51 protein-coding genes, 1 tRNA gene and 1 pseudogene (2 of these 53 only partly in view) are annotated in these 57671 nt (G+C 59.9%); 30 read left to right on the forward strand and 23 right to left on the reverse strand.

Translation table 11 applies throughout. The features are described 5' to 3' along the window. The 13 genes from EO087_RS07845 to EO087_RS07905 all read right to left on the reverse strand — a co-directional run. Positions 1-364: the 5' portion of a hemagglutinin repeat-containing protein gene (locus EO087_RS07845; RefSeq protein WP_128898381.1), read on the reverse strand. The gene continues 2603 nt to the left of window position 1, outside the view; only the first 364 of its 2967 coding nucleotides appear in the window; its start codon is at positions 362-364; the stop codon falls past the left edge of the window. Continuing rightward, on the reverse strand, positions 333-590 hold the full coding sequence (locus tag EO087_RS07850) for a hypothetical protein (protein ID WP_128898382.1): 258 nt from the start codon (positions 588-590) through the stop codon (positions 333-335). Before EO087_RS07850 ends, EO087_RS07845 begins: the two co-directional genes overlap by 32 nt. A gap of 437 nt (positions 591-1027) precedes the next feature. Continuing rightward, positions 1028-6061, reverse strand: coding sequence for a hemagglutinin repeat-containing protein (locus EO087_RS07855; protein WP_343133214.1), 5034 nt, complete (start codon positions 6059-6061; stop codon positions 1028-1030). Positions 6062-6281: 220 nt separating this feature from the next. Then, positions 6282-9596 (reverse strand): filamentous hemagglutinin N-terminal domain-containing protein, encoded by a 3315-nt coding sequence (locus EO087_RS16720; RefSeq protein ID WP_128898384.1) that lies wholly within the window; start codon positions 9594-9596, stop codon positions 6282-6284. 311 nt (positions 9597-9907) lie between these two features. Then, the gene (gene lolD / locus EO087_RS07865) at positions 9908-10621 is read right to left on the reverse strand and encodes a lipoprotein-releasing ABC transporter ATP-binding protein LolD (RefSeq protein ID WP_128898385.1); all 714 of its coding nucleotides are present in this window, start codon (positions 10619-10621) and stop codon (positions 9908-9910) included. Beyond that, entirely contained in the window at positions 10614-11861 is a 1248-nt protein-coding gene (locus EO087_RS07870) for a lipoprotein-releasing ABC transporter permease subunit (RefSeq protein WP_128898386.1), read from the reverse strand. Before EO087_RS07870 ends, lolD begins: the two co-directional genes overlap by 8 nt. Before the next feature lie 198 nt (positions 11862-12059). Next, positions 12060-12497, reverse strand: coding sequence for a protein YgfX (locus EO087_RS07875; RefSeq protein WP_128898387.1), 438 nt, complete (start codon positions 12495-12497; stop codon positions 12060-12062). Continuing rightward, on the reverse strand, positions 12469-12717 hold the full coding sequence (locus tag EO087_RS07880) for a succinate dehydrogenase assembly factor 2 (RefSeq protein ID WP_128898388.1): 249 nt from the start codon (positions 12715-12717) through the stop codon (positions 12469-12471). Before EO087_RS07880 ends, EO087_RS07875 begins: the two co-directional genes overlap by 29 nt. 173 nt (positions 12718-12890) lie before the next feature. Continuing rightward, positions 12891-13673, reverse strand: a complete 783-nt coding sequence (locus tag EO087_RS07885; protein WP_128898389.1) for a succinate dehydrogenase iron-sulfur subunit — start codon at positions 13671-13673, stop codon at positions 12891-12893. Positions 13674-13961: 288 nt separating this feature from the next. Continuing rightward, positions 13962-15749, reverse strand: coding sequence for a succinate dehydrogenase flavoprotein subunit (gene sdhA, locus EO087_RS07890; RefSeq protein ID WP_128898390.1), 1788 nt, complete (start codon positions 15747-15749; stop codon positions 13962-13964). A gap of 5 nt (positions 15750-15754) precedes the next feature. Next, a complete protein-coding gene (sdhD, locus tag EO087_RS07895) occupies positions 15755-16150 on the reverse strand; it encodes a succinate dehydrogenase, hydrophobic membrane anchor protein (RefSeq protein ID WP_128898391.1) in 396 nt (131 codons plus the stop codon). After that, entirely contained in the window at positions 16147-16542 is a 396-nt protein-coding gene (gene sdhC, locus EO087_RS07900; protein WP_128898392.1) for a succinate dehydrogenase, cytochrome b556 subunit, read from the reverse strand. Before sdhC ends, sdhD begins: the two co-directional genes overlap by 4 nt. 82 nt (positions 16543-16624) lie before the next feature. Further along, positions 16625-16798, reverse strand: a complete 174-nt coding sequence (locus tag EO087_RS07905) for a DUF1674 domain-containing protein (protein WP_128898393.1) — start codon at positions 16796-16798, stop codon at positions 16625-16627. Between the two features lie 217 nt (positions 16799-17015). On the opposite strand from EO087_RS07905, the gene EO087_RS07910 reads away from it, so the two are divergent. Together EO087_RS07910 and EO087_RS07915 are read left to right on the forward strand one after the other, a co-directional pair. Then, positions 17016-17726 carry a folate-binding protein gene (locus EO087_RS07910; RefSeq protein WP_240669162.1) on the forward strand — a complete coding sequence of 237 codons (711 nt, stop codon included), beginning with the start codon at positions 17016-17018 and terminating at the stop codon, positions 17724-17726. Between the two features lie 448 nt (positions 17727-18174). Next, positions 18175-18609: a cell wall hydrolase gene (locus EO087_RS07915; RefSeq protein WP_240669163.1), complete on the forward strand. Its 435-nt coding sequence runs from the start codon at positions 18175-18177 to the stop codon at positions 18607-18609. 104 nt (positions 18610-18713) lie between these two features. Here EO087_RS07915 and EO087_RS07920 read toward each other — a convergent pair whose 3' ends face one another. Together EO087_RS07920 and EO087_RS07925 are read right to left on the reverse strand one after the other, a co-directional pair. Further along, positions 18714-19181 carry a glycine zipper 2TM domain-containing protein gene (locus EO087_RS07920; RefSeq protein WP_205744455.1) on the reverse strand — a complete coding sequence of 156 codons (468 nt, stop codon included), beginning with the start codon at positions 19179-19181 and terminating at the stop codon, positions 18714-18716. Positions 19182-19209: 28 nt separating this feature from the next. Beyond that, positions 19210-19851 carry a glycine zipper 2TM domain-containing protein gene (locus EO087_RS07925; protein ID WP_128898396.1) on the reverse strand — a complete coding sequence of 214 codons (642 nt, stop codon included), beginning with the start codon at positions 19849-19851 and terminating at the stop codon, positions 19210-19212. Positions 19852-20064: 213 nt separating this feature from the next. Here EO087_RS07925 and EO087_RS07930 point away from each other — a divergent pair, with 213 nt between their 5' ends. From EO087_RS07930 to EO087_RS08035, 22 genes are all read left to right on the forward strand, one after another. Next, entirely contained in the window at positions 20065-20850 is a 786-nt protein-coding gene (locus tag EO087_RS07930; protein WP_128898397.1) for a TatD family hydrolase, read from the forward strand. Positions 20851-21112: 262 nt separating this feature from the next. Further along, positions 21113-21637 carry a MarR family transcriptional regulator gene (locus tag EO087_RS07935; RefSeq protein ID WP_128898398.1) on the forward strand — a complete coding sequence of 175 codons (525 nt, stop codon included), beginning with the start codon at positions 21113-21115 and terminating at the stop codon, positions 21635-21637. Continuing rightward, positions 21634-23214: an efflux transporter outer membrane subunit gene (locus tag EO087_RS07940; RefSeq protein ID WP_128898399.1), complete on the forward strand. Its 1581-nt coding sequence runs from the start codon at positions 21634-21636 to the stop codon at positions 23212-23214. Before EO087_RS07935 ends, EO087_RS07940 begins: the two co-directional genes overlap by 4 nt. Then, a complete protein-coding gene (locus EO087_RS07945) occupies positions 23201-24388 on the forward strand; it encodes an efflux RND transporter periplasmic adaptor subunit (protein ID WP_128898400.1) in 1188 nt (395 codons plus the stop codon). The genes EO087_RS07940 and EO087_RS07945 overlap by 14 nt, the downstream gene beginning before the upstream one ends. Before the next feature lie 21 nt (positions 24389-24409). Continuing rightward, positions 24410-25963, forward strand: coding sequence for a DHA2 family efflux MFS transporter permease subunit (locus EO087_RS07950; RefSeq protein ID WP_128898401.1), 1554 nt, complete (start codon positions 24410-24412; stop codon positions 25961-25963). A 91-nt stretch (positions 25964-26054) separates the two neighbouring features. Further along, positions 26055-26567 (forward strand): polyhydroxyalkanoate synthesis repressor PhaR, encoded by a 513-nt coding sequence (phaR, locus tag EO087_RS07955; protein ID WP_128898402.1) that lies wholly within the window; start codon positions 26055-26057, stop codon positions 26565-26567. Positions 26568-26653: 86 nt separating this feature from the next. Beyond that, entirely contained in the window at positions 26654-27415 is a 762-nt protein-coding gene (phbB, locus tag EO087_RS07960; protein ID WP_128899854.1) for an acetoacetyl-CoA reductase, read from the forward strand. Positions 27416-27495: 80 nt separating this feature from the next. Further along, entirely contained in the window at positions 27496-28866 is a 1371-nt protein-coding gene (locus EO087_RS07965) for an NAD(P)/FAD-dependent oxidoreductase (RefSeq protein ID WP_128898403.1), read from the forward strand. Next, positions 28859-29293, forward strand: a complete 435-nt coding sequence (locus EO087_RS07970) for a DUF3293 domain-containing protein (RefSeq protein ID WP_128898404.1) — start codon at positions 28859-28861, stop codon at positions 29291-29293. Before EO087_RS07965 ends, EO087_RS07970 begins: the two co-directional genes overlap by 8 nt. Positions 29294-29304: 11 nt before the next feature. Continuing rightward, a complete protein-coding gene (ccmA, locus tag EO087_RS07975) occupies positions 29305-29940 on the forward strand; it encodes a cytochrome c biogenesis heme-transporting ATPase CcmA (RefSeq protein ID WP_128898405.1) in 636 nt (211 codons plus the stop codon). A 296-nt stretch (positions 29941-30236) separates the two neighbouring features. After that, positions 30237-30893 carry a heme exporter protein CcmB gene (gene ccmB / locus EO087_RS07980; RefSeq protein ID WP_128898406.1) on the forward strand — a complete coding sequence of 219 codons (657 nt, stop codon included), beginning with the start codon at positions 30237-30239 and terminating at the stop codon, positions 30891-30893. A 190-nt stretch (positions 30894-31083) separates the two neighbouring features. Beyond that, on the forward strand, positions 31084-31842 hold the full coding sequence (locus EO087_RS07985; RefSeq protein ID WP_128898407.1) for a heme ABC transporter permease: 759 nt from the start codon (positions 31084-31086) through the stop codon (positions 31840-31842). Next, positions 31839-32051, forward strand: a complete 213-nt coding sequence (gene ccmD, locus EO087_RS07990) for a heme exporter protein CcmD (RefSeq protein ID WP_128898408.1) — start codon at positions 31839-31841, stop codon at positions 32049-32051. Before EO087_RS07985 ends, ccmD begins: the two co-directional genes overlap by 4 nt. A 13-nt stretch (positions 32052-32064) precedes the next feature. Beyond that, entirely contained in the window at positions 32065-32562 is a 498-nt protein-coding gene (gene ccmE, locus EO087_RS07995) for a cytochrome c maturation protein CcmE (protein ID WP_128898409.1), read from the forward strand. 119 nt (positions 32563-32681) lie between these two features. After that, positions 32682-34655, forward strand: a complete 1974-nt coding sequence (locus EO087_RS08000; protein WP_128898410.1) for a heme lyase CcmF/NrfE family subunit — start codon at positions 32682-32684, stop codon at positions 34653-34655. Further along, on the forward strand, positions 34652-35194 hold the full coding sequence (locus EO087_RS08005; protein WP_128898411.1) for a DsbE family thiol:disulfide interchange protein: 543 nt from the start codon (positions 34652-34654) through the stop codon (positions 35192-35194). The genes EO087_RS08000 and EO087_RS08005 overlap by 4 nt, the downstream gene beginning before the upstream one ends. Next, positions 35194-35637: a cytochrome c-type biogenesis protein gene (locus EO087_RS08010; RefSeq protein WP_164931883.1), complete on the forward strand. Its 444-nt coding sequence runs from the start codon at positions 35194-35196 to the stop codon at positions 35635-35637. The genes EO087_RS08005 and EO087_RS08010 overlap by 1 nt, the downstream gene beginning before the upstream one ends. Continuing rightward, positions 35634-36386 (forward strand): hypothetical protein, encoded by a 753-nt coding sequence (locus tag EO087_RS08015; protein WP_128898412.1) that lies wholly within the window; start codon positions 35634-35636, stop codon positions 36384-36386. The genes EO087_RS08010 and EO087_RS08015 overlap by 4 nt, the downstream gene beginning before the upstream one ends. Continuing rightward, complete coding sequence (locus EO087_RS08020) at positions 36383-37492, forward strand: homoserine O-acetyltransferase (protein ID WP_128898413.1); 1110 nt, start codon at positions 36383-36385, stop codon at positions 37490-37492. The genes EO087_RS08015 and EO087_RS08020 overlap by 4 nt, the downstream gene beginning before the upstream one ends. A 193-nt stretch (positions 37493-37685) precedes the next feature. Then, positions 37686-38267 (forward strand): cysteine dioxygenase family protein, encoded by a 582-nt coding sequence (locus tag EO087_RS08025; protein ID WP_128898414.1) that lies wholly within the window; start codon positions 37686-37688, stop codon positions 38265-38267. Between the two features lie 28 nt (positions 38268-38295). After that, positions 38296-38381 (forward strand) — tRNA-Leu (locus EO087_RS08030). 185 nt (positions 38382-38566) lie between these two features. After that, positions 38567-39151, forward strand: coding sequence for an Arm DNA-binding domain-containing protein (locus EO087_RS08035; protein ID WP_128898415.1), 585 nt, complete (start codon positions 38567-38569; stop codon positions 39149-39151). Between the two features lie 711 nt (positions 39152-39862). On the opposite strand, the gene EO087_RS08045 is transcribed toward EO087_RS08035, so the two are convergent. From EO087_RS08045 to EO087_RS08055, 3 genes and pseudogenes are all read right to left on the reverse strand, one after another. Next, positions 39863-40684, reverse strand: a complete 822-nt coding sequence (locus EO087_RS08045) for a hypothetical protein (RefSeq protein WP_128898417.1) — start codon at positions 40682-40684, stop codon at positions 39863-39865. 495 nt (positions 40685-41179) lie between these two features. Continuing rightward, positions 41180-41404: pseudogene (locus EO087_RS08050) on the reverse strand (transposase domain-containing protein); the annotation flags it as partial. Positions 41405-41432: 28 nt separating this feature from the next. After that, positions 41433-42293 carry an outer membrane protein assembly factor BamD gene (locus EO087_RS08055; protein ID WP_128898418.1) on the reverse strand — a complete coding sequence of 287 codons (861 nt, stop codon included), beginning with the start codon at positions 42291-42293 and terminating at the stop codon, positions 41433-41435. A 209-nt stretch (positions 42294-42502) separates the two neighbouring features. Here EO087_RS08055 and rluD point away from each other — a divergent pair, with 209 nt between their 5' ends. From rluD to clpB, 4 genes are all read left to right on the forward strand, one after another. Next, positions 42503-43459 (forward strand): 23S rRNA pseudouridine(1911/1915/1917) synthase RluD, encoded by a 957-nt coding sequence (gene rluD, locus EO087_RS08060; protein WP_128898419.1) that lies wholly within the window; start codon positions 42503-42505, stop codon positions 43457-43459. Continuing rightward, entirely contained in the window at positions 43456-44838 is a 1383-nt protein-coding gene (locus tag EO087_RS08065) for a glycosyltransferase family 39 protein (RefSeq protein WP_128898420.1), read from the forward strand. The genes rluD and EO087_RS08065 overlap by 4 nt, the downstream gene beginning before the upstream one ends. Positions 44839-44904: 66 nt before the next feature. After that, complete coding sequence (pgeF, locus tag EO087_RS08070; RefSeq protein WP_128898421.1) at positions 44905-45651, forward strand: peptidoglycan editing factor PgeF; 747 nt, start codon at positions 44905-44907, stop codon at positions 45649-45651. A 176-nt stretch (positions 45652-45827) separates the two neighbouring features. Further along, positions 45828-48410 carry an ATP-dependent chaperone ClpB gene (gene clpB, locus EO087_RS08075; RefSeq protein WP_128898422.1) on the forward strand — a complete coding sequence of 861 codons (2583 nt, stop codon included), beginning with the start codon at positions 45828-45830 and terminating at the stop codon, positions 48408-48410. An 18-nt stretch (positions 48411-48428) separates the two neighbouring features. Here clpB and EO087_RS08080 read toward each other — a convergent pair whose 3' ends face one another. The 5 genes from EO087_RS08080 to EO087_RS08100 form a co-directional block, all read right to left on the reverse strand. Further along, a complete protein-coding gene (locus EO087_RS08080; RefSeq protein ID WP_128898423.1) occupies positions 48429-48851 on the reverse strand; it encodes a PIN domain-containing protein in 423 nt (140 codons plus the stop codon). Further along, entirely contained in the window at positions 48848-49204 is a 357-nt protein-coding gene (locus tag EO087_RS08085) for a ribbon-helix-helix protein, CopG family (protein WP_128898424.1), read from the reverse strand. The genes EO087_RS08080 and EO087_RS08085 overlap by 4 nt, the downstream gene beginning before the upstream one ends. Positions 49205-49381: 177 nt before the next feature. Next, positions 49382-51475, reverse strand: a complete 2094-nt coding sequence (locus tag EO087_RS08090; protein ID WP_240669164.1) for a hypothetical protein — start codon at positions 51473-51475, stop codon at positions 49382-49384. Between the two features lie 646 nt (positions 51476-52121). Further along, positions 52122-53093, reverse strand: a complete 972-nt coding sequence (pip, locus tag EO087_RS08095) for a prolyl aminopeptidase (RefSeq protein ID WP_128898425.1) — start codon at positions 53091-53093, stop codon at positions 52122-52124. Between the two features lie 126 nt (positions 53094-53219). Next, positions 53220-54605 carry an FAD-binding oxidoreductase gene (locus EO087_RS08100; protein ID WP_128898426.1) on the reverse strand — a complete coding sequence of 462 codons (1386 nt, stop codon included), beginning with the start codon at positions 54603-54605 and terminating at the stop codon, positions 53220-53222. 109 nt (positions 54606-54714) lie between these two features. On the opposite strand from EO087_RS08100, the gene serA reads away from it, so the two are divergent. Then, positions 54715-55947: a phosphoglycerate dehydrogenase gene (serA, locus tag EO087_RS08105; RefSeq protein ID WP_128898427.1), complete on the forward strand. Its 1233-nt coding sequence runs from the start codon at positions 54715-54717 to the stop codon at positions 55945-55947. Between the two features lie 312 nt (positions 55948-56259). Beyond that, a protein-coding gene (locus EO087_RS08110; protein ID WP_128898428.1) for an alpha-2-macroglobulin crosses the window boundary here: on the forward strand, positions 56260-57671 show its beginning. The gene runs 3577 nt beyond the window's last position; 1412 of the gene's 4989 nt are visible here — the first part of the coding sequence; its start codon is at positions 56260-56262; the stop codon falls past the right edge of the window.

Consider the following 57671-nt stretch of genomic DNA (forward strand, 5'->3'; position numbering starts at 1 on the left):
CACCGCTGGTCTTCGTGGTGCGCTCGTGCTGTTCGCTGTGGGTGTCGGTGGCGACGCCGATATTCAGGTTGTTGCCGGCGGCCATCACGATGTCGTCGGTGGCGACGATTTGTACGGCTTGGGTGTTCACGTCATGACCGGCGGCGACGGTGACGGTGTTGCCGCTGAGCAAGCCAGAGGTTTTCGTCGTGCTGTCTTGTTGCCAGGTGTGGTTTTCTTGGGCCGCGTGGAGGTTCACGTCGTGGCCGGCAGCTAGATGCGGTTGCCGCTGGAGCCAGCGACGTTCCTTACTCGCCGCCTGACCGATGGAACTGAGCACCTCCTCGAGTGCATCATTTGTTGCCGCACTTGTACGGGCTTTCACTAGTCAACTCCTTGCCTGTCGTCATATCCATCATTGACACCGTTGCACCCGGATAGGCGCTACAAATTGCATTTCTAGCCGAGTAGATATGATTACCTTGCACGTCCATCACCATAGAGATTGGAACGCCATCCTTATTGATAGCGGAGACTCTGTATGTTCCGGATAAAGTGACACATCCTGCAAGGAAAAATGTAGTCAGAACGATGGAAATAGTATTTTTCATGCAGACTCTCCTTTTTTACGGTCAATGACAAACATCAGCGCGCGGAAATATTTTGCAAAACTGGCTATTCAATCGCGTATTCTCATCACGATGAGGCGCTGAAACCCCTGGCTTGCAAGCACGCATGCCTGAGTAGCCACCTTGGCAGACGTCAAATATTTTTCCGTCGTAGAGATAACCACTATTCGCCATACATCTGTACATAAGCGCGATTTCGTCGGGTGTCGTCGCCGCACTTATCATTCGATCTCTTACGCCATTTGGACTGGGATAGCCGCACTCAAGCATTGCCTTTCTGACAACTAGCTCATCATCACCAGGCCGCGACCATCTCTCGTATTCATAAGGATTGGGCTGAAATGGTTTGTAGCCAAAGCACGCCGTTAAGAGTGACGCAACTATCAGGGCAAGAATAAATCTTATCTTCATAGGCTTCACTACTCCTTACGGCCTGATGCAGGCATGGACATAGGCATCAGGGTGGGAAAGTCCTGCCAGAAGTTTCCGCACGCCGCATCCTTACTTGCTCCATAACAGTTATGCGAGGTGTCCTTCTGCCCTGTCCCAGCCCGGATCATCTCCCAAAGTGACGACGATCCATCAGGAATCGTGCCGCCCGTTGCAGGATTGCCGCCAATGAACCGCCCAACCGGATCGGCGATATGATTCTGCAACGTCAACACCATTCCCTGCCTTTGTGCCGGATCAGCAATAGCATCGCGATCCTGCAAGAAGCCCAAAATTTGGTCGGCTTTCGCTGCGTTATATGCCGGCCCAAAGAGGCTTACGGTCATCCCCGACAAAACGCCCTCCGCACCAGGCGTCTTGGCGATCGATTCCAAGGCGTTGCCGATGGTCATTGCCCCGCGGCTGTGCCCATCGAAATGCAAGGCGTCTTGCCCGTAGTAAAGCATCATCCACTTGGTTTCTTGCGTGGCATGGGTCAGGCCCCAGAAATCATTCTCAAGATTCTTCTGGTATCCCGCGACCAAGAGCTCAGACAGGGCATTTCCAGCCTCGGGAAACGCAATGTAGTACTGGGGGCCGTCTCCGGCACTGCTGTGCTGATCCGCATATTTGGCCGCCGCCTCGTTGCCATTGAAGATGCCGTTGTCGGCGATATACACCGCACCGTCCTTGCCGGGCTGTAGTTGCATCTTTTGCTCGTCGGTCAACTTTCGACCAGGTATAGCCTTGCCATTCTCGTCATACGCCACTTCATACACATCGGCCGACTTCACAAACATCGTGCGATACGCCTCATCGGTGAAGTGCGTACCCATCTGATAGCCCAGGCTGTTCGCCACCTGCTCCAACTCGGCGTTGGCTTGCAGCTTGCCAAGGTCTGGGCGCGCCAATGCTTGATTGTCAAGGCTGGCATCTCGACTCAGGCCCGCCATGGCTTGCTCAGCGCTCTTGCCCGTCAATGCTTGTTGCGCCTGCCCGTCCGCGATGGCGATCGTACCGTTGGCGATGGCGCTATGCGTGGTGCTGCTGTGCGCTTCGTCATCACTGCCACCACCCATCAGGTTGCCCACGACGGTCTTGCCGATCGCATATTTGCTTCCGCTGAGTACGCTGTTGTCGCTACCCAAGCTGCTGCTTGAGACTTTGCCACTGCTTTGGTTCTGGATGTCTTCATAGAGGAGCGTGCCAGTGGTCAAGCTGTTCTTGCTGGGATCGGCGCGGCTGGCGATCACCCCTCCGACCAGGTGCGTGTTGCCACCTACGGTGATGTCGAAGCCGCCACTGCCCGCGCCGATACCGCTCACATCGGTCACGCCGGCATAGTGGCTGCTGGATTTGTTCTGACTGTAGCTAAAGCTGCCACCACCGCCGGCGCCAATGACCATGGCGCCACCGATTTGCTGTTGTTTGCTGGCAAAGTCGTCGGTGTCCTGTTCGCTTTGAATCAACAGGTGGTTGCCAACGTTGGCCAGCACGGTATTGCCTGTGAGTTGGGCGCCCTTGATGGTGGTGTCGTTGCCGCTGATCAACGTCAAGGTGTCGTTGGCGTTGATGCTGCTGATGGCGTGCGAGGTGCCGTTGCCATGCGCACTGCCCTGGCCTACCGAGCCTTCAGCGTAGACGCCGAAGCCGTTGCTGCCGATTTGCAGGCCGATGCCGCCGCTGGCGTTTTTGTTGGTGCTCTCCAGGCTGTGGTTCTCGGCCTGGCTCAGAAGGTTGAGGTGGTTGGCAGCGGCCAGCGCCACGTTCTGGCCATTGACTTGGCTGCCGATGATCGTCAGATCGCCGCCTGTGGCGGCAATCACCACGTCGCCGTTGCTTTGGATGCGGCTGCCATAAGCGGTTTCGTCGTGGGTAGTGGTGCTGCTGGATGCGCTGCTGGCGCCAAGGCCAATGCGTAAGCTGATGCCCTGACCGACATTTGTGCCTGCCGATGCGGCAGCGCTGGCTGCGTCTTGGTAGGCGTTGTACGCCTCGTAGGCGGTATAGGCGGATTGGCTCGCATACAGCGCTTTGAGGCGGTCGTCTTCGGCGTGGTTGGCGGCTTGAGAGCGGCCGTAGACACTCTGCGCGACGCTAGCCAAGCCCCCACCCAAACCCAGCGTGATCCCCGCTTGCTGTTGCTTGTACGTCTGCGTGATGTCTTGCGTACCCACCGCCGCATCGAGGGTGACGTCGTTGCCAACGATGGCGGTGCCGGTGTCGCTCAGCACCTCGCTGCCGGTGATGTGCACGAGATTGCCCGCCGTAAGCGTGACGCCACCGTTCAAGCTGCCGATCAGGCTGCCTTGCGGGGTGGTGTCGGTTTCGGTGTACGTGTTGCTTTCCTTGCTGGACCCGATCATCAGATTCAGGCCGCTGGTGAAAACACCGCTGGTCTTCGTGGTGCGCTCGTGCTGTTCGCTGTGGGTGTCGGTGGCGACGCCGATATTCAGGTTGTTGCCGGCGGCCATCACGATGTCGTCGGTGGCGACGATTTGTGCGGCTTGGGTGTTCACGTCATGACCGGCGGCGACGGTGACGGTGTTGCCGCTGAGCAAGGTGCCGACCGCCAGGCTGTCCTGGCTGGCATCGTGGGTGGTGGTGGTGCTGCTGCTGAGCAGGCCGGATTTTTTGGTGGTGCTGTCTTGTTGCCAGCTGTGGTTTTCTTGGGCCGCGTGGAGGTTCACGTCGTTGCCGGCGGCGAGTGCGATGGCACCGTTGCTGCTGGTGACGTTGGCGGCGACGGTGGTGAGGTCGTGGCCGGCGCTGAGGGCGATGCCGTGGGCGGCGTCGAGTGTGGTGCCGCGCAACGATTGGTCTTGCGTGATCTGGTTGTATTGGGTGTGGCCGCTCTGCCAACTGTTGCCTTGGCTTTGGGTATCGGTGACGGCGTTGAGGGTGAGGTCGTGGCCGGCGCTGAGGGCGAGTTGATCGCCGGCTTGGAGCTGTGCGCCCTGGCTGGTGAGATCGTTGCCGGCGGCGAGCACGGCACTGCCGCCGGCGTGGAGCGTGGTGACATCGGTGTGCGTGCTCGCGCTGGCGGCGTGGGCGCTTTGCTGGCTGCTGCCTTGGCCGGCGGCGGCGTTGAGGGTGAAGTTATGGCCGGCGATCAGTTGTGCGTCGTTGCCGGCGTTGAGGGTGCTGGCGGTGGCGGTGAGGTCGTTGCCCGCCGCCAGGCCGAGGTTTTGGCCGGCGTTGACGTTAGCATGGTCGAGATTGAGGTTGTTGCCCGCTTGGGCGGTGAGGATGCCGGTGGCGCTGAGCTGGCCACCGGTGGCGATACCGGCGCGTTGCGCATCGCTGAGCGAGAGACCGCTGAGGTTGACGGTGCCCAGGCTGACGGTGCTGCTATCGGCGCGGCTGGTGAGGTTATTGCCGGCCACCAACGCGACGTTGCCGCCCTGGAGGGCGCCGGCGTTGAGCAGGTCTTGCGCGGCTTGCACGCTCAGGTTGCCGCCGGCCGCGACGGTGCCGGCGTTGAGCAGATTGCCGGCTTTCAGGCGGGCATCGTTGCTGGCTTGCAGGGTGCCCGTGTTGGTGAGCTGGTTGCTGGCGTTGATGCTGACGGTGCTGCCTTGCATGACCGCGCCGCTGGCCACGTGGCTGGCGGTGTTCTGGCTCAGATACACCACTGGCACCAGGACTTGTTCGCCGTTCACCGTTTGGTTGACCAGCCAGACCATGTCCTGGGTCAGGCTGGCGATCTGGGCGGGGGTGAGGGCGACGCCGACGCTGAGGTTGAATGACTGGGCTTCCTGCGTGCCCGCATCCATCAAGGCTTTGTATTGCTCCAACGCATCGCCGTTGCCGTCGAGGAAGCGGCGGCCCGTAAGGCTGGTGAGTTGGTCCATCACCAGCTGGGTTTCGTAGAAGGCATCGCCCAGGCGCTTCAAGGTGAGGTCACCTTGCAGGCCCAACTGGTTCAGGAGGTAGTCGCTGCCGAGGAAGCCGCTCATCGTGGCGAAGCGTGGATCGGTTTCCACCAGATACGGGCTGCCGTTGCCGGGGTGAAGGGTGTACAGGCCGTTGCGGGGCAGTTGCACCGGATAGGGCTGCTGCGGGGTGCCGACGAACGGGGCGCCGGGGGCGGGGCCGAGGTTGCCCAGGTTGCCGGGGTGGGTGTTGCCGACGACGTTGCCGGCGCCGCCGCCACCCTGGCCGCTGAGATATGGGCCGCTGCTGTTTTGTCCCAGACCCACGCCGCTGACCGGTTTGCCGTCGGCGCCGACGGGCGTGTTGCTGACGTCTTGCGCGCGGATGTCCACCGCGTTGCCAGCGCTCATCGTGGCGCGCAAGCTGGGGCCGGCATCGAGGGTCAGAAAAGGCACGCTGCCCGCCGCCAGGGTGGCGCTCGTGACGTGCTCGGCAAAGACCATCGGTGGTTGGTTGGATTCGCGGTTGGAGTACCAGCGCTTGCCGCGGTAATCGCCATCGACGGAGCGCACCAGGTCGTTCTGGAGCAACACGGTGGGGACGAAGGCGAGGTTTTGCACGGTGTCGCTGCCGACGTTGCCGCCCCCGTTGTTGCCATCCTGGCCGTTGATGATCAGATGGTTGCCGGCGGCGATCGTGGCGTTGCTGTTGAGGACGGAGCCGTTGAGGCGGATGTTGCCACCGGCCAAGAGGCGGCTTTCGGCGCTGGCGGCGGTGAGGCGGGTGATGGACAGGATGGTTTGCGTGAGCGTGTCGTAGGCGGCATCGCCGTAATAACCCAGCGGACCACAGCGCACGGCGTGGCCATTCATGCCGATGGTTTGCGCGTAGGCGTTGCAGAAGGTGGTGGCTTCGGGGTCGGTGGTCCAATCGAAGAGGGTGGTGCGGGTGGTGCGGTTGGCTTGCTGTTCGGCGGGGCTGAGCGTGTAGGTTTCCGTCTCCAGCACGCGCCGCTCGTTGGTGATCTGCTGGGCGTTGACGATGAGGTTGCCGCCGGCTTCGATGTCGCCGGAAAGGTTCGTCACCGATTGACTGCGCGTGCCGGCGGCATCGGCGGCGAGGGTGAGGTCGCCCAGGCTGTAGAGCATGGCGTCGCGGTTGAGCAGATCGCCGGTGATATAGAGATTGAGTGCATTGACGGCGGCGATCAGGCCGGTTTGGTAGGGGTTGTTGTCGGTTTGCGTGCCAAGGTCGGCGCCGTTGGTCAGGCTGGCAGCGTGGATCGTGATGGTGTTGCCGATGATGGTGCCGGTGTTGCTGACGTGGCTGGCGTTCAACACCAGGTTGTCGCCTTCGAGGCGGCCTTGGTTAGTTTGCGTGGCGGCATGGAGGGTGGTGGTGCGGCTGTTGATGTCGGCGCCGGCCTGGTTGTCCAGACTGGCCGCGTTGACGGTGAGCGCGTTGACCGCTTGCAAGGTGGCGCCGCGGGTGTTGGTCAGTGTGCCGCCCAGGTTGAAGACCACGTCGTGGTTGGCGAACAGCGTGATTGCTGATCGATGCGGCGTGGAGGGTCAACGATGCCGTGCCGTCCCCACCGCCGGCTTCGAGGCGGCCGTGGTCGTTGCCGAGGGTGCCGGCGATAGTCGCGTTGACGGACCCCAGGGCTTGCAGCGCACCGCGATTGAGGGCGTCCGCTTGCGCGGTGAGCGTGAGGTCGGTGCCGGCGTAGAGCTGGCCGGCGTTGTTCAGGCTGCCGGTGTGGAGGTTCACCCCCTGGTTGCTGCCAAGGAAGCCATCGGTATCGTTGCTGAGCGTGGTGGCGACGGTGATGGCCAGATCGCCATCCAACGCCTTGATCTGGCCGTTGCCATTGGTCAGCGCATCGGCGGCGAGGTGCGCGAGCTTGGCTTGCAGCAGGCCGGCCTGGTTGCTGAGCGTGCCGCCGAGGTTGGCTTGCAGCACGTTGGCCACCACGGTGCCGCCCGCATTGCTGAAGTCGGTGCCGGTGAGGGTGGCGTTGCCGGCGACGCTCAGCGTGCCACCGTCGTTGACGGTGGTGGCGCTGTCGAGAACCAGGTTGCCGTTGCCGACGATGTGACCCTGTGTATTGGTCAACGTATCGGTGGTGATCGCCAGCGTGCCGGCGCCGGCGTGCTGAATGGCGGCGTTTGTGTTGTTGATCACGCCCGCGCTGATGGTGAGGTTGTTCGCATTGCTGGCAAAGGTGCCGTTGGCGTTGTCCAACAAGCCGGTCACGGCAAGTGTGGTGTCGCTGTCGCCGGTTTGCAGCAGTTGGCCGCCTTGGTTGGTCAGGCTGCCGGCTTGCAAGTTCCACTGACCGGCTTGGAGGCGACCTTGTGCGTTGTTCAAGGCGTGTGCGGCCTGGATGCTTAGACGACCCGGGGTGGCGAGGTCGCCGCCGGCATGGTTGATATCACCCAGCCATGCGGTGAGTGCGATATCGCCGCCGGCGCGCGTGGTGGCGCCATGCAGATCGAGGGCACTGCCGCTCACGCTGAGCGCCCCGGAGGCGGCGAGTGTGCCGGTGGCGGCGAGTGCGCCTTGGGTGCGCAGGGTCAGTGACGCGTTGCCGCTGAGGTTGCCATCGGACTGAAGGCCCGCCGCCACCGTGCCGCGGCTCGCCAAGGTGCCGGCGGTGAGGGTGAGATCGTTGAGTGCGGCCAGGGTGCCGGTGTGGGTGAGCGTGCCGCCGACTTGCCATTGCGACGCCGCACCGGCATAGGTCGTACCGGCCAGGGTGGCATCGCCCGCTACCTGCACGGTTTGTGCGCCGTCACTGCGCAGCGTGCCGCGTTGGTCAAGTTGACCGGCGTACAGGTCCAGCGCTTGGCCGCTGTAGAGGGTGCCGGTGGATTGCAGCAAGCCGCTGCTGTGGAGCGACAGATCGTTAGCCGCGTACAGCAGGCCATCGTTATTGCTGAAGCTGCCAGCGCGCAGCGCAGCGTTGGCCGCGCTGATCCAGGTGCCGTGCGTGTTGTCCAGCAAACCTTGGATCTGGGCGGTCATGGCGCCGCGGGTTTGCACGGAACCGTAAGCATTGCGCCAGACGGCGGCTTGCGCATCGAGCGAACCGGCTTGGATCGTGCCGCGGGTGTTGTCCAGCGTGCCGGCGCTGCGCACCGTCAGCGCACCATGGGTGGCAAGCGTGGCGTTGTGATGATCGATATCGCCCGCGGTGCTGATCAAGACGATCGTGCTGCCGACCTGCGTCTGCGCATGGGACAGGTCGAGCGCGCTGCCTTGCAGGGTCATGCCGCCAGCGGCGAGGTTGCGGCCATTAGCAGCAAGCAGGTTCGTGGTGGCGACGTCGAGCGCACCGCTGCCTTGCAGGCTGCCGTCGCCAGCCACACCGGCACCGAGTGTGCCGGAGGAAACCCCTTGCTGCGCACGCAAGGTCGCGTTATTGGCCGCCGCGATAAGGTTGCTGTTGCTGAGCGTGCCGGCGGCAGTAAGGTGGATATCGCCGGCGCTGTAGAGCGTGCCGGTGTTGGTGACATCGCCGGCACTTTGCAGCGCTATGCTGCCCGCCGATTGCAGCGAACCGTGGTTGGTCAGCGCGCCGGCGACCACGCCCACGTTGCCGCCGCTGTAGAGCGTGCCAGCGTTAGTCGTGTCGCCGGCTGTTTGCACGGACAACCCACCGCCGGACTGCAGCGTGCCGCTGTTGGCCAGTGAGCGGCTGTGGATCGTGAGGTTGCCCGCCGACGAGGTCGTGCCGGTCAGTTGCAATTGACCGGCGCTGTCGATGATGAAATCGCCGCTCTGCGTGGCCAATTGACCCGCGTTACGCACGCCGATGCCCGCGTCGGTGGCGACCAGCATGATCTGGTTGGCATACATGCCGCCCAGCGCGGCCACATCCACGCCCACCACCGGGGCGACGCCATCGCCCCCGATCGCCTGGGTGGACAGATCCGCATAGCCCACCTGATTCGCGCCCGTGGCCACGTTGAGGTGATTGGCCCACACCTTGCCATTCACGGCCAGGTTGCGTGCGATCAGATCGAGGCGGTCGATGTTGGAGGCATTCAAGCCATCGCCATCGATGCTGATGGCGCCGCGCGTCGTGTGAAAGGCACTCAAGGAACCATCGCCACCGAACACCGGCACACCGGTGGTCAGCGTGGCGCGTGGCGTGTTGATGAAGCCCGCTCCCGACACACGGATGCCGTTGGGATTGGCAATGATCACATCGGCGGCGTTACCGGCCACTTCCGTATAGCCGCGCAGATAGGTCGGGTGGGTCGAGGTGACTTCGTTGACGATCACCTTGGCCGATCGGCCCGGCGGATAGTTTGGATTGCCGGTGATGTATCCACCGAACTGCGTCGGCGACACGTTGGCGGCGTTGTTGAGAATCAGCCCCGGCTGATCGACATTGAATTGCTGGTATTGGTTGTGCGACACGCCAGCGGCCGACGGCGCCACGATGTTGACCACCGGCGTGCCATGGGCCGCCGCATCGACACCGGGGCGGTGTACGCCGGCATTCGGATCGGGCGTGACTTGCGCGGCAACCAGAACCGGGGTGCCGAGCAGTGCGGCGAGCACCGCCGTGGTCAAGGCATGACGCGGCAATGTGCGAGAAGAACCCGAAGAAACACGACGCGAGATCATCATCCTGTCCTTGATGAAAAAACCAAAGCGAGCACGGGTACACACGGGGGGTTACCGTAGCAAGACCATCCGTGCGCTAACCCACGGATGACACGAAATCAGTCGTTGCCTACATCGAATTAGTGCTCGCACGGGGGGTTACCACTGCGGGGGTTACCACTGCGCGTTCGACTGCCACTGCAAGGTAACGCTCTGCTTTGGGGTCTAGCTCAGCTTAGGGGCAATGGCACTAACTTAAGCGCCCTTTAAAGTTCCTGGGAAAGTCCTGTCTCGCCGTTATTCCCGTTTTCGCGCACGACTATCCAGGAAAGGTCGAATGTCTGAAGGGGGCAACCTACGCGGATCGCATCGCAAGATCAGCTCGCGACCTTCTCGCGCAACTCACCGTTATGCAATTCCAGCGTACGATCCATACGCGCAGCCAAACGATTGTCATGCGTCACTAGGATAAAGCTGGTACCAATCTCCCGATTGAGTTCCAACATCATCTCGTAGACGTGCGCGGCGTTGTCTTCGTCCAAGTTACCGGTGGGTTCATCACCCAACACGCAGACAGGGCGCGTCACCAGCGCTCGCGCCACTGCGCAACGTTGGCGCTCGCCGCCGGAAAGTTCGGACGGCTTATGCTCCAGGCGCTGGCCAAGGCCTACGCGTTCCAACAGCGACTTGGCCTGCTTCTGCGCTTCAGCCATTTGGGTACCACGAATCAGCAACGGCATGCATACGTTTTCCAGCGCGGTGAATTCCGGCAGCAGATGATGGAACTGGTAGATAAAACCCATCGAGCGATTGCGCACCCGGCCACGCTCGGCGTCGGAAAGCCTGGAAAGCTGCCTGCCGTCCACTTCCACTTCGCCACGGGTGAGCGTATCCAGCCCACCTAGGATGTGCAGCAGCGTGCTCTTGCCGGAACCGGAGGCGCCGACAATGGAAAGCGTTTCGCCACGCTTGAGGGTGAAACTCACATCGCTAAGCACCTTGGTGTATAGATCGCCTTCCTCATAGGTTTTGGCGATATGGCTGGCGCGCAGCACGATGTCCGAAGATTCGTGGGTCATGGTCTTATTCATAGCGCAGTGCCTGCGCGGGTTGGGTACGCGATGCGCGCCATGCGGGATACAGCGTGGCAAGTAGGGAGAAGGCGAAGGTGATCAGGGCTACCCAGGTCACATCATGCCAATCGAGTTTGCTGGGCACTTCACTGATGTAATAAACGTCGGGCGACAGGAAGGTATAACCGGTGAGGTGCTCGATCCATTTCACGATGCCAGGCAGGCGCCAGGACAGCAACGAGCCAAGCGTCACGCCAAAGCCGATACCCACAAAGCCCACCAGCACACCCTGCACCATGAACATGCCCATGATGCTACGCGGCGTGGAACCCAGCGTGCGCAGGATCGCGATGTCTGCCTGTTTGTCGGTTACCAGCATCATCAACATGGAAATCAGATTGATGACAGCCACTAGGATGATCAACGAGAGGATGATGAACATCACCTTCTTCTCCATCGAGATGGCGGAGAAGAAGTTGGCGTGGCTATCCATCCAGGTGGTCAATTCGTAAACCTGACGCCCCAGAGTGTTGGCCAGTTCGCCCACCACCGAGCGGGCGTTGTAGAAGTCATCCAGTTTCAGACGAATGCCGGTGGGGCCGTCGATGCTTTTGAGCTTTTCGGCATTGCCCATGTTGATAAGGCCGAGTCCGGAATCGAACTCTTCCATACCTACCTCGAAAATGCCGCTGACCTTGAATCCTCGCACACGCGGCACAGCACCCAGTGGCGTGGCACGCAACTCCGGCACGACCATCGTGACTTGATCGCCAACGTTGACACCGAGCTGGATGGCAAGATCCTTACCCAGGATGATGTTCCAATCTCCTGATTTCAGCGAATCGAACGCCCCGGCGACCATGTGCGTATTAATGTCCGAAACCTTCGGTTCCAGCGCCGTATCGATGCCTCTCACGATGGCGCCGCTGGATCGCTGCCCTTGCAGGAAGGACTGAATTTCCACATAGGGCGCAGCACCCTTCACATGCGGATTGGCCTCCACCACCTTCAGCGCGTATTGCCAGTTCTGCACGCTTTCACCCGGCAGACCGGAGACCGTGGCATCGGAGATCGCGCCAAGGATGCGCGAACGCAACTGGTCGTCAAAGCCGTTCATCACCGACATCACCGTGATCAGTGCCATCACGCTGATCGTGATGCAGATGATGGAAACGATGGAAATGAAAGAGATGAACTGGTTACGCCGTTTGGCTCGCGTGTAGCGCAGGCCGATGAAAAGCTCGAGCGGTCGGAACATGTAAGGGTCGCTTGTGGGGTCGGGTGACAGGCCGTCCGATGACCGATGACTGTAAGATCATTCGAGAAATCGTTGGACCATGCCGCGGGCGCAGAGTGCCCGAAGCGGAGAGACGCAGCAACCGTCGAGGCTCGTCCTGCGCAATAGCCCCTCCCTTTGCTTGCGACCACAAAGGTGCCCCGTGGGATGCACAGGGCGCTAATCCTGCACCACTCCATCTTCCGCAGCGACTCGCAGCACGGCCAACCGCATACGCAACCGCCTGCGAATATCCGCATCGCTGTTATCGGGCATCAGCCAAAGCGTGAGCTTGCCGTAGCGCCGGCTGGCCAGACGAAGCAGAACCAGGCTCCCCATGGCACGGGATGAAAGCAGCGTCGCCGGATCATCGGCGCCGTCCAGGCCACGTAGCGTCCAGCCACCCTTGGCCCAACCCACGGCGTAAATCGGCAGGCGCAGACGGTGCATGGCCTGCCCACAGGCAACGACAACGACCACGATCAGCGCGCACCGCAAGAGCCACGGCGCTCCCAACAGGATAATCGCCAACAGAGCCAGCGACGCCATCAGAAGAAACAATCGCGGCACCCAGCGTGAGGGCCGGTACTCAAAGCCGATGGCGGGCGCGGATGTCATCGATGATCGCTTGCCAGTCCGCCCGCGGTGGGCGAGTATGGTTCATGACCCAATCCCACAGGTCCGGATCCTGCACGTCGAGCAGTTCGTCGAACGCCTGGCGCGTGGCCTCGGCGGCGGTCGAAAAGGAGGTTTCCAGCCAGCCACCGAACAAGACGTCAAGTTCGCGCGTGCCACGGCGGGTGCGCCATTGCAGGCGTTTGATGCGGGAAGCATCCATAGGAATAAAACGCGCGTAGCGCCTCGTTTGCCTCCTCTCCCCTTCGGGGAGAGGATTGAGGTGAGGGGCTGGGGCTCGCCCCGGATTTCTGTCGAAGCGCACTTCGACGCAACAGCAGCGCAAGATTGGCCCCTCACCCTGCCCTCTCCCCGGAGGGGAGAGGGAAAAGCCAATTACGCCGAACGACGCTCCACAATCAACTTCTTGATCTCCGCAATCGCCTTCGCTGGATTCAAACCCTTCGGGCAGGTGCGGGCGCAATTCATGATAGTGTGACATCGGTACAGCTTGAACGGATCTTCCAGATCATCCAGACGTGCACCGGTGTCTTCGTCACGCGAGTCGACAATCCAGCGATAGGCTTGCAGCAGGATCGCCGGGCCGAGATAACGATCACCGTTCCACCAGTAGCTCGGGCAACTGGTTGAGCAGCACGCGCACAGGATGCACTCATACAGGCCATCGAGCTTCTTGCGGTCTTCCGGCGACTGCAGACGTTCGCGGTCCGGCGCCGCACTCTGCGTGCGCAGCCACGGCTTGATCGACGCGAACTGGGCGTAGAAGTGGGTGAGATCCGGCACGAGATCTTTCACCACCGGCATATGCGGCAGCGGATAGATCTTCACATCGCCTGACGGGCACTCATCGATGGCCTTGGTGCAGGCCAGCGTGTTGGTGCCGTCGATGTTCATCGCGCACGAGCCACAGATGCCTTCACGGCACGAGCGGCGCAGGGTGAGCGTGGGGTCGATCTCGTTCTTGATCTTCAACAGCGCGTCCAAAACCATCGGGCCGCAGGCGGCCAGGTCGACTTCATAGATGTCGATGCGCGGGTTCTGGCCGTCGTCCGGCGACCAGCGGTAAATGCGGAACGTACGCGGTTTCTTCGCGTCTTTCGCCGGATAGTGCTTGCCCGGCTGGATCTTGGAATTCTTGGGTAGCGTGAACTCGGCCACGATTGCCTCTCCAGTCAGGTCAGAGCCTGAATATGGTCTCGGCGTAGCCCGCGTTGCCGCGATGCGTCCGCCAGGTGGTAATGCGCGGCGCAGCGCTTGCCTGGCTGGCAAGCCAAGCCGCGCGCTGCCGCATGGTGGACGCATCGCGGCAACCCTTCGGGCCGGGGCTGTTTGCCCGCCGGACTGCGTCCTCACTCAGTTGTGTATCGACATACACGCCTTCGCTCCTCCTTGCCCGACAGGCAAACAGTCCCGGCGCGGGCCACGCCGAGCCTATATTCAGGCTCTTTAATAAACGCGCTTCTTCGGCGGCACTACCTCGACCTCGGGGGTCAAGGTGTACATGTGCACCGGGCGGAAGTCGAAGCTGGTCTTGCCGTTTTCGTCGACCTTCACCAACGTGTGTTTCATCCAGTTGTGATCGTCACGATCGGGGAAGTCCTCGCGAGCATGTGCACCGCGACTTTCCGGGCGCTGCTCAGCCGAATGCATAGTGGCGACGGCCTGGCCCAGCAGGTTGGACAGCTCCAGCGTTTCGATGAGGTCGGAGTTCCACACCATCGAACGGTCGCTCACGTGCACGTCCTTGAAGGAGTCATAAACATCGGAGATCTTCTTCGAACCCGCCTTCAGCGTTTCGCCGGTACGGAACACGGCCGCATCTTCCTGCATGGTGCGCTGCATGTCCTGGCGGATCTTCGCCGTTGGCGTGCCGCCATTCGCGTGACGCAAGGCGTCGAAACGGCCAAGCGCCTTGTCCAACGCGCTGGCCGGCAGATCCTTATGCGCCAGACCCGGCTTGATGATTTCAGCGCAGCGATGCGACACCGCGCGACCGAACACCACCAGGTCGAGCAGCGAATTGGAACCAAGGCGATTGGCGCCATGCACGGACACGCAAGCCGCTTCGCCAATGGCGAACAGACCGGGTACGACCGAATCCACGTCGTCGCCCTTCTTCTGCACGACTTCGCCGTGATAGTTGGTGGGAATGCCGCCCATGTTGTAGTGCACGGTCGGCAGTACCGGGATCGGTTCCTTGGTGACGTCCACGCCGGCAAAGATGCGTGCCGATTCGGCAATACCTGGCAGACGCTCGTGAATCACTTCTGGACCCAAATGCATCAGGTTCAGATGTACATGATCCTTGTGTTCGCCCACGCCGCGGCCTTCGCGAATCTCAACCGTCATGGCGCGGCTGACCACATCGCGCGATGCGAGATCCTTAGCGCTCGGCGCATAGCGCTCCATGAAACGTTCGCCCTTGGAATTGGTGAGATAACCACCTTCGCCGCGCACACCTTCGGTGATCAGGCAACCCGCGCCATAAATGCCAGTGGGATGGAACTGCACGAACTCCATGTCCTGCAAGGCAAGACCGGAACGTAGCACCATGCCACCACCGTCACCCGTACAGGTGTGTGCGGAGGTTGCGCTGAAGTACGTACGGCCGTAACCGCCCGTCGCCAGCACCACCGCCTGACCGCGAAACAGATGCAGCGTGCCCTCGTTCATGTCGAGCGCAAGTACGCCACGGCACACGCCATCATCATCGAAGATCAAATCGATGGCGAAGTATTCGATAAAGAAAGTAGCGTCATGCGCCAGCGCCTGCTGGTACAGCGTGTGCAGGATCGCGTGGCCGGTACGGTCGGCGGCGGCGCAGGTACGCTGCGCGGTGCCCTTGCCGTAATGCGTGGTCATGCCGCCGAACGGGCGCTGGTAGATGCGGCCGTCATCGGTACGCGAGAACGGCACGCCGTAGTGTTCCAGTTCGAGGATCGAAGGAATGGCCTCGCGGCACATATATTCGATGGCGTCCTGGTCACCCAACCAGTCCGAACCCTTGATGGTGTCGTAGAAGTGGAAACGCCAATCGTCCTCGCCCATGTTGCCGAGCGCGGCGGCAATGCCACCCTGCGCCGCCACGGTATGCGAGCGGGTCGGGAACACCTTGGTGATACACGCGGCCTTGAGGCCCTTTTCGGCCAGGCCGAAGGTGGCGCGCAGACCCGCGCCACCGGCGCCGACCACGATCACGTCATATTTGTGCTGCTGAATCTTGTAGGCTTCCATCGACCTCAGGCTCCCAATGCGATACGCAGCACCGCCAACGTGCCAGCCAGCATGCTCAGCACCGCGAGGAACTTAATCGCCACCAGCAAGACGATTTCCTTCCAGCGGGTGTGTACGTAATCTTCGATCACCACTTGCAGGCCAAGCACGGCATGCCAGAAAGCAGTGATCAGGAAAGCAATCAGTAGCACGGCATTCCAGGGCTTGGCGACTGCGGCCCGGGCCGTTGCATAGTCCGAATGCAGCAGGCCCAACACCAGCACCACCAACCACAACCCGAGAATGATCAGACCGGCGGCGGTCACGCGCTGCGTCCACCAATGCCCCACGCCAGACTGGGAGGAACCCAGTCCGCGAGCACGCTTGAGCGGGTTGCGAAAATCTTTTGCATTCGTGCTCATGTGGCACCTCCGGCGATCAGTACATAAGCCCACACAAGCAGGGTCAGCACGATGCTACCGATCACCGACATCCAACTGGAGCGCACGAATTGCGGAATGGCATAACCGACGCCCGTGTCCTGGATCAGGTGACGGATGCCGTTGCACAGGTGGTAGAAAAACGCCCAGCTCCAGCCGATCAGCAAGACGATGCCCAACGAGCTGCTCATGCAGATCTTGAACTGATTGAAAGCGTCTTCGCCGGCGGCCAGCGAGAGGACACCCCAGATGATCATCAGTATGCCCACAGCCATAGCCATGCCGGTGGCGCGATGCAGGATGGAAGTCACCATCTGCACTTGCCACTTATATATCTGCAGGTGGGGTGAAAGCGGTCGTTGCGTATCTGCCATGGCGGCTATCCTGGGTGGAATCGCTAATGCCCACGTCTGCCCCTGCTTCATCGTTTCATATTCGACGCGAGATCGCGCCTGATCAGAAATCGATGCAGCGCCCGTTCTTTTCCCAGTCGCCGTAGCGCGTGGGATCCGGTACTGGTCGCCCGTCCTGTTCCTGTTCCTGTTCCTGCTTGGGCGAAGCAGGCGTGACAGCGCGCTCCGTCTTCGCGGGTTCAGGACTGGTTGCGGGTTTGGAGGATGTGTCGGGCATAGTTATCGTTAAAAGCGTAATACTTGCGGCATAGCGGCACAACCCTTTGACGTAGAGCCCCAAGCGTTGCAAGCGTTTGCCTGCGGCCTTGCACCATACGCTTATCGCCCCCATCACGACGCACATGCCGACATCCCATCTCGCCCAAGCCATTCTCCTTGATGGCGCTGACGCCACCGCCTTCGCCCAAGGTCAATTCACCAGCCAGGTTGCAGCCTTGCCCAACGGCCAATGGCAATTCAGTAGCTGGCTGGATACACAAGGACGCGTGCGCCATCTGTTTCATCTCGCACGACTGGGTGAGGAGCAACTATTGATGATTTTGCGAGGTGGCGACGCAGTGAATTTCGTTGAAGCATTACGCCGCTTCGTATTTCGCTCGCGCGTCACATTGAGTGTGCTCGAAGGAAAAAAACTAGCCACCGGCGACGCACTTCCCACACACATTGTTGATGTAGAAGATGACGTTATTCGATTAGGTTGCGGCTCTCATTCTTTGCAACTCGGTAGCGATGTTGCGGATGATGATGCATGGCAATGTGCACAACTGCGCGCTGGCTGGCCGTGGCTTCCCGTTACTGTATTGAATGAGCTGCTTCCGCCTTCTTTGTCCCTGCATCGACTCGGCGCCGTTGCACTTGACAAAGGTTGTTATCCCGGTCAGGAAATGGTTGCGCGACTGCATTATCGCGGCGGCAACAAACGCCACCTGCATCGCGTCCAACTCTCCAAAGAGGTTGCGGAAGGTGCTGAACTGCGTCGCGATGGCCGTGAATTCGTGCGATTGCTCACTGTGATCTCACACCAGAACGTCATCGAAGCCCTTGCTGTCATGACGGATGAGACAGCCAAAAAACTCACGCAAGATGCGGAAAACACTAGTGATGATGACGTTGTGATTCAGTCATTGGAGGCATGGTCAGACTGATGCATACATCATTGGAGGCACGCTCGCAATGTGAGCAAAGTGTGAATCAGGTGAATGAGACGCTTGCAAAAACAGAAAAGGCCTACTAGATTCCGGCAACACTTTTTCGGCGTCCACCAACCCACAGGATGCCGACATACGCGACGAACCGGAGGGGTCCGGATCAGCGCGACCCGGCAAAGTCATGCCGGTGGACATTTCGCCGGATGCGCGAACGAGCTGTACAAAGAGGCTTCAAGCCCGCAGCATCATTTGTCAAAACCATGACGATCGACATCGGACATGTCGATCGATTCCGCCACGTTGTCGTGGCTAGCTGCTAACGCCACAAATTTCGGCGCTAGCGATAAATCCAGGTGGAACGGTCTGCCCGCCCGTCCACCGCAACAGCATCAAGGCATGCATGTGGTGCCGCGATGTGCTGCAAGGTGGAGGCAGGTATTTATTTATGAAACTTTCCATGTTGTTGTGGCTGATGTCCGTATTGCCCCAACCGCTCGCAGACCAGACTTGTCTGGCAACCACCGTCTATCTGGAAGCACGCAGCCAGTCAACGGTCGGTCAGATGGCCGTGGCAGAAGTTGCCATGCGTCGCCGCGAACGCGGTCAATGGGGTGATACGGTATGTGATGTGGTGAAATCACCGCATCAGTTTGCACTCTCCACAACGCCTCGCACTCAGGATATCGACAACCTCACCGCCTTCCAGAAGGCGTGGGATATCGCAGGCAAGTCGATCACCAACTGGGATCTTCCCGTGGACGAGCGCCGTCTCTTCGTGCCGCGCGCGGATCACTTCGCCACCACCACGATTGCACCCACCTGGTCGCGCAACCGCAACGCCGTGACGATCGGTGATCACAAGTTCTATTCGGTCAACTGACCCACATAAACCACAAGCCCGAAAAGGCCCTCGAAAGAGGGCCTTTTCATTTCTATCACAGACATCAAATGGACGTCCAAACGTCCATCTTGAAGAAGCATGGATCAGCGTGGATACACCTGATTATTGCTAATCACGACATAGTCGCCAGGGCGCACGCCCGGATTGGGAACTTGCGTAACCGTCGCGTACTGACCGTTGTCGAGACGAACCACAATCTGCCATGCCGGCATGGTGCCGCCAGGCTGACTGTTCTGCGCCCCCACTTGGTTACCCACCACGCCACCGACTACCGCACCGCCGACGATGGCAGCGGTATTGCCACGACCATGACCAATAGTGCTGCCCAGCAGGCCGCCGGCCACTGCGCCAATCACGGTGCCAATCCCGCTATTGTTGGTTCCCTGCTGCTGGATATAAACCTGCTGCACTTGCTGCACCACACCGCAGCTCTGGCAGCCGCGGTACCCATAGGTCGTCTGGCCCTGGTAGGCCGGCTGGGTCTGACACCCGCTGAGCGCTACCATGCCCACGAACAATGCCGCCGCCATACCAAACTTAATTGATTTCATTTTCACGACGACCTCCTCGGTGAATCTATCAATGGACATCGGAGACGACGCTGACGCTCTGTTCCACCCTCACCCGATCACCGGGATCATGATCCATGCGGGTGGTACGCGTCACTCCGTTGTAAACGTACGTCACATCATACGCAACGATCTTACTGCGGGCATTCGCAACAGTACTGCAACGGCGAACCACTTCGGATTGAACGTTTGCCTGCTGATGACTTTCCTCGATCTTCTTGCCGGCATAACCGCCGCCGATGGCGCCGGCCGCTGTTGCCAAGGCGTTACCCTTGCCGCCACCGATCATGTGGCCGAGCAGGCCGCCCGCCACCGCACCGATCGCCATGCCGGCAATCTGGTGCTGGTCCTTCGGCGGCACGGTGCGGTTGATGACCTCGTCATGGCAAACCTTTTGCGGATTGCTGACGTCCTGACGTACCGGGATCACGTTGACCACCTGGGCATACTGCTCGTTGTCATGCCCCTGTTGTGGTGGCGACATCGGCTGCTCCTGAGGAGGCTGCTGACCTGGCGGTGTTGTCACGACCTGGGTTGCTCCCGAGGTACTGGTCGCAGTCGCCGCACTGTTCGCATCCGCGCCCGCCTGCCGGTTGCAAGCCGTCAAGCCAAGCGCCAACAATACCGTCAGCCCCCACCATGCATTGATCATTCACTTACTCATTCCTGTATCTCCCGTACTTAAAGCGTACTTAAAGAACAACCACAGCACTCGCTGCGCCCCCGCGATATCTTGCGCTGAACATTGAAGCGCCGGAATGCTGAATAGGCCTGGACCGAAAGGCAAAACTGTCAACCACTTCGCAGGTCAACCTGGATATACGGCGCCAAGTACTGAAAATGGAATAACAAATGGTCACAAACCATGCCAAGACTTGCCGACAGCCATGTCCACTTGGACGATGCCCGCTTCGACACCGATCGCGACGCTGCTATCAAACGCGCATGCTCGGCGGGGGTGACCGTGCAGGTCATCCCCAGCACCCGTGCCGCGAGTTGGCCACGCATCCACGCACTGTGCACCCCGGGCAGCGGACTGTTCCCAGCCTATGGCATGCACCCCATGTTCATGCACCAACACCAGCCGGGGGACGTTGCCGAGCTATCACATTGGTTGGGAACACGCCACCCTGTTGCCGTCGGCGAGATCGGCCTGGACTTCTATCAGGAAGCTCATGATGCACAGGGGCAGCGCGAACTCTTGCGGCAACAACTTGCGCTGGCCCGCGAGTTCGATCTGCCCGTCATCCTGCATGCGCGCGCCGCACTTGAGGAAGTCACAACCACCTTACGGCGGACCGGCGGCCTTCGCGGCGTGGTACATAGTTTTTCCGGCAGCCTGGAACAAGCCGAACAGTTGTGGAAGATTGGCTTCCATCTCGGCATCGGCGGCCCCATCACTTACGAACGCGCACAACGCCTGCGCCAGATCGTAGCCAGCATGCCCATCGAATACCTGCTGCTGGAAAGCGACGCACCGGATCAACCGGGCATCATGCATCGCGGCGAGCGCAACGAACCTTCCTACCTCACTGACGTGCTCTACTGCATCGCCGAATTGCGCAACCAGGATCCCGAAGCACTGGCTGCCACCACCACCAACAACACCATGCGCCTGTTCGGCATTTCCGTCGAAGTCAGTCACGCGTAAGCCATTCGCCTAGTCTAGTGTGGTGTCTCACAAGTAACGTGAAGAAATTCCGAGTGGATGTCGCCGCGAGACAAGGCGCGAGGAGGAGTCATCGTGGACACTATGGCGACGACGAGCAACGCAGGATCGCGGCGACATCCACTCGGAATTTCTTCACGTTACTTGTGAGACACCACACTAATGATTACAGATCATCGGCACTTGCAAGCGCCGAGTATTCGGGCGCATCATTTAGTTCACCAGTGAAATATGCACCAGTGAAATGTCCCTGATCGACCATATCAATCGGCTGGATGAAGGCTTTGCTGGCATCCGAAGGGCGTTACCGGAGCTGTCCAAAGATGCCAAGCTCTGCCGCCTGCTACTGTTACTGGCTGAACGCATACAGGCTGAGTTCGAGTACAAGCTCCGTCCCTACAAGCTCAACGACAGTGAGTTCCGCACGCTAGTGATGTTGTTTTCACAACCCGACGGCACTTCCACACCCGGTGAACTCTGCGAATTTACTTCGCAGGGCGCCACCAATATGACGCGCATTGCCAACGCCTTGGTCAAGCGCGGCCTAATCACGCGTGGTTCCAGCGCCACGGATCGTCGACAGGTGGTCATGCAGATCACTGCAGCCGGACGACACTTCGTACAAAAAATGCTGCCAGGCATGCTTCCGCGCCTGTTGCTCATCTTCGACGGCTTTACGCAAACCGATCGACGCCATCTCAGCCGTTTGCTGCGCAAGCTCGCCACCAACATCAGTCAACTCGAACACGAAGCGGGTGATCCGCCATGAATGCTGTTGTTTCTTCCCCTGCCCTCATGCGCCTTCGTCCGCTGACGTGGGTTGCGCTGTTGACGGTCGGCCTGGCTGGATGTGTCATACCCGCCAAAGTCCAGCATCCCGTACTGCACGATGATGTGCCGTTGGCGGGCTTGCAAGTACCTACCCGTGCGGACTGGCCAGCCAACGAATGGTGGCGTGTCTACAACGATCCGCAACTTGATGCGCTGATCGGACTGGCGATGAAACAGTCGCCGGATCTCGCTCAAGCCCACGCACGCGTGCTCACCGCCGAACAGTCGGTGCGCGTCGCTGCCGCGCAAGCCGGCCTGAGTATCCATGGCAATGCACAGCTCACGCGGCAGCGTATGAGCGATCACGGCCTGTTCCCGCCCTCCCTGCTCGGCTTCGATTGGTACAACCAGGCTGATCTTGGTGTGCAGCTCGAATACGATTTCGACTGGTGGGGCAAGAAGCGAAAATCCATCGAGGCCGCACTGGACCAGGCCCACGCTGCCCAGGCGCAACGCAGTGCTGCAGCGCTAACGCTGCAGAATGCCGTTGCCGACACCTACTTTGGCTGGCTTGCCGACGAGAGCCGACTCACACTGGCAAAGCAATCGGTAGCCGTACAGCAGCGCCTGCTGCAGATCGCCCAGTTGCGCGTGAAACAAGGCGTGGATCTTCCCGACACCGTGCAACAAGCGCGCTCGCAGCTCGCCGCCATGCAGCAGTCACAGGTAACACTGGAAGGTTCGATCGAACTGCGCAAAGTGGTATTGGCCGCACTGGCCAACGTTTCGCCGGCCGATTTGCCGGCGCTCGAGCCGCACACCCTGCCAAGAATCGAAGGTGCGCTCCCGGATGATGTGCGTCTGGACCTGATCGCCCGCCGCCCGGATATCGCCGCCAGCCGCTGGCAGGTGGAAGCGGCCCTGAAACAGACTGATGTGGCACGTGCCGAATACTTCCCCGACGTCAGCATCAATGCGATGGCGGGACTATCCAGTACCAACCAGGGCTCACCCAACATTCCCGGCCTGCTCAAAGGTACCACCGGCGATCTTGGCAATTTGTTCACTGCCGGAAGTCGCGTGTTTGGTATCACGCCTGCGGTGCACCTGCCGATCTTCGAAGGTGGGCGGCTGAAAGCGAACTATGGTGCCAGCCGCGCACAACTTGATGCATCCATCGCGCAATACAATGTCACCGTGACCGATGCAGCACGCGATGTCGCCACCCAAGCCGTCATCGCACAACAGATCGCAGCGCGCCGCTCCAAGCAGGAGGCGCAGGTAAAAGCCAACCAGGCACTGCTTGCGACAGCACAAGCCCGCCAGGCACACGGCACGCAAGATGCCCGTGAGAGCCTGGCTGCAGAAGCGCAGTGGCTGCAGCAACGCGACCAAGCCGTCAGCCTGCATGCGCAAGCACTCAGCACCGACCTTGCACTGATCAAGGCGCTGGGCGGCGGCTATCACTCGGATATCGAACCTACTACTAGCGACAACCGGGCAGTCCCCGCTGCCACCTCTTCTACCGCATCCACTTCGAATCTCGCCGGAGCCCCCAACCATGAGCGCCTCTGATATCTCCAAGGATGCCAACGACAGCGGCCTTGCCGCGAAGGATCCCGCCAAGCGCAGTCGTGCCCTGTTCATGGTCGCCGCCGTGTTCGTGCTTGCCGCGCTAGGCTGGTTCCTGCTCTGGTTCTTCGTACTCTCCAAGCGCGAAAGCACCGATAACGCGTATGTCGGCGGTAATCAGGTTGCGTTGTCCTCGCAGGTGTCCGGCACGGTCGTGGGCATCCTCACCGACGACACGCAGCATGTGGAAGCCGGGCAGGTGCTGGTGAAACTGGATGGCACCGATGCCGATGTACGCCTGCGCCAAACCAGCAGCGCGCTAGCCCAGGCTGTGCGTCAAGTACGCGAGCAGACCGATACGGTCAGCAGCGCGGATGCCACCGTCGCCGCGCGTGAAGTGGATTTGCGCAAAGCACAGGCCGACCTGAAACGCCATCTGCCCCTGGTTGCCGCCCAGGCCGAATCGCCTGAAGTCGTACAGCACATACGCGACGCGGTAGCGCAGGCACAAGCGGCATTGGATACCGCCAAGGCGCAGGCGAATGCATCGCGCGCTTCGGTCGAAGGCGTCGATATCGCCGACAATCCAACCGTGCAACAGGCACGCGCCAACTTCCGCGCAGCCTGGATCGCGGCGCAGCGCAACACCATCGTCGCGCCGGTCAGCGGCTATGTCGCCCAGCGCAGCGTACAACTAGGCGCCAGCATTACACCCGGCCAGCAGTTGATGACCATCGTGCCGCTGCACAATCTGTGGATCGATGCGAACTTCAAGGAAAACCAACTACGCCATATCCGCATCGGACAACCGGTGAAGATCACTACCGATATCTACAGCGGCGGCACGGAATTCCACGGCAAGGTGATCGGCCTGGGGGCGGGCACGGGCAGCGTGTTCTCCCTATTGCCGGCGCAGAACGCCACTGGTAACTGGATCAAGGTGGTGCAGCGCGTGCCGGTGCGCATTGCGCTGGATAACGACGAACTCGACAAGCACCCGCTACGCGTGGGTCTGTCCACGGATGTCACGGTGGATATCAGCAACGATCAAGGTCCTGCGCTGGCTGCGGCTGCGCAGCAGCCGGCAGCGGAAACGTCCGTGTATGACCAGGTTGCCGCGCAAGCCGACGCAGAAGCTGAAAAGATCATCAGCGCCAATCTCGGCGCTTCTCACTGATACCTGCCCGGCGAGCCCATCATGGCCGTTACTCCCGATAACGCAGCACCACGAAAGCCCTTGCACGGCACACCACTGGTGCTGCTAACTGTCGCCGTCGCGTTCAGCACCTTCATGGAAGTGCTGGACATGACCATCGTCAACGTCGCCGTGCCACATATCGCCGGCAGCCTTGCGGTGAGCCCCAACGAAGGCACGTGGACAATTAGTTCCTACTCGCTCGCCAGCGCGGTCATGCAGCCGCTGACCGGCTGGATCGCACGACGCTTCGGCGAGGTGCGTACCTTCGTCACCTCGGTACTGTTGTTCGTGCTGTTCTCGATGCTTTGCGGCATGGCCACCACCATGCCGATGCTGGTGTTCGCCCGCCTGATGCAAGGTGCAGGCTCGGGTCCGATGGTGGCGCTATCGCTGACCTTGCTGCTCTCCAGCTACCCGAAGGAACGCACCGGCATCGCGCTCGCCATGTGGTCCATGACGGTGGTGATCGCGCCGATCTTCGGCCCGATCCTGGGCGGCTGGATCACCGACAATTTCTCCTGGCCGTGGATCTTCTATATCAACGCACCGGTGGGCGTGCTCGCCGCCGTCATTACCTGGAGCCTGCTGCATAAGCGCGAAACCAAGACAGTCAAAACGCCGATCGATACGGTCGGGCTGGTGTTGCTGATCGTCGGTGTGGGCTGCCTGCAATTCATGCTGGACAACGGCAACGATCACGACTGGTTCAACTCCACGCTGATCCTGTCGCTGGGCTTGATCGCGCTGGTGTGCCTGACGTTTCTAGTGGTATGGGAAATCCATGCCAAACATCCAGTGATCGACCTGTCGCTATTCAAGAAGCGCAACTTCACCGTTGGCGTGATCAGCCTGTCGCTAGGCATGTTCGCCTTCTTCGGCATCAACGTGGTGTACCCATTGTGGTTGCAGACCACGCTCAACTACACCGCCACCTGGGCCGGTCTGGCCGCCGCGCCGGGTGGCGTGCTGGCTTTCGTGCTGTCGCCGATCGTCGGCCGCAACATGCACAAGATCGACCTGCGCATCCTGGTGACTATGGCGTTCCTAATCTTTGCGGGCACCTCATACTGGTTTTCGACTTTCGACAGCGCCGCGTCTTTCGCCGCCCTGATCGTGCCGCGCTTCGTGATGGGGTTGGCTATTCCCTGTTTCTTCATTCCGCTGAACCAGATCTACCTGTCCGGGCTACAGGCGCACGAAATCGCCAGTGCATCAGGGCTTTCCAACTTCTTCCGCACCCTCGGCTCCAGCGTCTCGACCGCCGTGATGGTGACCCTCTGGCAGCACCGAGGTATCTATCATCACGCCTCGCTGACCGAATACGTAAACAACAGCACTCCCGCCCCCGGCGACTTCCTGCACAAACTGTCGCACCTGGGCCTAAGTGCCACCCAGCAGCTCGGCTATATCAACCAGATCGTGGATCGGGAGGGGTATACGCTGGCCGTCAACGATGTGTTCTACGGCTGCGCCATCCTGTTCGTGCTGCTGCTGCCCGTGCTGTGGTTCTCCCGACCACCCTTCGGCAGTGCTGGCGGAGGCATGGGGCATTGAGCGGCCCTGGCCTAATGCTGCACCCTTCAGTGCAGCATAAAAGCTGAACGCAGACTGGTGCGGCGCAATACCTTCTGCTAGTTTGTGCCGCATGGCACAAACAACTCGCATCATCAAGAAGTACCCGAACCGCCGGCTCTACGATACGGAGATTTCCAGCTACATCACGCTGGAGGAAGTCCGTCAGTTGGTTCTGGATAACGAACACTTCGAGGTCCGCGACGCTAAGTCGGGCGAGGACCTGACCCGCTCCGTATTGCTGCAGATCATCTCTGAGCACGAGGAGAAGGGGCAACCGATGTTGTCGCCCCAACTGCTGAGCCAGATCATCCGTTTCTACGGTGACTCCCTGCAAGGGTTCATGGGTCCGTATCTGGAGCGCAGCCTGCAGGTCTTTCTGGACCAGCAGCAACAGTTCCGGACCCAGCTCAACAGCCTGATGGGACAAACCCCCTGGTCGCTGTTGAACGATCTGACGCAGCGTAATCTGGATGCCTGGAAGTCGATGCAGAGCGGCTTTCTGGACGCCGCCTCGCAGGCAACGCCGAGCGCCGGCCAGCCGGGTCAGTCTGGCCGCCCCGGCACCACCACCAAAAAAGCCTGATCCCGGGCAAGCCTGCCTTCGCGGTCACGCCACCGTTGCAGCACAACACGTGCTGCCGCGCGGCATGCTCTGGAGAGTCATACGTGATGACTTCGTCAACGTCCGCATCGCGCATCGCCGTTGTCACTGGCGGTATCGGTGGCATCGGTACCGAAATTTGCATGCGCCTGGCTGATGCCGGACGGCAAGTTATTGCGGTTGACCTCGCCACGCGTGGCGAACGTATCGAAGCCTTTCGCGAGCAGGTTTCCACTTACCGCGGCGCCATCCGCTTCGAACCCTGCGACGTCAGCGACTTCAAAGCCTGCGGGGGCCTAATCGAACACATCGAACGCCACATCGGCCATGCCGACATCCTGGTGAATGTTGCTGGCATCACCCGCGATACCAGCTTGCGCAAGATGGATCCGCAGCAGTGGCACGACCTGATGCGCGTCAACCTGGACGGTGTGTTCAACATGTGCCGGCACGTGGTCGAGGGTATGACGTCGCGCAACTTTGGCCGCATCGTCAACCTCAGTTCGGTGAATGGGCAAACTGGCCAGTTCGGTCAGACCCATTACTCCGCTGCCAAGGCTGGCGTGCATGGTTTCAGCATGGCTCTGGCCCGCGAAACCGCGCGCAAGGGCGTCACCGTCAACACGGTTTCGCCGGGCTATTGCGACATGCCGATGGTGGCTGCCGTACCCCACGACATCCGCCAGCAGATCATCTCCGACATCCCAGTAGGCCGGCTGGGCACCCCCTCGGATATTGCCCGCGCCGTGGTCTTTCTCACGGCTGACGACGCCAGCTATATCACCGGCGCCAACCTGCCGGTAAATGGCGGGTATTTCATGAGCTTCTGAACGTTTCAGGCAAGCTTAACGTACTTGCAGTAAACCGCTAGTTGCGGAACAGTGACGGGCTTCCTCCCACGGTGCGCGGCATGACTCGGCAAGTTATCACCCTGATCGGCGGCGGTTTGGTCGGCGCCCTGCTCGCCCAACTGCTGGCCAAGCGTGGCCTTGAGGTGGAGGTTTTCGAAAAGCGCCCCGATCCACGCCAGGTCGGCTTCACTGCGGGTCGCTCGATCAATCTGGCCCTTGCCGAGCGTGGCCTGCAGGCACTTCGCCGCGCGGGGCTTTCCGACGATGTGCTGCAACGTGCGGTGATGATGCGCGGCCGCATGGTGCACCCGCTCGAAGGCAGCTCCGGCCTGCAGCGCTACGGCGTCGACGACAGCGAAGTGATCTGGTCGGTATCCCGCGGCGGGCTGAACATGTTGCTGCTGGATGCCGCGGAAGCGGCTGGCGTAAAACTGCATTTCGGCCAGTCGCTGGTGAGTGCCGACTTTGACGCGCGGCGCATCGTACTAGCGGATGAAAACAACCGCCTGCACCCGCATGACACTCCCGTACTGGTGGGTGCCGATGGTGCGGGCTCCACCCTGCGCCATGCGATGAATGATTACCTGCCGCTAGGCATCCGGGTCGAACCGCTTGGCCACGGCTACAAGGAACTGGAAATCCCACCCGCAACGGGCGCCGAGCGCTTCGCGATTGAGCCGCATGCACTGCACATCTGGCCACGCGGCGGTTATATGTGCATTGCGCTGCCCAATACCGAGGGTAGCTTCACCGTTACCTTGTTCCTGCCTGCGCATGGCCCGCATCCGAGCTTCGATACCTTGTCGGATTCCGCTGCGGCCGCAGCCTTCTTCCGCCAGAATTTCCCTGACCTGCTACCACTGATCCCTGACTTTGCCGAGGATTACGACAACCATCCGGTCGGCACCCTCTCCACGCTGTATCTCGACCGCTGGCATATCGACAACCGCTCACTGTTGATCGGCGATGCGGCGCATGCCATCGTGCCGTTCCATGGTCAGGGCATGAATTGCGGCTTTGAAGACACCGTGGTGCTGGCTGACCTGCTGGCCGAATCCGGGCACGATACCGGCGACGCGTTCGCCGAGTTCCAGCGCATCCGCCAGCCTAATGCCAATGCCATCGCCGCGATGGCGCTGGAGAACTACATCGAGATGCGCGATTCGGTGGCCGATCCGCACTATCTCGCCAAGCGTGAACTGGGTGCGCGACTCGCCGAGCGCGCGCCGAAACATTTCATGGCGCGCTACCGCATGGTCACCTTTACGCACCTGCCCTACGCCTATGCGTACGAACGCGGCCGCGCGCAGGACCAACTTCTCGAACAATTGCTGCGTGGATCGATCAGCGCCAACGACGTGCAACTCAATGCCGCCATTAGCACGCTGGAGGCCACGCTGCCCCCGCTACCCCCATTACGCCATGGATAATTCACTGATCGACGTCTATCGCAGCACCGACTATCGGGTACGCCTGGCCCAAGGCGGCTGGGTTTCCATCCAGGTCGATGCCGCGCTGCCAGTTTCCCTGCACCCACTCATCGAGGATCGATGCTGGGCTTTCATTACCGCGTGGAATCCCGACTCGCAGGCGCAACCGCGCGCCCAGAATCGTGTGGCGCAGCAAGCCTTGCTCACCGCCTTACGCAAACTGCCCCGCACGATCTGTATTCGTCCAGGCCTTGGCGTGGGCGATGCCTGGCGCGAGACCAGCCTGTTCGTGGTCGGTCCCAACCTGGCCGATATCGACGAACTGGCACAACAATTTCAGCAAAACGCCTACGTGCATGGGCTGGGCAACGGCTATGCGCGCTTGCGCCTTGGCAGTGACAGGCCACCGCATGGACAAGCAGGCTAAGTCCTCCTGGAATGACCTCCAGCTCATCAACCAAACCACTACTCGAAGCCTGCTCCCTGGCCTTTCACCGCCAGGACGAACCCGTCTTCGGCCCACTGGATTTCACGCTCGATGCGGGTGAACTCACCCTCATCGAGGGCGACAACGGCAGCGGCAAGACCACCTTGATGCGCATCCTCACCGGCTTGCTGCGTCCGGAAGAAGGTGAGCTGTTCTGGCGTGGCGAGCCGCTCACCTGGGACCGCTGCAGCGGCGAAATCGTGTTCCTTGGTCACCAGTTAGGACTGAAAGCCGAACTCAATCCGCGTGAAAATCTGCGCTTTGCTATCGGATTGCATGGCCATCGCGAACACAGCCATATCGATAAAGCACTTGCCCATGTCGGTCTCGCCGGTTACGAAGACGACCCGGTACGCAAGCTTTCCGCTGGCCAGAAAAAACGCGTGGCGCTGGCGCGGTTGCTGCTGATTCCCGCCGCACTATGGTTGCTCGACGAACCCTACGCCAACCTCGATCGCATCGGCATCGAGCTGGTCAACGGCATGCTGGAAGCGCATATCGCACACGGTGGTTCAGCGCTGGTCACCAGCCACGGCGCCGTGCAATTCCATGGCGGCGAACCGCAGCGGATCCGTCTGCATGACTGATCCGCGACGACCTAGCCTTAAAGTCTGTCTATGGCCTCCGCGTAGCCCGCTCCGGGAGCTGTTTGCACGCAAGACCAGGCGGAACGAGGGCGCGTATGTCAATACGTAACCGAGAGACAACGCAGGATTGCGGGCAAACAGACCCGGCCCTTCGGGTTGTGCCTGAGCAGTCGCCAAGCGACAGCGCGCAGCTTGACCAGACAGCCAGTCTGGCCTGCGCTGCACACCGTCACCTGACAACTGCTCAGGCACAACGTGGGCCACGCGGAGGCCATAGACAGACTCTTAGTGCCTGCATGGCGGTGTTGCGCCGCGACCTTACCCTAGCCTGGCGCCAGCGCGGCGACATGGTGTTGCCGGTGCTGTATGCGCTAATCGTCACGTCGCTGTTTCCGTTCGCGCTCGGTCCGGAAGACACGTTACTGCGTCGCATCGCCGGCGGCGTGGTGCTAGTGACCGTACTGCTGGCAATGCTGCTGGCGCTGGATGCCATGTTCCGCAGCGACATCGAAGACGGTTCGCTGGAACAACTGATACTGGCACCGCAACCACTGGCGCTGATGCTCGGCATGAAAATCCTGGCGCATTGGCTGGCGACGGCCGTGCCACTGATTGTGATCGCGCCGCTGCTGGCCGGCATGCTGCACCTGCCGCCGCCCGTCATCCCGATTCTCGTGCTAACCCTGCTACTGGTCACTCCGTTGCTCAGTCTGCTCGGTGGCATCCTGGTGGCGCTCACGGCCGGAACGCGGCACTCTGGTATGCTCCTTGCGCTGATGCTGCTGCCGCTGTGCGTGCCGGTGGTGATCTTCGCCGCCGGGGCTTTGGCAGCCGCGCAAGACGGGCTGCCGTGGATCGCCCCCATCGCATGGTTAGGCGCCGCACTCATCATGGCCGTCGTGCTTGCCCCGCTGGCTTGCGCGGCCGCACTCCGTATCGCGCTGGACTCATGAGGAACGATCCATGCCTGCGTATCGCCGCATAACAGCCGCCAGAGCGCAACCTTTCGGAGTGAATGGACAACTCATTGTCTCGTGCCGTTGCCACCCCGCGCCTCGGCATACACTTCATGTTTGCCGTGCCTTTGCTCGCGCCGCTCGTCGCCTGCAAGGACAAGACGGAAACTCGGATTAAGCCACTGACATGACCCACTGGATCCCGCTGTGGTTGCACAAACTGAGTTCGCCACCGGTGTTCTACCGCTTTGCGGGCACGCTGCGCCCGTGGGCGATCGCCGTGGCGCTGATCCTCGGCTTGGTCGCCCTGTACGGTGGCCTGGTACTGGCGCCACCGGACTATCAGCAAGGTGATGACTACCGCATCATCTTCATCCATGTGCCCTGCGCCTGGATGAGTCTGTTCATCTACGCGGTAATGGCCTTAGCCGCCTTTATCGCCCTGGTTTGGCGCATCAAGCTGGCCGAAGTGGCAGCGATGGCATCGGCGCCGATTGGCGCAGCCTTTACCTTCATCACCCTGGTGACTGGGTCATTGTGGGGTGAGCGCATGTGGGGCACATGGTGGTCCTGGGATGCGCGACTCACTTCGGAACTGGTGCTGCTGTTCCTGTACCTGGGCGTCATCGCCTTGTACCACTCCTTCGAGGATCGCCGGCAAGGCGCACGCACCGCGGCCTTCCTGGCACTGATCGGCATCATCAACGTACCGATCGTGCATTTCTCGGTGAACTGGTGGAACACCCTGCACCAAGGCTCCACCATCCGCCTGCTGGGCCCCTCGACCATTGCCCCATCGATGATCTGGCCGTTGCTGATGATGATGATCGCCACCAAATGCTATTACATCGCAAGCCTGTTCGGCCGCATGCGCACGGATCTGCTGGCGTTGGAAAGCGGCAAGGACTGGGTGCGTCAGATTGCCAAGAATGAGGGGCGCGCATGAGCGACTCGCTGCAATCGTTCTTCGCCATGGGCGGTTATGCCGCTTACGTATGGCCAGCTTACGGCGTGTTCTTCGTGGCACTGCTGGTCGACTGGCTAGCATCGCAATTTCGTCGCCGTCGGCTGCTGCGCGAATTGCGCAGGCGCATGGCACGTCAGGGCGCTCGCAAAGAGCGTGGCTCTACTCCCTCTCCCCTTCGGGACGCGTAGTGCAAGTGCAACCATGAACCCTACACGCCAACGCCGACTCACCATCATCATCGCCATACTCGTCGCCATCATCATTGCCTCGGCGCTGACCGTCTACGCCTTGCAGCAAAACATGAACTACCTGTTCACGCCAAGCCAGGTGCAGGCGGGCGATGCCACACACTACAAAACATTTCGCCTTGGCGGCATGGTGAAGCAAGGCTCGATCCAGCGCAGCAACGACTCACTCAAGGTCACCTTCACCGTGGTCGACGCCGGCAGCGCGATGCCGGTGGAATACAACGGCATCCTGCCCGACCTGTTCCGCGAAAACCAATCAGTGATCGCCACCGGCCATATGGACAGTGCGCGTTTCATCGCCACTGAAGTACTGGCCAAGCACGATGAAACCTACATGCCCAAGGAGCTGAAGGAGGCGATGGCCAAGGCGCATGCGGGGAAGAAGATTGATGGAGCCGGGACTGGGGACGATGAAGCCGGGACTCGGGACTCGGGACTCAGGACTCAGTAAGAGCGGACTACGGGCACACTTATGCACCTTCGATATTCAACCAATTTCCGCGCAAAATCCGAGGCAACGGGATGCGGCTTCGCCGAGTCCCGAGTCCCAAGTCCCGAGTCCTGGCTCTCATGACCCCCGAACTCGGTCAACTCGCCCTCATCCTCGCGCTGATGTTGGCATTAGCGCAAAGCATCCTGCCGCTGATCGGCGCGTGGCGCGGCAATCGCGCACTGATGGCCGTGGCGCGGCCGGCTGCTATCGGGCAAACCGTCTTTGTCGGACTCGCTTTCCTCATTCTGGTATGGGCCTTCCTGCACTTTGATTTCTCCGTGCAATACGTAGCCAACAACTCGAACCTGCAATTGCCCTGGTATTACCGCATCGCCGCCGTGTGGGGAGCGCACGAAGGTTCCATGTTGCTGTGGGTGCTGATCCTCAACCTGTGGACGATCGCACTGGTGTTGTTCAGTCGATCATTGCCGGAAGTATTTCTATCGCGCGTGCTGGGCGTGCTTGGCATCATCTCGCTCGGCTTTCTGTGCTTCATCTTGTTCACGTCCAATCCCTTCGACCGCCTGCTGCCGATGCCGCCCGATGGCGCGGATCTCAATCCGATCCTGCAGGACCCTGGCATGACCTTCCATCCGCCCGTGCTTTACATGGGTTATGTGGGTTTCTCGGTGGCGTTCGCGTTCTCGATGGCAGCGCTGCTTGGCGGCTCGATGGAACAAGCCTGGGTACGCTGGGCGCGACCGTGGACGAATGCAGCGTGGGGTTTTCTTTCCTGCGGCATCGTCGCCGGTAGCTGGTGGGCGTATGCGGAACTGGGCTGGGGTGGTTGGTGGTTCTGGGATCCGGTGGAGAACGCCAGCTTCATGCCGTGGCTAGTGGGCGTAGCGCTGATTCATGCGCAAGCGGTGACGGAAAAACGCGGCTCGCTGCGTGCGTGGACGATCCTGCTTTCGCTGTTCGCCTTCTCACTATCGCTGCTTGGCACCTTCCTCGTGCGTTCGGGCATTCTCACGTCCGTGCATGCGTTCGCTTCCGATCCGCGCCGCGGCACCTTTATTCTCTGCTTCCTTGCCGTCGTGGTGGGTGGGTCACTGCTGCTGTACGCGTTGCGCGCGCCGAAGGTCGCCGGTGGCAAGGCCTTCGCGTTGATCTCGCGTGAAAGCGCCATCCTGATCGGCAACCTGATGTTTACCGTGGCCGCGGCCATGGTGCTGCTTGGCACCCTGTTCCCGCTGCTGGGTGATGCCTTGAATCTGGGCAAAATCTCGGTCGGTCCACCCTACTTCGGCCTGCTGTTCCCGTTGCTGATGTTGCCGGTGGTGCTGTTGCTTCCGTTCGGCCCGTATCTGCGCTGGGGCAGCAGCGATGCGTCGCTGCTCAAACAAGTGCTGGTACGCGCGGGTCTCGCCGCAGCCGCCTGTGCGGTGTTGGCGGCGTTCTTCGTGCAAGGTCAACTCAAGGCCATTGCTGGCATTGCGAGCGCGATGTGGGTGGGTGTTGGCGTGGGGTTATATATCGTGAAACGTTGGCGTGACATGCCGCGCGGTCGTCGCTATCCAGCTGAGATGACAGGCATGCTGCTAGCGCATTTCGGCGTGGCGATTTTTCTTATCGGTGTGCTGCTGTCCGAATCGCTGAGCGTGACGCGCGACGTGCGTATGTCACCCGGACAGACGGTCGTGGTCAGCGGTTACGAATTCCGTTTTGATGGCGTCACCCAAACCACTGGCCCGAACTGGGAAGCCGAGCAAGGCATCGTCACCGTGACACGCAACGGCTCGACCGTGGCCGTGATGCATCCACAAAAACGCACCTATGTGCGCGAACAGGTGCAGACCGAATCGTCGATCGATCCTGGCATCACCCGCGATCTGTACGTCGCGCTGGGCGAACCGATGGACCCAAATCACGTCGAAGGCGCGTGGGCGCTGCGTTTGTATACCAAACCGTTTATCCGCTGGATCTGGGGCGGGGGCCTGTTCATGATGCTGGGCGGGTTTGTCAGCGCGACGGACCGCCGCTTTCGCGTGAAGCGCGAGGTAAAAGCAGCATCGACCATCACCCCACTCGTGCAGGAGTCGCAGGCATGAGCCGGCTGCTGCCCTTCTTCGGTTTCCTGCTGCTGACATCTCTGCTCGGTTTCGGCATCTGGTGGAACAGCGCGCACGACCCAAGCGCCGTGCCATCGCCGCTGATCAACAAACCCGCACCGACTTTTGCACTGCCCAGGCTGGATGCCCCCGCAGATACGGTGACCAAGGAATCGATGCTCGGCAAACCCTATCTGGTGAATGTATTTGCAAGCTGGTGCTTCGCTTGCGGTGAAGAACATCCCGTGCTGATGGCCGAATCCAAAAACCTGGGCATTCCGGTGGTGGGTTACGACTACAAGGACGATCCCAACGACGCCAAAGCCTGGTTGGCCCAGCACGGCAATCCGTACGACATGGTGATCACCGATCAATCCGGCCACACGGCGATCGATTTCGGCGTGTATGGCGCACCGGAAACCTTCCTGATCGATGGCAACGGGGTGATCCGCTATAAGCACATTGGCCCGTTGACACCGGACATCATTGCGCAACAGCTCAAGCTAGCCATTGCGGCGCTGGAAAAGGAAGCGCCGTGATGGGCAAAACCCTGAAAACATGGTTGATGTTTGTGTTGATCGCCATCGCTAGCGCAGCGTCGGCGCAGGCCATCGACCCGCTTCCGTTCCGCGATCACTCCGAAGAACTCCGCTTCCAGCACCTCACCAGCGAACTGCGTTGCCTGGTCTGCCAGGACGAAACCCTAGCCGACTCCAACGCCGACTTTGCACGCGACCTGCGTCACAAGGTGTTCGAGTTGATGCAGCAAGGCAAGAGCGACGCCGAGATCAAGCAATACCTGGCGGACCGCTATTCCGACTTCGTGCTTTACGACCCACCGCTGAATGTCCGCACCTGGCTGCTCTGGTTCGGGCCGTTGCTGATCCTGATCGCAGGAGGCTTCGTGGTGGCTTATACCATCCGCAAGCGCAGCCGTACCGGCACGCCTGCCGCATCGACCGACAACGGGGACGATTGGTGAAATCCGCTTTCTACATAGCCGCCGCAGTGATGATGGCTGTGGCGCTGGCACTGCTGCTGCTTCCCCTGCTGAAAAAAGGCCGCCATGCAGAGTACCCGCACAGCGTATTCGTGCTGATGCTGTTTATCGCTCTGGTCCTTCCCATGGGTACGACACTTCTCTATCTGAAAATCGGCACGCCGTCGACCCTCGATGGCGTGCCAACGCAGGCGCAAACCGCAATCGACATCAACACCGCACTGGACCAACTGCGAACGCACCTGGCCAGCAACCCCAATGACGCCCAAGGCTGGGGTTTGCTGGCCCAGACCGACATGGACATGCAGAAGCCGGAGCAAGCCCGCGATGCCTTCGATCACGTGCTGAAACTGGCACCGAACGATACCGCCGCCATGGTCGGCTGGGCGCAAGCCAGCGCCGCCGCGAGCGAAAACCACTCGCTGCAAGGCCGCGCCCGCGATTTGCTGGTGCGGGCGATAAAACTGGAACCCAACAATCAGCGTGCCATGTGGCTGCTCGGCATCAGCGATTATCAGCAAGGCCGCTACGCCGACGCCGCCGCCACCTGGCGCATTTTGCAGCCGCAATTGCAACCGGGTTCCAGTGTTGCCCAAGCGGTGGCGCAACAAATCGCACTGGCTGATGCGAAGGTCGGCGGCAAACCCGCCGCGGCATCAAGTACCGACACGCCGCCATCGTCAGCCAACACGCAAAGGCCCACCTTGCCGGCGAAGAAGGACCCGTCATGAACGACGCCCGCCAATACTTCAACCTGCCCTCGCCTTTCGCGATGAAGCGTGGCGGCACGTTGCATGGCGCGCATGTCGCCTACGAAAGCTGGGGCACGTTGAACGCGGCGCGCAACAATGCGGTGCTGATCTTTACGGGCCTCTCTCCCAGCGCCCATGCAGCTTCCAACGACACCGACCCTTCGCCGGGCTGGTGGGAAGACATGCTCGGCCCCGGCAAGGCCATCGACACCACGCGCTGGTTCGTCATCTGCATGAACTCGCTCGGCAGCGACAAAGGCTCCACCTGTCCGGCGTCGATTGATCCCGCCACCGACAAACCTTATCGCCTGACTTTTCCCGACCTGTCGCTGGAAGATGTCGCCCATGCCGCGCACGCAATGGTCAGCAGCCTAGGCATCGACAAGCTGGCCTGCCTGATCGGCTGCTCGATGGGCGGCATGAGCGCGCTTGCGTACATGGTGCTCCACCCTGGCAGCGTGCGTACGCATATCAGCGTGGACACCGCACCACAAGCACAGCCTTTCGCCATCGCCATCCGCTCATTGCAGCGTGAAGCCATTCGCCTCGATCCGCACTGGAACGATGGCCAATACGACGGCACGCACTATCCCGATATCGGCATGAGCATCGCGCGCAAGCTCGGCGTGATCACCTACCGCTCCGCCATGGAATGGAACGGCCGCTTCGCCCGCATCCGGCTCGACCCCGAGCAACGCGAAGGCCAACCCTTCGGCTTTGAATTCCAGGTGGAGTCGTATCTCCAAGGCCATGCGCAACGCTTCATACGTACCTTCGATCCCAACAGCTATTTGTACCTGTCACGCGCCAGCGACTGGTTCGACATTGCCGAATACGGCAACGGCAGCATCCTCGATGGCCTCAAGCGCATCCAGATCGAAGAGGCACTGGTGATCGGCGTCAGCACCGATATCCTGTTTCCACTGGAACAACAGGAGCAAATTGCGGAAGGACTGGAAGCGGCGGGTGCGAAAGTGGAATTCGTAGCACTGGATTCGCCACAGGGCCACGATGCGTTCCTGGTCGATATCGAAAATTACAGTCGCGCCATCGGTGGTTTTCTGTCACGCCTGTCGTTGGGTTAGCACGCGCAGGCAAAGCACATGTTCGCGAACCAGCGCTTCCAGTTCCCCTGCGCCCCCGGTTTCGGGCGGTAAGCTACAATCACCATCGCTCCCATGGATCCCAAGAAGGCTAGCAGAGTCGCCTTACCCAGGCTTCAGCCGGTTTGTTCTTCCATATGGGTTATCCGCCAACCCTGGATATATCGAGACTGCCATGCTCACTACGGAATTCCCCGGCTGCCAGAAACTTATCAACGCCATTGACGAAGCCATTTCCAAAGGCGCAACGACCGCCATCACCGACAGCCTGCGCAATAGCCTGTGCAAGCTGATTCGCAACAAGGAAATCGTGCTGCCCGACTGCGTATTCGAGACCGCCGAGAACCGCTATGCTCGCCGTGAGCTTTACCACAGCGACGAACTCGGCTACTGCGTGGTGGCCATGACCTGGGGCCCTGGCCAAGGCACCCCCATCCATGACCACTGCGGCATGTGGTGCGTGGAAGGTGTGTGGAGCGGCGCCCTGGAAGTGGTGCAGTACGAGCGTCTGGCCGACAAGGGCGACCTGTGCCAGTTCCAACCTGTCGGCTCCATCCAGGCCGGCCCCGGCTCCGCCGGCAGCCTGATCCCGCCCCACGAGTACCACACCATCCGTAACCCCAGCGACGACACCGTGGCGGTCAGCCTGCACATCTACTCCGGCAACATGACCCATTGCGCCGTTTTCCAGCCCAAAGGCCAGGATCACTGCTACGAGCGCTTCGACCGCCCATTGAGTCTCGACCCAGTGAACTGAAACCGGCATAATAGTCGTTCGCTCACGTGCCGGTGTGGCGGAATGGTAGACGCGGTGGACTCAAAATCCACTGGCAGCGATGTCGTGTAGGTTCGAGTCCTATCACCGGTACCAATGACGAGTTTCAAGTAGTAGCAGCAAAACTCAGGTAAGCCGAGAAGCCCGCATAAAAGCGGGCTTTTTCATGCCTGTAGCGTTGCAGGCGGTCGCATGGAATCGCAGGGAAGCTGACGGTATCTGTCGGTACATCTGACGGTATTTGTGTAAGATGCCGCCGAAGAAACGAACAAAGTACCGTCATGCTGACTGATACCGCCGTACGCAAAGCCAAACCCGCAGCTACCGCACAGAAGCTCACCGATGGCGGCGGGATGTATCTGCTGCTGAAGCCGGATGGCGCGTGGTATTGGCGGATGGATTACAGGTTCGACAGCAAGCGCAAGACTCTTGCGCTGGGAGTATATCCCACCGTGACCCTCGCCGATGCTCGGCAACGTCGTGACGATGGTCGCAAGCTGATAGCGAACGGTGTCGATCCCAGCGAGTCTCGGAAGACCGCCAAGAAGATGAAAGCAACGGAAATCGCTACGGCTGCGGAGACTTTCGAGAAAGTAGCCCGCGACTGGATGGCATGGCGTGAAGCGCAGGGTGAGACCGCTGAAACTACAGCCAACAAAGATCGCTGGCGGCTTGACCTAGATGCCGCCATTTGGTGCATTCCCGGCGAGCGCATGAAGATGAAAGCACCGCACATCGCGCCACTGTCGACGCAGGCCGTCGACCACAAACCGAAATTTGCACCGCTGATTCGCGGAGGCACTTCGAGTCACCTCGAATTGGCTCGCCCCCATGCCACCCGACACAGACAGATCCGCGCAACCTAACCACTGGCTGCGCCTCAAGCATTGAAGGAATGAACGCATGACACAGAAAACGAACCCCGCGCCTGCCCTATTACGCCTCCCCGCCGTCTTAGCCCTTGTAGGGGTAAGCAAAGCCACCCTTTACCGCTGGGCGAATGCGGGGATGTTCCCGCAGGCCCGTGCGCTTACACCTACTCGGAGCACCGTGGCATGGTCCGCTGCCGAGGTGAATGCATGGATACTAGGCAAGCTGGCGACAAATGACGGTACTTATGACGGTACTTTTCAAATAAAATCACCACATGCCGCGTAATTATTAGATTAATGAGTCCTATCACCGTACCAGCGAAAAAAACAGGCACTTAGCCTGTTTTTTTCGCCCGAAATTCGGTTCCATGTTGATCCGAAATTCCATTTAAAGATGTCCGCGCCGGTACACTCTGTACAGTGGATGGCCCCGAAACTCCCCTCGATCATGATTGCGCAAAACCTGTAGCGTCCGAGTGCCTGGGACATACCAGACCGCTCGTTTAAAGCATCCGATTACACATATCCGAAACATCCGATGAATGATCCCCTCTCCCTCCGGGAGAGGGTGCCGGCAGGCGGGTGAGGGTCCGTGAAGCGAGCGATTCAGTGCTCGCACAAGTGTTTGTTTTCGCGCGATGACCGCACCCTCACGCCCTACTCACCCGGCCTGACATCGAAAAAAATGTGTGTAATCGGATTCGTTTAAAGTTCATCGTGGTGCGTGAATTTCTTGAACTCTTGCTCGGGCGCGGAGATCTCAAAAATACTATTTTTCGGAACTTTATTCACTGGAAGTTTTAGATTTTCTTCCTGCCGACGTTTCTCAAGCTTTTCGATATCATCGTTTATCGAGTCGTTTATCGCGTTTATCGAACCAGTCAATTCCGTAAGGGCACTATCCCAGCCTGATACGTCGATTGTTTTGGAAGCGTTGTTAGCCTCGACGGTAGCCTTGAATTCGCGGGATGCATGGTTAGCTTCGTCGATCACAGTAGAATAGTTCTTCGAAGCCAAGTCACTCGGGTTAAATGATTCATTATTTGAACCACGGCACAGTGCAGTGGCCGCAATAACCTGTAATGCTGTTGCCTTTAAAGCGTTTTTGAGCACCTGGTGGGCTATAGCTAGATTGCTGGGGGCTATATCCCGCTTAACCGCTTCCGACAATGCGATAAGTGATTCATTAAGATCTTTGAGATTCCTACTGCTCTCCGTTATAGAAATTCCCAATCTATCAAACTTCATAGGTGGGCGTACATGGCCCCTGAATATTGAATTAGTGACTTCATTCGCAGCGTGGTTGTATTTGTCAAGCGCAACGCTTACCGCCTCAGAAGGCCGAGCCTTTGAGCCTTTTGTTGATTTGGAGAGCGAATAAGAGATCGCAGAATCAGCGTCATGGCAGAGGCTTTCAACATAAGTACCCACAGCCTTTATTTTTTGGTGCTTGGTCCCGAAGAGCTCGTCGGTTCTATCTGTCTGAAGCGAAGGACGACAGTAGGTTGATGTGATTTTAGGTTCCATTTCTGATTTCAATCGTGGGTTATGTGAGAGGAAGTGATGGGCGCAGCGTCAAGCGAGCGAGGTTCCTATAGCCATACCATTATCATCAAATGACAAGCTTGACAGCTTCATCGCCGCACCAAATTCCGAAAGTAGTCGCTCAGAACCGTCTTTAGTCATGGATATAGCCGTGTTACAGGATGAGTTGAATCTCATGCGCCCGTCACGAAGAAATCGATTACGGCGCACCCTTACTCCTGATTCCGTGACCTCCCAACGCGCAGTGCACATGGCCTCTGGGTTTGCGAGTGATCTTTGACTCATCCGGCGGGTGAGTGGGTGATCTCACGCAAAGCAAGTGGGCATGCGGGGTGCGAGTCAGGAGCCCACGGAATCAGGTTACTATAAGAGCTTCTTTTATCCAGGCACTCAGGTTTTAGCCTGATATTTGGAAGATAAGTCAGTCGGTAACTATTCACCTGATTCCGTGACCTCTCCTCGGCACGTAAGCGCTCGCTACCCGGCGTCCTTGATGCCCCCATGTGCATGATGTAGATCAGAGCGCATCGGCTTATCGGCAAACAGCGTCTTCCAGACGCGTGGAGTCAGTTCATGGACGCGCGCCTGCGGATGCTCGCCCACGCGCTGCAAGACATCGACCAGGTAGTCGTAGGGATTAACGTCGTGCAAGCGACAGGTCGCCAGCAAGCTTTGCACGATGGCGATCTGCTGGGCGCCCAGTGCCCTACCCGATCCAGCGGATACTGGCTCAGTAATGCCCCGAGAACGGAATCATCTTGCGCAGCAGTGACGGTGAGTGCGGCCAATGTGGATCCTTCAGGTACGGATGATCCGGATAGTTGAGCGCCAACACTTTGCGGACCTGATCAGCCTGCTGCTTCTGATTGAGGCTGAGGTAGCTGCGGCACAGTATGGCCAAGGCATCGCCGGCCTGCGGCGACTCCTGATAGTGCTCGATCACGTACTGGGCACGATCGGCCGATGCTACATAGGCCTTCTTGCGCAGGTAGAACTTGGCTACGTTGATTTCGAACTGAGCCAGCACATTGCGCAGGTAGATCATGCGCTGACGGGCATCCGTAGCGTAGGCGCTGTCCGGGAAGCGGCGACTGAGGTCAGAGAAATCGTCGAAGGCCCTCAGGTTGTAGCCCTGATCGCGACGTGCCTGGGCGCCAGTGCGTTCGCTGGCAAAGGCGCGCTCGATGACACCGCTGGTGCGATCAAAGTTGATCAGGCCACGCAGGTAATAGGCATAATCCACATGTGGATTGAGTGGATTGGTCTTGATGAAGCGGTTGACGGTGGAATACGCATCATCCGGCTTGTTGTTCTTGTATTGCGCATAAGCCAGTTCAAGCTGGGACTGCTCATTGAACGGGCCTGACGGGAAACGGGCGATCAGACGCTGGTAGGCTTTCTCGGCCGCCGAGTAATCGGAATGGATCAGATCGTTATGAGCCCTGGCGTAAAGCAGCGGCAATGGCAGGGTATCGAGCGGGTCGCCCTTATGCCCGAACCACGAGCAAGCGCTCATCGTCAAGGCCAGAACGAGCACCATCAATACTTTAAGGGCAGATGTCGGGGCGACTGGCAGCTTGGTTACGCGCATGAGTAAGGGGTTCAGATGTTTGAGCGAAAAGGGATGATAGCTGATAGAGCCGGGACTCGGGACTGTGGACTCGGGACTCGGCTGAGCAGCATCGGTGGCATGGTGTTCTTCGGCTTCAACGATCAGCGGGGAGCGGGAAGATCGTTGGAAGGCTTCGGTCTGCGGGTTCCTCCCCAAGTCCGGAGTCTCCCGTTTCGAGTCCCGGCCCTATGACGACCATCATTCGTCATAGGGCCGTTGTCCCCCTGGCGGCCGCAGGTCGGAGGTTCGACCAGACCCTGGCCTTGATGTTCCCGGACTACTCCCGTTCCCGCCTCACCGCATGGGTGAAGGCCGGAGCAGTCACCCTGGATGGCGCCCCGGCAGCGCCGCGCCACTTGTTGCGCGGCGGTGAACGGGTGCAGCTGGAGGCCGAGCTGGAGATCGAGGTTGCCAGCTCGCCTGAGGACATCGCTTTGGACATCGTCCACGAAGACGAACACCTGCTGGTCATGAATAAGCCCGCTGGCCTGGTAGTGCACCCTGGTGCGGGCAACGCTGCCGGCACCGTGCTCAATGCCCTGCTACACCACGATCCGAAGCTGGCCGAACTGCCGCGTGGTGGCATCGTGCACCGCCTGGACAAGGACACCTCCGGCCTGATGGTGGTGGCCAAGACCCTGGCCACCCACACTGCCCTGGTGGACATGCTTTCTCGACATGCGGTCGAGCGGCAATACGAAGCCATCGTGCTGGGCACCCTGATCGCCGGCGGCACCGTCGACGCGCCCATCGGTCGCCATATGACCGACCGCCTGCGCCAAGCCGTGCGCGACGAAGAAGACGGCAAGCACGCCGTCACTCACTATCGTCTGCGCGAGCGCTTCCGCGCGCACACTCTGATCCAGTGCAATCTGGAAACCGGACGCACCCACCAGATTCGCGTGCATCTGGCGCATATCGGACATCCGCTGGTCGGCGATCCACTGTACGGTGGCGGTCTCCGCTTGCCGAAAGGTGCCACGGCGGAGCTCGTTGGCGTATTGCGCGGGTTTCGTCGGCAGGCATTGCACGCGGAACGCTTGGCATTTGAGCATCCGGCGGACGGAAGGTTCATGCAATTCAAGGCGGCTGAACCCTTGGATCTTGAGATACTCATCAGGGCGCTCAAAGAGGATGCAGGGTGAATACCATTGTGACGACCAAAGGAACGCCATGGCGGTTCTTGCCTTTGCTTTGTCTTTTGCTTGTGCTCTTGCTTGGATTGTATTTGCGTCTTGGGACTGCGACGGGTACACAAGTCGATCGACCCATTCGTAACGATGCGAAGGATTACGTTGCCTATGCGTGGAACTTGAAAATATCCGGTGTTTATTCTTCAGACCCCTCCGCGCTTATCGGGTCATCTGTTCTAACGCCTCAGCCCGATGCGGCAAGACCCCCAGCTTATCCCTGGTTATTGCGCACTATGATGGGTGCGCGATTGGATCGCTCATTTTTATCGAGGGTCTGCTATGCCCAGGCTTGGATAGCTGAAGCGACATTGTTGTGTGCCACGCTGCTGGCGATGGAATTGGTCGGCGTTTGGGCCGGTTTGATCCTTGGGTTGCTAGTAGCACTGAGTCCTCATCAGAGTATCTATGTAGCCTATCTACTGACAGAGACCACTTTTGGAGGGGTGGTGGTGCTGGCAACGGGGGCCGCGGTGCTTGCGCTTAGATCTAATCAGCCACACTGGAGGCTGATGTTCTCTTGCTGCGCTGGAATTTTATTCGGACTGAGTTGTTTGACCAGGCCGACACTCGATCAATGGCCATTTGCATTGGTTTTTATGCTGCTATGGCCTTCAATCCGACGCTTTCGGGGTGAAATTATTGCTCTTGTATTGGGCTTCATCCTCATGATGTCCCCATGGTGGCTGCGTAACGAAATCACGCTGCATCGAATGTCTGATCCCGGAAAGATGATCGAAACCTTGCACGACGGCAGCTATCCGAATTTCCGCTATGAGGATCGGCCTGAAACATTTGGATATCCTTATAGTTTTGATCCAAATACCCCAAGGGCTGTATCAAGTTTGTCAGGCATTTTTGAAGACTTGCGCATTAAATTTACGAGCAATCCCGTTGAAATGGTTAACTGGTATCTGTTCGGAAAGGTCGCTTATTTCTTCCATTGGTCTCCACCAGACGGCTGGGCCGATATGTTTACCTATCCGGTGTTGCGCTCCCCTTGGCTTACATCGACAATATTCATTATTATAACTTCCGTGATGCTAAGTTTATATACGCCACTGATTATTTTTGGCTTGCTTGGAACCTGTGTGGCGTTTTTGTCGCGGACCAAGATTCTATTTGGATCGGTAAAGGCAGATGGTATTCGTTTTGTTGCCTTGTTACACCTTTTTGCTATCGGCGTACATGTGATGGGTGCGCCTTTTGCTCGCTATAGCGTTCCATTTAGGCCAATAACTTTTCTGCTAGCCATATTTCTTATGGTATGGATCTACCGGTCCTATTACGTAGGGAAACAATCCTCCGTGGTCGACACTGTCGACAATGCATGAGGTGCGAGTGGTATATCCAGGCAATTTTGAAATGCCTCCGTGGTTTTTGCATAATGTTGCCTATTTATGAGCGGATCCTGGATTTTTCCTGACTGGCCCTCGCCAGCCAGAGTGCATGCGACCGTCACGACACGCGATGGTCCGGGTATATCTCAGCCCCCTTTCGGCCAGTTCAATCTCGGTTTACGCAGTGGCGAATATGAATACACGGTGCGTAGCAACCGGGGCGCTTTACGCCAATCGCTGGACCTGCCCGCCGAGCCACGCTGGTTACGGCAGGTACATGGCAAGGTTGTAGCCGATCTTGGTCTACTGCCTAGTTCGGATGAACCAGAGGCGGATGCCGCGGTTTCACACCTGCCCGGAACAGTGCTGGCGATTCTCACTGCCGATTGCCTACCGGTGTTGTTCTGTACCCAGGACGGCGCCACCATTGGGGCGGCACATGCAGGATGGCGAGGCTTGGCAGCGGGTGTGCTGGAAGAAACGGTGGAGCAAATGCAGCGGCCTTCGGCTAGCGTGTTGGCTTGGCTAGGCCCGTGTATTGGCGCACTTTCTTATGAGGTGGGTGATGAGGTGCGCAAAGCATTCGTGGAACATGATGCGACTGCTGAGGAAGCTTTTGAGGCGACGCGTCCAGGTCATTGGCTATGTGATCTGGCCATGCTGGCGCGGCAGCGGTTGAAGGCGGCAGGGGTCCGAGGCATTTATGGCGGCGGCTTCGACACCCGCGTTGACACGCGTTTTTATTCCTACCGCCGCGAAGGCGCCCGTGGCGGACGCTTCGCCAGCTTGATCTGGCTGGCGCCGTAGGTTGGGGTGAAAACCCCAACATCGGGATGCATGTACGCATGGACGATGTTGGGGTTTGCACCCCAACCTACGCGGACTTAACGCCCCCGCTGAGCCAAACTTGAATCATTCCGTCGTGTCCGCATCTCTTCCGGCAGTGGCGGTCTGTCCGCCAAACCTTATTTGGGGATACATCGATGCGAACGGACAAACTTACCTCGCGTTTTCAACAAGCGCTGGCCGATGCGCAATCATTAGCGATTGGACGCGACCACAACATGCTCGAACCGGTGCATCTGATGGCGGCCCTGCTCGACCAGCAAGGCGGTTCGACTGCGCCGCTGCTTACCCAGGCCCATGTCAACGTGCCGGCGTTCCATCAGCGCGTTGTGGAAATGCTTGAGCGCTTGCCGAAGGTCCGCGGGCAGGAAGGCAATATCCATGCAGGCAACGATCTGACGCGCCTGTTCAATCTCACCGACAAGCTTGCGCAACAGCGCGGCGATCAGTTCATCGCGAGCGAACTGTTTGTGTTGGCTGCGCTGGAAGACAAGGGCGAACTAGGCGCGGCACTGAAAGCCGCGGGTGCCACCAAGGCGCATCTGGACGCCGCGATCGAAAAGCTGCGCGGCGGTGAAAAGGTGCAAAGCGAAAACGCCGAGGATCAACGCCAGGCGCTGGAAAAATACTGTGTCGATCTCACCGCACGTGCCGAAAACGGCAAGCTCGATCCGGTGATCGGCCGCGACGAAGAAATCCGCCGTACCATCCAGGTGCTGCAGCGTCGCACCAAGAACAATCCGGTGCTGATCGGCGAACCGGGCGTGGGCAAGACCGCCATCGCCGAAGGTCTCGCGCAGCGCATCGTGAAGGGCGAAGTGCCAGAAGGCCTGCGCGATCGCCGCGTGCTGGCGCTCGACATGGGCGCGTTGATCGCGGGCTCCAAGTTCCGCGGAGAATTCGAAGAGCGACTGAAAGCGGTGCTCAACGACCTGGCCAAGAACGAAGGCCAGATCATCCTGTTCATCGACGAGCTGCACACCATGGTCGGCGCCGGCAAGGCCGACGGCGCCATGGATGCCGGCAACATGCTCAAGCCCGCGCTGGCACGTGGCGAACTGCATTGCATCGGCGCCACCACGCTGGATGAATACCGCAAGTACATCGAAAAAGATGCTGCGTTGGAACGCCGCTTCCAGAAGGTGTTCGTGGGCGAGCCTAGCGTGGAGGACACCATCGCCATCCTGCGTGGCCTGAAGGAACGCTACGCCGTGCATCACGGCGTGGAAATCACCGATCCGGCGATCGTTGCCGCGGCCACACTGTCCAATCGCTACATTACCGACCGCCAGTTGCCGGACAAGGCCATCGACCTGATGGACGAAGCCGGGTCACGCATCCGCATGGAAATCGATTCCAAGCCGGAAGAACTCGATCGCCTGGAGCGCCGCCTGATCCAGCTCAAGATCCAACGCGAGATGCTGAAGAAGGAAGCCGACGAAGCTTCCAAGAAACGCCTCGCCGATCTCGACATGGATATCGGCAAGCTAGAACGCGAATTCTCCGACCTCAACGAAATCTGGAAATCCGAGAAGGCGGCGTTGCAGGGTGCCACCAAGATCAAGGAACAGATCGAGCAGGCCCGCCAGGAACTGGAATCCGCGCAGCGCCAGCAAGACTACGCCAAGATGAGCGAAATCCAGTACGGCAAATTGCCCGAACTGGAAAAGCGACTCGCTGCGGCGCAAGCGGCTGAACAGCAGGAATTCAAGCTGGTGCAAGATCGCGTCACCGAGGAAGAAATTGCCGAGGTGGTGTCGCGCTGGACCGGCATTCCGGTCAGCAAAATGTTGGAAGGCGAGCGCGACAAGCTGCTGCATATGGAGGAGTCGCTGCACCAACGCGTAGTAGGCCAGGATGAAGCCGTGCGTGCGGTCTCCGACGCGATCCGTCGAGCACGTGCCGGTCTTTCGGATCCGAATCGCCCGTATGGCTCTTTCCTGTTCCTCGGTCCGACCGGTGTGGGCAAGACCGAGTTGTGCAAGGCACTGGCCGAGTTCCTGTTCGACACGCAGGATGCCATGGTGCGCATCGACATGAGCGAGTTCATGGAAAAACACTCCGTGAGCCGTTTGATTGGCGCACCGCCGGGTTACGTCGGTTACGAAGAGGGCGGTTATCTCACCGAGGCCGTGCGGCGCCGTCCGTACAGCGTGATCCTGCTGGACGAAGTGGAGAAAGCGCATCCGGACGTGTTCAACATCCTGCTGCAGGTGCTGGACGACGGCCGGCTGACCGATGGCCAGGGCCGCACCGTGGATTTCCGCAACACCGTCATCGTGATGACCTCCAACCTCGGTTCGCAGTTGATCCAGGAGCAGGCCGGCGATTCGGAAGCTGACTACCTGCAAATGAAGGCATCGGTGCTCGGGGTGGTGCAGGCGCACTTCCGTCCGGAATTCATCAATCGCCTGGATGAGCTGGTGGTGTTCCGCCCGCTGGAGAAGAAGCAAATCCGCGCCATTGCACGTATCCAGCTCGCCTATCTGGAGAAGCGCCTGGCCGAGCGGCAGTTGAAGCTGGACATCGGCGACAAGGCGCTGGATCTGCTGGGCAATGTTGGTTTTGATCCGGTGTATGGCGCGCGTCCGCTCAAGCGCGCAATCCAGCAGCAGCTCGAAAATCCGCTGGCGAGGGACATCCTGGAAGGACGTTTTGCAGGCGGCGACGCCATCGTGGTGGAGGCCGAAGGCGGACGTCTTTCATTCCATAAGGGCTGATTGAGTCAAAGGGGGAGGTCAACCCGCAAGCAACAAATTGGTGAAAGGCTTGCGGCTCTTCCAGCGATAGCCGTCGAAGTCTCGAGCGTCGGTGGAAAGAATCCGGCCTTCGCCGAGTTCCTCGGCGAGCACGATGAGCGATGCATCGGCCAGATCCATCGGCAGATTCGCATAACGCTGCATCAGCGTTTCGATGCGATGCAAGGCTGTCTCGGGCAGGTCGGTGACGGTAGCGGCGCCGCGCGCAATATCTCGCACGAAGACGATCGCCTGTGCCGGATGCACGCGGTGCGCAATAAGATGCACCACCTCGGTCAGTACTGGCCAAGTGGTAACGAAGCCTTCCGCCGAGTATTTCTTCGCGGCCTCGACGGCGCGTTTGTGATGGCGGTCGCGGCGGCTTCCCAGCGCGATCCAGAAACCAGAATCCGCAAGAATCATCGCTTACCACCGGTTTTGCCTCGGTTGCTTCGGGATCGCGCTTTCTTTGCCGAGTAAGGCGGTGCGGGCTCGTTGATGACGTATGGAAGTTTCTCTTCGAGCGAGGAGGTCAGGTAGTCCTTGTAGCGACTGGACAAATCGACCGGTGCATCGAAACCGCCGATATAACCGGAGGCTTGCATAAGCTCGAATGCGTTCGGGCGTGCTTTGGCATGCCGCGCGTAGTACTCGCGTAGTGCGTCGCGGAGCAGATCGGAGGCGTTGTGGCCGCCTTCGCCTTCAGTTAATTCAATGAAGCGCTGGGCATCCTCGCCAGTGAGGCGGGCATTGATGCGGATGGACGCCGTATTCATAAGCAGTGCCTGTAGTCGAGCTGTCATAAACGTATGACAATCCAGCGATGAATGCAACTGCGTGGGACTAAGTCCCCAGGTTGGGCAAAGCCGGGGTGACGATCAAGCACGATTATCTATTGGAATTGTCATCCCGGCTTGCCAGTCTTCCAAGCCCACGATGCCAGATCGAACGACTCATCGAGGCACGTAGGCATCGTAATGCCCCGGCGTCTGCCGGATCACCACGGTGGTTCCTCCCAACTGTCCGGCTCGCGCGGAGACCATAGCGTCGTTCCGCCCCTGCTGCACCACCACGACATCCAGATGGACGCCGTAAATATTCTCGATTTCGGCCACCACGTTCGCCGCGATATCGCTATCGGCATTGATCCAGCCACCCTCGGCGCCCGCCCGCGCGGCGACGTAACTTGCCATGTCATGGACTTCCGCCTCGGATTGACCGGTAAGTCCCATCAACACCGAATAGACGAAACACAGCGCGCCTCTGCCGCCATTGGCAAGAAGTTTGAGCCCGTGCCCCTGCATTCGCCTGCGCTCCGCCGTCACTCCAAGCTCGACAGGCAGGGCCGCAGCGCGATGCCGCGGTGCAATTTGATGTGCCATGTACCCCTGATTACCCTGCTGCGCACCGTTGCCCGCAACGTTCTGGAACGCCTGATCCCACCCCGGCGCGATACGGTTGAGGAAGGCATGCAACGCGTCCTGCGCAACTCGGCTCGCACTGGCCGGCGGCCGGACTGCACGCCGCCTTCCGTCGCCACGCCCTTTCGACGTCGAGCCCTTACCGCTCTCCTTGCTGCTCTTGCTGCCGCTCTCCTTGCTGCGCTTCCTGCTGCCCTGCTTGAAGAACTCGATATCTTCCTTGCTCGGCAAACCGCCAAGCCGTTCCAGCGTTTCCTTCAATTTCTTGTGGCTCTCCAGGCCCGCTTCGATGTTGGGCGGAAGCGGTGCGATTTCCCAGCCGACGGAGAGCAAACTAGCAAGCACTTCCTCCAGGTTGGCGAAATTGATCCGCTGCTCCTTCACGAATTCATAGACGGTGGGGAAACGCGCCACGAAACGCACCTTCGAGCCGTACTTTTTCCGTGCGGCCTTCCAATCCAGCGCCTTATCACCGAGTGCGGCCGCCAGTTCCTGCCAGAACTCGATCAGCGCCAACGACATGGCCAGCCCGCAACCACGGCAGGACGAGCGATTCAGCACCACCGTTACCAGCACGGCGTCATCGCGGCTTTCTGCCGACTTGACGCCCTTCGAACCCGCAGTGTCCTTGATGCGCTTGATCAGTCGCGCCTTCAATGCATCCCACGTTTCGGACAACAACAGGGATTGCTCCGCATGACTTTCCGTACCCTTGATGGTGAATCCCCTGCGGCTTCCCATAAGCAGCGGCTTTACGGCCTCCGCGGTTATCTCGTCGTTCCTCACCTTCCTCTTCAAATCCTCCAGGCTTTCTGCCAACTTCCCACTGCGCTCGCGGCCAAGATGGCTGCCGAAAAAGATCAGTTCCTGTTTGCCGCGCAGGTTGTCCGTCGACTTTCCGAGCATTTCGGCCACTCTTCTTTTGCTCTTGCGAACGGCCCGGGTATTGGGTTGGCTGTTGAGAGACGATGGAATGATCGTATTGCCCTCGAAGGCGAGCATGTTGGTATTGCGCGGATTGATGACGTCTTCCACGTGCAGCGCATCGGAGTGGTCGAGCGCCTGCTGGTAAAGACGCAGATGCTTCTTGTAGAGATCCTCGAAATCAAGCTCGCCTTCCGACTGCTCCGAGTCTTCGTCGCTGAAGATGTCCTCCACGGCTTCGCGCTTTGTCCTGCGCTTCTTTTTGGGTTGTTTTTTCCTCTTTTCCTCTTCATAGAGTTCTTTGAAGATGGGGCCACCCTCTTCGTAAGGCGCCCGCGGATACGTCTCCAGATAAGCGGGGTAGAGGCTGCGATTCGCCGCCCTGCTCATCGTCTGGACAAACGTGACGATGGCGACCTGATCCTCCTTGGAAACGGGATCTTCGTTCTCGATGGCGGCCTGCAGAAACGTGATGATTTTATCGAGGCTCAACTCGCCCTTCAGTTTGCGCACCCGCTGAATGCATGCCGATCCCGGTACAACAGGCGCGCAAGGCCATTCTGCTGCGGGCATCAGCGGCCCTTGCATCGCCCTTGCCCCCATCACATCCGCCTCCTGCTCCAGCGCCGCATCTTCATTGATGCGCGCACCGCCCTTCATCTGCATGGTGGGCGTGACGCGCTGCTGCTTCTGCTGCACCACGTGCCAGGCTTCGTGCGGCAGATGCCGCTCCTGCCCCGGTGCCAGATGAATCTCTGTGCCTTGTGTGTATGCCAGCGCGCTCAGCGTCGACGGCTTGCGCGAATGGCGATGCACCACTACGTCGCTCATGTCCATGCCCGACAGCGCTTCGATGCCTGCGCGCAAGGGGGGCGGCAAACCATGGGGGGCTGCGGACGGCGGCGCAGCAGTGGCCGGCGACGGTGCACCGGCCATTCTCTGCACGGGTGGAGCCGCCATGGTGTATTGCTTCGGCGGCTCGTTGCGATGGCGCCATCCTTCCCGTGCATAGCGTGGCGGTTGCACGAAACCTTGCAGTCCCGCGCCGCGATGCTCCTGGAACACCGGAGCGGCGTCGTTATCAGCCGCATGTTCGGCAACCTGCTGCGTTTTGTTCGAGAAAGGCTTGTACATGACCGATTCCATCACCATGCCGGCATCGCCGCAGCAAGCATCGGGCACCGCTGCAAAGCATGTCCATTAGGGCTTTGGTCTTAAGACCTAAGACGGTTCTGCACCCTCGCACGGGCGCGGTAAATTGCATGCATCGTTTTCCCAGCATGTATCCACCGCTACCCGGCATGTACGGCACGCCACTGCCATCGTTCCCACCGCTGTTCCCGCCGCTTCAATCGCCAACCTTGCGGCGGGCAAAACTGTCAGTTGCTTCCACCAACTCATGCGTAATCCCCGGCTCAAACGCCGAATGCCCCGCATCCTGCACGATATGCAAATCAGCCTCCGGCCAGGCACGATGCAAATCCCACGCACTGCGTATCGGGCACACCACGTCATAACGCCCTTGCACGATCACTGCCGGAATCTTGCGGATGCGATCGACGTTGCGCAGCAACTGGTCGTCATGCTCGAAGAAGCCACCATTGACGAAGTAGTGGCATTCGATACGCGCAAATGCCAGCGCAAACTCATCTTCACCACTGCTGCTGATATACGCCTCATCCTGGTACAGGAAGCTGGTGGCGCCCTCCCATACGGACCAGGCACGCGCCGCATCCAGACGCGTCTTGGCGTCCGAACTGGTCAGGCGGCGATGGTAGGCGCTCATCAGGTCGCCACGCTCCACTTCGGGAATCGCTAACAGGTAGGTTTCCCAGGCATCGGGGTAAAGCGCGTCGCAACCTTTCTGGTAGAACCATTCCAGCTCCCAGCGACGCAGCATGAAAATACCTCGCAGGACCAGCTCGCTCACCTTGTCCGGATGTGTCTGCGCATAGGAAAGCGCCAAGGTCGAACCCCAAGAACCGCCGAACACCTGCCAGCGATCGATTTCCAGATGTTCGCGCAAACGTTCGATATCACTGACCAGATGCCAGGTGGTGTTGTCGGTCAGTTCCGCGTGCGGGGTGGACTTGCCGCAACCGCGCTGATCGAACAACACCATGCGATACACCGACGGATCGAAAAAGCGCCGGCACTTGGGGTTGGTGCCGCCACCGGGGCCGCCATGCAGAAAAACCACCGGCTTGCCGACTGGGTTGCCGCACTGCTCGTAATAAAGCGTGTGCAACTCGGAAACCTTGAGCTGGCCGACGTCGTACGGCTCGATTTCGGGGTACAAGGTGCGGCGATTCGCGGACATGGGTGGCTGCCTGATGAGTGTGGAAAGACACATGGTACGGGGGAGCTGCGTACCTGAGTAGTTGGGGTACCAACCCCAACATGGTCACGCCTGTGCGGACAGCGATGCTGGGGTTTTCACCCCAGCCTACAGAAACATCTTGCCAGGATTGAGAATGCCATTCGGATCGAACACGCTCTTCACGCCGCGCATCAAGGCAATTTCTTCGGCACTGTGCGTGCTTTCCAGATAAGGCCGTTTGACCAGGCCAATCCCATGCTCGGCGGAAATGCTGCCACCATGCCGTTGCAGGGTTTCCGCCAGCAGCTTCGTCACGTGTTCGCATTGCGCGATGAAATCCGCGTCGGAAAGCGCTTCTGGCTTCAGCACGTTGATATGCAGATTGCCATCGCCGATATGCCCGAACCACACCACTTCGATATGCGGATACTCGCGCGCCAGCAGCGCCTGGATCTCATGCAGAAACGCCGGCACCGCGCTGATGCGCACGGAGATATCGTTCTTATACGGCTTATGCGGCGCCAGGCTTTCGGTAATGCCTTCACGCAACCGCCACAGCGTCGCGGCTTGCGCTTCGCTTTGCGCGATCACGCCGTCGCTGATCAATCCTTGCTCCACGCCCTGCTCGAATGCCGCGAGCGCCGCTGCCTGCGCGTGTTCGTCGGGCGCATCGAATTCGGTGACCACGTAGTAAGGATGTTCACTATCCATGGCACGCTGCGCGCCGTGTGCAAGCACGTGCCACAAGGCTACATCGGTGAAGAATTCAAACGCCTGCAAGGACAGATGCGCGCGGAACGAGGCAAATACCTGCATCAGCGCGTCCATGTCCGGTAGCGCCAGCAGCATCACCTGCGATGCGGGCGTGGGATCGGTCAAACGCAGTGTCGCTTCCACCACGATGCCCAGGGTACCTTCCGAACCGATCAGCAACTGCCGGAAATCGTAACCGCTGGAGTTTTTGATCAAACCACGATTGAGATCCAGCCATTCACCGTTGCCCGTCACCACCTTGAGACCGGCGATCCATTCGCGTGTATTGCCATAGCGAAGCACCCGGATGCCACCTGCATTGGTGGCAATGTTGCCACCCATGGAGCAGGAACCGCGGGCGGCGAAGTCCACCGGATAGATCAGCCCATGCTCACGCGCGGCCGCATGCACGGCTTCCAGCACGATACCCGGCTGCACCGTCAGGGTGCGATCCACGGCGTCGAAATCCAGCACGCGATTCATTCGCTCCAGGCTCAGCACCAGTTCCCCGTGCGCCGCCACCGCCCCGCCCGAGAGGCCCGTGCGGCCACCGGAGGGCACGATGGCCACCTTGTGCTCGTTAGCCCAACGCACGATGCCCTGCACTTCCTCCACCGATGCCGGCAGGGCGATCGCCAACGGCGCCGGCGTCCAGCGCCGAGTCCAGTCGCGACCATAGTGCTCCAGGTCGCCCGCATCGGTAAGCAAGCGCAGGGCAGGCAAACGGTGGGCAAGGTCGGCGAGGGCTGGACGGGTCATGACGGCTCCGAAGCGAAGGCCCCAGCGTGCCAGTGCGTAAGTGGTTCGTCCAGCGCTGCATCGCGGCAAAATCTGGCATAGTGTTTGGACTTCCAAAATCCAGTCTGCCATGAAGACCTCGTACCCCAAGCAAGACATCAAGGTGCTGTTACTCGAAGGCGTCAGCCGTACCGCGGTGGAAACCTTTCAGCGCGCCGGCTACAGCCAGATCGAGCACCACGCCAAATCGCTGCCCGAGGACGAGTTGAAAGCGCGCATTGCCGACGCGTATATCATCGGCATCCGATCCCGCACCCCTCTCACCGCCGACGTGCTGAAACACGCCAAGCGTCTGATCGCCGTGGGTTGCTATTGCATCGGCACCAATCAAGTGGAACTGGGTGCAGCGGCCAAGCTTGGCATTCCAGTCTTCAACGCGCCCTATTCCAACACCCGCAGCGTGGCGGAGCTGGTGATTGCCGAAACCATCATGCTGCTGCGTGGCATTCCACGGAAGAACGCGCTGTGCCATCGCGGCGGCTGGACCAAATCGGCCGCTGGCAGCTTCGAGGTGCGCGATAAGGTGCTCGGTATCGTCGGTTACGGCCATATCGGTACGCAGGTTGGCGTCCTTGCGGAAAGCCTCGGCATGCGCGTGATCTTCCACGATATCGAATCCAAATTGTCATTGGGCAATGCGCGCGCCGCAGCCAGTCTGGACGATCTGCTTGAGCGCGCCGACGTCGTCACGCTGCATGTGCCGGAAATGCCCTCGACCAAACTGATGATGGGCAAGACCGAACTCGACAAGATGAAGAAGGGCTCGCTGCTCATCAATGCCTCGCGCGGCACCGTGGTCGATATCGACGCGCTCGCCGAGATGTTGCACAACGAACATGTCGGTGGTGCAGCCATCGACGTGTTCCCAATGGAACCCAAAGGCAACGATGATGCGTTCGTGTCGCCACTGATCGGGATGGACAACGTTATCCTTACTCCGCATATCGGCGGCAGCACGCTGGAAGCGCAAGACAATATCGGCATTGAAGTGGCCAGCAAGCTGGTGCGCTACAGCGACAACGGCTCCACGCTGTCCGCCGTCAATTTCCCGGAAGTCACTTTGCCCGAACATCCACGCAGCCGCCGCCTGTTGCATATCCATCGCAACGTGCCAGGCGTGCTTTCGCGCATCAACGAATTGTTCTCCGTCGGCAATATCAACATCGATGCACAGTTCCTGCAGACCAGTGCGGACGTCGGTTACGTGGTCATCGATGTGTCCGCCGATGCGCAGCAAGCTGCATCGCTGAAGGAAAAGCTGGCGACGATTCCGGGAACGCTGCGTACGCGCGTGCTTTATTAAGGCAACGCTGAATAAGTATCGCCGTCGTCACCAGCCCTGTCTGTTCGTAGGCCATAGGGCCGACGGCGAAGGTAGACTGGCTGTCTATCGAGACGGCGGACCGAAGGCATGCGGACAGACAGGGCTGGCCCCAACATGTTGAATTTAAGATGATGGGGTGACACCTGGAAGGCCCACAGGGTGTGCCGCGCGGCTTGGCAAGACGGCCAGTCTTCCCTGCGCCACGCAACACACCCTGCGAGCCTTCCAGGTGTCATGACGACGGCGATACTTATTCAGCGTTGCCTTAACATCAAAATATGGGAGAGTTCTATGACACGCTGGTCATGGGGTCGCCGCATCCGCGGCGGATGGTTGGGGTTGGGCATTTTAGGGATGATCAGCCTGCTGGGCGCCTGTCATCACGATCAAGGAAACAAACCCGCATTACAGGGGGAGCCTGCGGCAAGCAGCTCGGCACGTGCCTCGGCGAATCAGCCTTTTGCGCTGCTATCGGCCAGCTCCCAGACCACCGATTCACGTACCGCGATCACCCTGCACTTCAGTGCGGCGCTGGCCTCGGCCCAGCCATTCGACCAGCAGATCGCCGTGGCCGGCCCCCATGGTGAAGTGGTGAACGGAAGCTGGAGCCTGCAGGAAGGGGACAGCAAGACCCTTAACTTCCCGTTTGTATCGCCAAACCAGCATTATTCCGTGGTGTTGCATGCCGGGTTGATGGCAACCGATGGGCGCACGCTAGGGCGCGAGATCAAACGCGATGTCTATTCCGGCAACCTGCAGCCAGCGCTCGGATTCGCCTCGACCGGCAGCGTGCTGCCGGCACGTGGTTCGCGCGGCCTACCGGTGGTGTCGGTGAATGTGCAGGATGCGGATATCGAATTCTTCCGCATCCACGATGACGCGCTATCCAACCTGTTCTGCGCGTATCCCCATAACAAGCACCGCGACAACTATGAGCTGCAGCACGAGCCCAACACCTGGGACCGCTGCGAACACAGTGACCGCGCCAAGCTCGCGATGACGGACATGGGCGATTCCGTCTACGCCAACCATTACACACTGGGTGGCGCGCAGAACGAACGCACCGTTACCTATATTCCTATCCAGGATGCGCCACAGCTTGCCCAGCCGGGCGTCTATATGGCGGTCATCAAGCAGGGGGGCACCTTTACAGGTGGCTATGACACAGCCGTGTTTTTCGTCAGCGACTTGGGCTTGCATCTGCGTGTCTACCGTGACAACGCGCTGCTGCACGTTGCGTCGTTGCACGATGGGTCGCCGATCAGCAACGTCGCGATTGAAATCGATGGCGCCGACGGCCTTGCCAAGCTCAAGGCTACGACCGACGGCGATGGCAATGCCTTGATCGCCTACAAAGTGAATCCCGCCGATGTGCTGATCGCCCGGCACGGCAAGGATGTGTCGGTACTGCCGTTCAACAAACCGGCGCTGGATGTTTCCAATTTCGACATCACCGGCCGTGTCGAAGCACCGTTCGAAGTGTTCGCCTGGTCCGGGCGCGATCTGTATCGCCCCGGCGAAACCCTGCACGCATCCGCCCTGCTGCGTGACTACGACGGCAAGCCGATGAAATCGCAGGCGCTGTTCGTGCGCCTGAAGCAGCCAGACGGGCGCAGCCTGGTCGACACGCGATTGGAGCCGAAGGATCTCAACTACTTCGAGTTGAGCCAGGTGATTGCGGACGATGCACCAACCGGCCTGTG

This window comes from Dyella sp. M7H15-1, assembly GCF_004114615.1.
In the GTDB taxonomy this organism is placed as follows: Bacteria; Pseudomonadota; Gammaproteobacteria; order Xanthomonadales; family Rhodanobacteraceae; genus Dyella_B.

What these genes read in the sequence shown, in the direction of transcription:
- sdhD (WP_128898391.1), bottom strand. Translation starts at nt 16,150, where the DNA reads ATGAGCACGAATGCAAAAGATTTTCGCAACCCGCTCAAGCGTGCTCGC.
- EO087_RS07950 (WP_128898401.1), top strand. Translation starts at nt 24,410, where the DNA reads ATGGCCGTTACTCCCGATAACGCAGCACCACGAAAGCCCTTGCACGGC.
- phaR (WP_128898402.1), top strand. Translation starts at nt 26,055, where the DNA reads ATGGCACAAACAACTCGCATCATCAAGAAGTACCCGAACCGCCGGCTC.
- EO087_RS07935 (WP_128898398.1), top strand. Translation starts at nt 21,113, where the DNA reads ATGTCCCTGATCGACCATATCAATCGGCTGGATGAAGGCTTTGCTGGC.
- EO087_RS07970 (WP_128898404.1), top strand. Translation starts at nt 28,859, where the DNA reads ATGGATAATTCACTGATCGACGTCTATCGCAGCACCGACTATCGGGTA.
- EO087_RS07870 (WP_128898386.1), bottom strand. Translation starts at nt 11,861, where the DNA reads ATGTTCCGACCGCTCGAGCTTTTCATCGGCCTGCGCTACACGCGAGCC.
- EO087_RS07915 (WP_240669163.1), top strand. Translation starts at nt 18,175, where the DNA reads ATGAAACTTTCCATGTTGTTGTGGCTGATGTCCGTATTGCCCCAACCG.
- EO087_RS07985 (WP_128898407.1), top strand. Translation starts at nt 31,084, where the DNA reads ATGACCCACTGGATCCCGCTGTGGTTGCACAAACTGAGTTCGCCACCG.
- EO087_RS08085 (WP_128898424.1), bottom strand. Translation starts at nt 49,204, where the DNA reads ATGAATACGGCGTCCATCCGCATCAATGCCCGCCTCACTGGCGAGGAT.
- pip (WP_128898425.1), bottom strand. Translation starts at nt 53,093, where the DNA reads ATGTCCGCGAATCGCCGCACCTTGTACCCCGAAATCGAGCCGTACGAC.
- ccmB (WP_128898406.1), top strand. Translation starts at nt 30,237, where the DNA reads ATGGCGGTGTTGCGCCGCGACCTTACCCTAGCCTGGCGCCAGCGCGGC.
- phbB (WP_128899854.1), top strand. Translation starts at nt 26,654, where the DNA reads ATGACTTCGTCAACGTCCGCATCGCGCATCGCCGTTGTCACTGGCGGT.
- EO087_RS07850 (WP_128898382.1), bottom strand. Translation starts at nt 590, where the DNA reads ATGAAAAATACTATTTCCATCGTTCTGACTACATTTTTCCTTGCAGGA.
- EO087_RS08055 (WP_128898418.1), bottom strand. Translation starts at nt 42,293, where the DNA reads ATGCGCGTAACCAAGCTGCCAGTCGCCCCGACATCTGCCCTTAAAGTA.
- ccmE (WP_128898409.1), top strand. Translation starts at nt 32,065, where the DNA reads ATGAACCCTACACGCCAACGCCGACTCACCATCATCATCGCCATACTC.
- EO087_RS08080 (WP_128898423.1), bottom strand. Translation starts at nt 48,851, where the DNA reads ATGATTCTTGCGGATTCTGGTTTCTGGATCGCGCTGGGAAGCCGCCGC.
- clpB (WP_128898422.1), top strand. Translation starts at nt 45,828, where the DNA reads ATGCGAACGGACAAACTTACCTCGCGTTTTCAACAAGCGCTGGCCGAT.
- ccmD (WP_128898408.1), top strand. Translation starts at nt 31,839, where the DNA reads ATGAGCGACTCGCTGCAATCGTTCTTCGCCATGGGCGGTTATGCCGCT.
- EO087_RS07965 (WP_128898403.1), top strand. Translation starts at nt 27,496, where the DNA reads ATGACTCGGCAAGTTATCACCCTGATCGGCGGCGGTTTGGTCGGCGCC.
- sdhC (WP_128898392.1), bottom strand. Translation starts at nt 16,542, where the DNA reads ATGGCAGATACGCAACGACCGCTTTCACCCCACCTGCAGATATATAAG.
- sdhA (WP_128898390.1), bottom strand. Translation starts at nt 15,749, where the DNA reads ATGGAAGCCTACAAGATTCAGCAGCACAAATATGACGTGATCGTGGTC.
- EO087_RS07875 (WP_128898387.1), bottom strand. Translation starts at nt 12,497, where the DNA reads ATGACATCCGCGCCCGCCATCGGCTTTGAGTACCGGCCCTCACGCTGG.
- EO087_RS08020 (WP_128898413.1), top strand. Translation starts at nt 36,383, where the DNA reads ATGAACGACGCCCGCCAATACTTCAACCTGCCCTCGCCTTTCGCGATG.
- EO087_RS07855 (WP_343133214.1), bottom strand. Translation starts at nt 6,061, where the DNA reads ATGCTCTACAGCCTGGGCGACCTCACCCTCGCCGCCGATGCCGCCGGC.
- EO087_RS08010 (WP_164931883.1), top strand. Translation starts at nt 35,194, where the DNA reads ATGGGCAAAACCCTGAAAACATGGTTGATGTTTGTGTTGATCGCCATC.
- EO087_RS07945 (WP_128898400.1), top strand. Translation starts at nt 23,201, where the DNA reads ATGAGCGCCTCTGATATCTCCAAGGATGCCAACGACAGCGGCCTTGCC.
- EO087_RS07925 (WP_128898396.1), bottom strand. Translation starts at nt 19,851, where the DNA reads ATGATCAATGCATGGTGGGGGCTGACGGTATTGTTGGCGCTTGGCTTG.
- EO087_RS08100 (WP_128898426.1), bottom strand. Translation starts at nt 54,605, where the DNA reads ATGACCCGTCCAGCCCTCGCCGACCTTGCCCACCGTTTGCCTGCCCTG.
- EO087_RS07940 (WP_128898399.1), top strand. Translation starts at nt 21,634, where the DNA reads ATGAATGCTGTTGTTTCTTCCCCTGCCCTCATGCGCCTTCGTCCGCTG.
- EO087_RS08035 (WP_128898415.1), top strand. Translation starts at nt 38,567, where the DNA reads ATGCTGACTGATACCGCCGTACGCAAAGCCAAACCCGCAGCTACCGCA.
- pgeF (WP_128898421.1), top strand. Translation starts at nt 44,905, where the DNA reads ATGAGCGGATCCTGGATTTTTCCTGACTGGCCCTCGCCAGCCAGAGTG.
- ccmA (WP_128898405.1), top strand. Translation starts at nt 29,305, where the DNA reads ATGACCTCCAGCTCATCAACCAAACCACTACTCGAAGCCTGCTCCCTG.
- EO087_RS07930 (WP_128898397.1), top strand. Translation starts at nt 20,065, where the DNA reads ATGCCAAGACTTGCCGACAGCCATGTCCACTTGGACGATGCCCGCTTC.
- EO087_RS07905 (WP_128898393.1), bottom strand. Translation starts at nt 16,798, where the DNA reads ATGCCCGACACATCCTCCAAACCCGCAACCAGTCCTGAACCCGCGAAG.
- rluD (WP_128898419.1), top strand. Translation starts at nt 42,503, where the DNA reads ATGACGACCATCATTCGTCATAGGGCCGTTGTCCCCCTGGCGGCCGCA.
- serA (WP_128898427.1), top strand. Translation starts at nt 54,715, where the DNA reads ATGAAGACCTCGTACCCCAAGCAAGACATCAAGGTGCTGTTACTCGAA.
- EO087_RS08000 (WP_128898410.1), top strand. Translation starts at nt 32,682, where the DNA reads ATGACCCCCGAACTCGGTCAACTCGCCCTCATCCTCGCGCTGATGTTG.
- EO087_RS08005 (WP_128898411.1), top strand. Translation starts at nt 34,652, where the DNA reads ATGAGCCGGCTGCTGCCCTTCTTCGGTTTCCTGCTGCTGACATCTCTG.
- EO087_RS07920 (WP_205744455.1), bottom strand. Translation starts at nt 19,181, where the DNA reads ATGAAATCAATTAAGTTTGGTATGGCGGCGGCATTGTTCGTGGGCATG.
- EO087_RS08025 (WP_128898414.1), top strand. Translation starts at nt 37,686, where the DNA reads ATGCTCACTACGGAATTCCCCGGCTGCCAGAAACTTATCAACGCCATT.
- lolD (WP_128898385.1), bottom strand. Translation starts at nt 10,621, where the DNA reads ATGAATAAGACCATGACCCACGAATCTTCGGACATCGTGCTGCGCGCC.
- EO087_RS07880 (WP_128898388.1), bottom strand. Translation starts at nt 12,717, where the DNA reads ATGGATGCTTCCCGCATCAAACGCCTGCAATGGCGCACCCGCCGTGGC.
- EO087_RS08045 (WP_128898417.1), bottom strand. Translation starts at nt 40,684, where the DNA reads ATGGAACCTAAAATCACATCAACCTACTGTCGTCCTTCGCTTCAGACA.